Here is a 56,917-nt window from a genome sequence, read left to right on the forward strand (position 1 = left end):
TGGAACAGGCCGCTCGGACCTACGGCTTCCTCCGGTCACTGAACCTTACTGGGGCACCGATCCACAGTCTCGTGGACTGTATCGCTGTCAATGTATTCCGCTAGTTCCGCCAGTCTACCGAAGAGCGTTCGTACTTTTCTCGTCATTTCATCGTCTGGTAGTTGGAGATGAACAGTAGAACCTGAGAATAAGAACATTCAGCCTGTGGTAGGATCGATCACTATCTTGTTTTGAGGCCTTTTAGATGGGCGCACAAATGAGATATAAGCACTCTTCAGCGACCGGCTGTTTCAGACAAGAACGCATCTGAAGAATAGGATTTCAACAGAGCCGACTATTTCGCTATGGTGCGAGAACTACGACGAACTCTCATCTTGAATTAGAACCGATTCTTACGGGACCGAGAGGGCGCTAAGACGACTTCAACACTGATCGCGAAGGAAGCCACGGCAAATTCATAGAGGCTCTCTACAGTCTCCACCGTTTTTCAGATCCCTGTTGCTGTCGTACATCATTATGAGTTGAGCGTGACTGTCTTCGGATAGTCGCCGTCAAGTATCCCGTCGATCGTCCACACTTCTGATCCGTAGAACATGATACGGTCTTCTGTAGCCCACTCAAACGTCTCAGTTGCTTCCGGCTCTCCGAAGCGGGCGAGAAGGCTCGCCTCCAGTTCTTCGTCCGTCTCCATGTCATCGCCGCGAACCTGTAGTTCTCGGAGCCTTTCGATGTGTTCTACGTCCTGTTCTCGGACCGTGTACTCTGGAAAGATGCTGGTCATGTTCGTTGATTTCTAGATTGAAGCCGGTACGGCTCGGGGCCCAGACACAATACGATACAACTGGAGCCGAATGGTGCGAGAAGTGCGCGGTCCTGAACATCCTGTTTCAACCCGGTGTCCCTGATGCTGGATTAGATAGGTATCTGTCAGACTCGCGCCTTCTTGCCGCACTCGAATGTAACCGTATCGGGCCGGTCGCTGTCCTATCCATTCTCCTCACTACCAGTAATACACGTCGTGTTATATAGGGGGGTCAGGTTACACACCATTTCGGAGCATCTGTTGACTCGTCGGACTGTTATCGTTATCGTGGGCCTTCAATTCGCTACGAAGGCGTTCAATCCCTTTTTGGATGTATCTCTTGTTCAGGTCTAATTCCTCCGCCATCCGCACAAACTCGGGATCATTCGTTTCCGACTTCCGGGTTGGGTAGTAGTCTCGATTATCTTCAGCACAGACCAAGGCACACATACAGAAGGCGGCCATGCGAACACCACCGAGTTGGCTGTATCGACGGAAGTCGGGGATTGTGAACCGGGAGCGACCGATCCCTCTTTGACGATCTGTTAAGTCGAGTTGAGAAGCGATTGAATCATAAATCTCTAAATTCTCGATCAGCCGCTCGTAATTCTCATCTCGCCAGAGAAGATTGAAGCGTCCAGTATTGTACAAGGCAAGGGCTTTGTAGAATTTCCAGAATGAACGGATTCCATCCATCCGTTCACCTTTCCCAGCCATCTCTTGATAGTGGATCTTAGTGGCGTTTCTTGTGTCGGGTCCTGTTCTTGACTCTGACAGTTTTTCGTCGTACATTTGAGTCTCTGGGGGAGTGGATAGATCGGATAGGGCGCGGCGTTCTTGCCGCACTCAGAATGGCGTCCCACTGACGCCAGTCTCTCGTCCCCCCTACCGCTCTCAAGGAGTGTATTAAGCGTATCCCCCAGATCCGTCTGTGGTTACGACGCCCAGAAGCCCTCTTTCGAAGAATCGAAGCCGAACTACTGGGTGTCGTCTCTCGCGCGCGGGAAAAACACCCAAAAATTTTCGAGCCAACTAACGCTCCTACTGCGGCTGACTCCCTCGATAGTGTCAAAACCCACTCCATTCGGAGTAGAGGGTAACGGGATTCTCTCCACGCGCACCTTCTCGCCGTGTACGGACTCCTTTTCGGAAATCGCAAGACGTGGGCGCTCCGCATCGCTCACCTATTCAAATGTATCCGGCAAGGGGAGACGTACAAACCTATACAAATGTCTCTCTCAAGTGTGGTGCTAAGGCGAATATTGATACGTGAGCCTCTCTAAGGAGTGATAACGTTCCTAAGGGAGGTGTAGCCGACCTTAAGCCGGAGGAGGGATTTGAACCCTCGACCTATTCCTTACGAAGGAATCGCTCTGCCAGCTGAGCTACCCCGGCGCTCATCAGACAATTCCCGGACGGAAAAATAAGGGTTCCGAAACGGGGACGCAACGGGGACGCGGCGGGAGCCGAGCCGCGCGCTGGAAGCGACGCGCGCGCCCGATACGAATAAGACGAACGTCATAATCGTTCCCATATTACATCTATAAACACACAGGAAACCAGAACACAATACAATTATATAAGGAAAAAGACTAAATACTCGTTCGGACTTCAATTTGAATGTGCTGACACCGTCCGCGTGCCGAGACGGCGGGGATCGAATCCCTCGGCGGTGCGTGCCCGGTCGGAGCCCGTACCGGGCGGCAAGGGTCTCGTCGGTCGTCTCCCCAACCGCGACTCGGCGCGGCCGTCATCCCCAGTAGCGTTCCGCCGCGGCTACCGTGTGAAACGCGTCACCGACGCGCCAAGCGCAAAATCGCCTCTGGTCCGCCGACCGTCGCCGCGGCCGCTTGTCATGTGACGGGCCCCGGCCGCTCCGCCCCGACCCCCCTCGGGGCGGCGCGGCGTTTTCGCTGTCTCGACGACGGATCGCGAGCGGCGCCGCCGCTCTCCGTCCCGTTCGACGCTACGCGAACAGCCGCCGCGCGCGGCGCACCGCGGCGGAAAGGCCGCCGTATCCGGCGCCGACGACCCCCGCGAGGCGCACCTCGGCGGGCGCGACGCCGAGGCGGTGTGAGACCGGACCGGGGCGCGCGTCGGCGCCCGCGATCGCGACCGTTCGCCCGCGGACCCTGACCTCGGCGGTGAGGTCCCCCAGTCGCAGTTCCCTGACCGCGAGGTCCGAGGCAGCGTCGCCCGGGAGGCGGCGGGCGACGCGGAGGGCGTCACCGACGCTCTCTACTTCGAGGAACAGGCGCCGCTCGGTAGCGTGGACCGACACATCGACCCCGTCGACGGAGAGCGTCAGGTCGTCGGTCTCGACTGCGAGGGCGGCGTGAGACTCAGTCCCGCTCACGGGTCGTGACGCGGACGCCGCCGTCGACGCGCCACTCGGCGTGTTCGACGTCGTCTCCCGTCCCGCTCGGCACCTCGACGGTCATGTCCTCGAACTGGTAGTGTATCTCGGCGTTTCGACCGGTCAAGCGGTCGTAGAGCCCCATCGCCAGCTCCGGCCACGTGGTCGTCTCGTCGATTCGCTCTTCGGGGTCTGCGGCGTCGCTCATACGAATACATGTTAGATAGTTACACTCATAAGTATATTCCCTGACGTGTCTGCCTCGGTTCGTCGGGCGCGCGGAGCGGCCGGATCAGTCGGCGTCGCGCGTCAGGCGAGCGTCGAGACAGACGTTGTGCTCGTGGGGGGCGTACGACCGGACGACCCGCTCGGTCTCGACGGTGACCGCGTAGTCGTCGCCCGCGGCCGCCTCGATCGCGCGCCGTCCCGGGCCGAACGGGTCGTCCTCGTGTTGGATGTCGTAGTAGTGGATCACGCAGTCGTCGCCGGCGAGCGCGACGGCGGTGTCCAAGAACTCGTCCGCGGAGTGGGGGAGGTTCATCACGAGGCGTTCGGCGGTGTCCGCGTGCGAGTCGGCGAGGTCGCGCACGTCGCCGCTGATCGCGGTCACCCGGTCGGCGACCCCGTTGCGCGCGGCGTTCTCGCGGAGGTACTCGACCGCGCGCTCGTTGAGATCGCAGGCGACCACGTCGGCGCCGCGGGACGCCATGGGTACCGCGTACGGGCCCACGCCGGCGAACATGTCGATCGCCGACTCTCCGGGGTCGACCTGCTCGGCCACGCGGTGACGCTCGGTCGCGAGCCGCGGGGAGAAGTACACCGCGGCGACGTCGAGCGCGAACTCGTGGCCGTACTCGCGGTGGACCGTCTCCGTGTCGTCGCCGACCAGCACGTCCCAAGAGCGGACCCGCAACTCGCCCTCGATCGGCGACGCGCGGTTGAGGACCGTCTCGCAGGGCACGTCGGAGGCCGCGACGGCGTCGGCGATCTCGCGGGCGCGCTCGTCGTCGTCCTCGTCGACGATGACGATGTCACCGAGCCGCTCGATAGAGGGCTCGTATCCCAGGATGTCGGCGGGCGTCGTGGGGCGGTCCCGTCGCTCGGCGTCGCGCTCGACGATCCGGTCGGCGAACGCAGCGGGCACTAGTTCGCGGTCCGCGACGGGGATGTAGATCGTCTCGCCGTCGACGGCGATCTGGTGGTCGCCGTCGAGGGCGTCGGCGTCGGCGAGCCGGCTCCGGACGGTCTCGCCGCGCTCGCGGGCGACGGCGACGCAGGGGACGCTCATCGTCGGAGGGACGCGGTCGAGCGAATAAACGGTGACGCTTCGCGGGCCGGACGGCGGGGACCCGAGCGGCCGGAGTCACTCCGCCGGCTCGGCACCGCTCGCGGCCGCGACGGCGTCGAGCAGCTCCGCGTCGTCGACGTCGTCGGCGACGGGGACGACGCGGTCCGCGGCCGCCGCGACCTCGGCGTTCGGGCCGTTCGCGGTCGGGGCGACGCCGCCGTCCGCCGCGACCACGAGCGTCGCGTCAGCGTCGGCCGCGAGGTCGCGCGCCGCAGCCAGCGCCTCCGGGGAGGGGTCCTCGAATGGGGGCGCCGTCACCGCTGTCGCGCCCGCGTCCGCGGCGGCGCCGGCGGCCGCGTCTCCCTCGGGGACTACGCCGACGGAGGGCTCGTGGCCCGCGGCGGCCAGCCGGGCGACGACGCGCGCGCCCGACCGCCCCGAGCCGATCACGTGGACGCTGCGCGGGTCGGCGTCGCTCTCCGGGAACGCAGTGACCGCGGGCGTCCCGGTGGCCGGGTTGCGACCGACGAACGCCTCGGCGTCGAAGGCCGCGCCGACGGCGGACGCCGATAGCACCGACTCGGGCGGCCCGGCGGCCTGAACCCCGCCGTTCGCGATGACGACCACCTCGTCGCAGTAGCGGGCCGCGGCGTCGAGGTCGTGGATCGCGGCGATCGCTCCCCGGTCGCCGCCGTCGACGAACTCGCGGACCAGTTCGAGCGTCTCGACCGCGTGGTGTACGTCGAGGCTGGCGGTCGGCTCGTCGAGGAGGAGGAGCGGCGCCGCCTGCGCCAGCGCCCGCGCGAGCAGCACGCGCTGGCGCTCGCCGCCCGAGACCTCGGTGATCGACCGGTCGGCGAAGCGCTCGACATCGGCGGCCGCCATCGCGGCGTCGACCGCGGCGTCGTCCTCGGTCCCGTGCGCGTCGAAGCGTCCGAGGTGGGGCGTCCGACCCATCTCGACGACGTGGCGCACCCGGAAGTCGAACGAGAGGTTCGTCGTCTGCGGGACGCTCGCGACGCGCCGACCGACCTCACGGGCCGACAGCGACGACGCCGGGTCGCCGCCGAGGCGCACGGTCCCGGCGTCCGGCTCGACCGCGCCGGTCACCGCGCGCAGCACGGTGGTCTTCCCGGCGCCGTTGGGCCCGACGAGGCCGACGAGCGAGCCGGGCTCGACCCGGAGGTCGACGCCGGAGACGACGTCGAGGTCGCCGAACGAGACGGCCACGTCCGCGGCCGACAGCAGCGGCGCGTCGCCGAACGAGAGCGCCGTGTCGGGGAGGGCCTCGGAACCGTCGCCGCCGCCCGCGGCCGACTCCGCCGCGTCGGCCGCGCCCGTCGTCTCGGCGTCGACGGTGGGATCCGCACTCACAGCTCCGTCACCTCCCGGGTCACGAGCAGGTAAACGAAGAACGGCGCGCCGACCGCGGCGGTGATGATCCCGACCGGGTACTCCGCGGCCGCGGAGCGCGCGACGGTGTCGGCCGCGACGAGGAACGTGCCGCCCGCGAGTGCCGCGGTCGGGAGCAGCGTCCGGTGGTCGGGCCCGACGACGAGCCGGAGCATGTGGGGGACGATGAGGCCGACGAACCCGATCACGCCGGCGAACGCGACCCCGGCGGCCGTGACGAGCGCCGAGGCGGCGAGCAACACCCGCTTCGTGCGCTCGACCGCGATCCCCAGCCCCCGTGCCTCCTCCTCGCCGAGCAGGAGGACGTTGAGGTCGCGGGCGTACGCGAGCAGCAGGAGGAACAGCGGCGGCACGACGGCGGCGGTGACGGCCACCTCGCTCCACGCCGCGCCCGAGAGGTGGCCCATCAGCCACGCGACGATCTGCCGGAGCGACTCCCCCGCTTGGAGCTGGAGGTAGGAGACGACCGCGCCGAGGAACGTCTGGACCGCGACGCCGGCGAGCAGGAGGGTAGCGACGGGAGTCCGGCCGTTCCGGGTCGCGATGGCGTACACGCCGAAGGCGGCGACCAGCGCGCCGACGAACGCGAAGAGGCTCGTCCCCGCGCCCCGCGAGAGCGCGACCTCGACGGGGCCGACGAGCGGGAGCGCGACGGTCGCGGAGAGCGCGGCGGGGAAGACGATGAACGCCACCGCGCCGACCGCCGCGCCCGACGAGACGCCGATGATCGACGGGTCGGCCATCGGGTTTCGGAAGAACCCCTGCATCACCGTGCCGGCGGCCGCGAGCGCGAAGCCGACGAGCGCGGCGAGCAGGATCCGCGGGAGCCGCACGCCCACGACGATCCGCTGGTGGACGGAGTCGACGGGGAACGCGAACGGCGACGCGAACGCGAGGTCGACGCCGGGGAGCGTGAGGGGACCGACGCCGGGGACCGGCAACGGGCCGACGCCGCTCGCGCTCGCTTCGATTCCGGACGGCACCGCGAGCGCGTTCAACACCGACTTCACCACCGTCTCAGGCGGGATACGGACGGGACCGATCGCGGCGCTGACGACGACGACGACCGCCAGCAGCGCGGCTATCGCCGCCGACCACGCCGCCGAGCGGGCCCAGGGTCGCATGCGTTCTCCAACACAACTTGTAGTAGATAAATACTTATTGGACGAGTCCGGTCCTCAATTCGATGCGAAATAGCTTCGCAATTGCGATGGCCGCGTTGGTGGCGACCGCCCTGATCGGCGGCGTCGCCGGGACCGCCGCGGGCGCACAGCCGACAATAGCGACGGACAGACCGAGCGCGAGCGCGCAGTTGACCGGGGGCGCGCAACCGGCTGCGGGCGCGCAATCGGCTGCGGGCACACAGCCGGCGGTCGGGTCCGCGGCCGGGGCGGGGGCCGCCCCCGCACAGACCGACGGCGCCTGCGGCTTCCCGCTCAATGCGACCGACGCGACCGGGACCACGATAACGCTGGAGGAGCGTCCCGAGCGGATCACGACGCTCAACCCGTCGGCAGCGCAGACGCTGTGGGAGCTCGGCGAACAGGACCGCGTCGTCGGCGTGAGCCGGTTCGCGCTCTACCTCGACGGCGCCGAGGAGCGTGCGAACGTCTCGGCCGAGTTCGGCGCGAGCGTCGAGCGCGTCGTCGACACCGAGCCCGACCTCGTGCTGGCGCCGAATTCCTCGGCCGCCGACGTGGGGCCGCTCCGCGAGCAGGGGCTCAAAGTGTACCACTTCCCGGCCGCGACCTCGATCGACGACATCGCCGAGAAGACGGAGACGATCGGTCGGCTCGTCGGCGCGTGCGACGCCGCGAGCGAGACGAACGAGGAGATGTACGACGCGGTCGACGCCGCGGAGAACCGGACCGCCGGCGTCGACCGCCCGGCCGCGCTCTACCCGCTCGGCGGCGGCTACGTCGCCGCGAACAACACCTTCATCGACGCGATCATGAACGTCGGGGGCGCCGACAACGTCGCCGCGGAGTACGAGGCGTACCCGCAGCTCTCCGACGAGGTGATCCTCCAGACGGACCCCGAGCTAATCCTGGTCACCGACCCCGAGGCCGCGATCTTGGCGGAGGAGCCGTACGCCAGCACGACCGCTGGCGTCGAGGAGAACTACGTCGTGATGAACGTGGACTACCTCAACCAGCCCGCGCCGCGCAGCGTGATCCGGTCGACGACGACGCTGTCGAACGCGGTGGTCGAGCTACAGGAGGAGGGCAGCGAGTCGACGGACGGCACCGAGAGCGGCGAGTCGTCGGACGACGGCTCCTCCGACGGCGGCTCGTCCGGGAGCGATGATACGTCGGACGGCGGCGACTCCTCGACCGACGGCATGGACGGAAACGAGACGGACGCGGGCGGCAGCGACGGCGACACGGGCGCGGAAGTCCCCGGATTTGGTGTCGTCGCGGCCGCGATCGCGCTGCTCGCCACTGGCCTGCTCGCGCGGCGCGATTGAATCGAATCGGTCGCTGACCGCCGGTTCCGTTTCTAAATCCCTTGTCCCATCAGGTGGCTGCGGAGGACGTCGGGCGTCTTCAGCCCGGCGTCGCTGTTGAGGAGCACGACGGTCTCGTCGCCGTCGAAGAAGCCCTCCTCGGCGAGCGCCCACGCGCCGGCGGGGGCCGCGCCGCCCGTCGCGCCCATCTCGACGACCTCGTTCTGCGCCACGGCGACCGCGCTCGCGAGGATGTCGTCGTCGTCGACGCCGACCGCGGTCCCGCCGCTCTCGGTGACCGCCTCGACTGCCGCGGCGCCGCCCGCGGGGTCCGGAATCTCCAGTTCGCCGCAGATTGTGTCGGGCGTCGACCACGGTTCGGGCTCGTCGAGGCCGCGCTCGACGGCGGCCGCGATCGGCGCGCAGCCGGACGCCTGCGCGGCGACGACCTTCGGGGTGTCATCGACCGCGCCGATCCGGGCCAGCTCGGCGAACCCCTTGTTGACGCCGGCGACGACCTCGCCGGATCCGGTCGGGACGACGACCACGTCGGGGGTGTCACCGAGGTCGGCGACGAGCTCGAACGCGATCGTCTTCGCGCCCTCGTGGCGGTACGGCGTGGCGAACTCGCCGAGGTCGGTGTAGTCGGTCGCGAGCTGCTCGTCGACCGCGTCGGCCGCGTCGGGGAAGCGCCCGCCGACGACACGCATCTCGCCGCCGTGGACGTTCGTCATCGACTTGTTCGAGAAGGCGCACCGCGAGGGGACGAACGCGTACGACCGCAGGTCCGCCCGGCCCGCGTACGCCGCCATCGATTGCCCGGCGTTCCCCGGGCTCGCGCAGACGAGCGGCTCCACGTCGCCGTCGGCGGCGGCCCGGGCCGCCACCGCGGTCGTCGCGAGCGAGAGACCGCGGTCGAGGACGGTCCCCGTCGGGTTGCGCCCCTCGTCTTTGACGTACACCGCGTCGACGTCGAGCTCGTCCGCGAGCCGGTCGGTGGCCACGAGCGGCGTCCCGCCCTCCCCCGCGGTGAGCGCGCCGTCGGCCGGGAACGGGAGCAGGGCGTCGAAGCGCCAGTGGCCGCGCGCGGTCGCGGGCGCGGTCCGCGCGTCGCCGCTCGCGCCGCGGGCCGCCGGGTCGAAGAGGTCGTCGGGGTCGACGGCGTCGTAGTCGTAGACCGGGTCGAGTCCGCGCGCCCGCTCGTCGTCGTCGATGGCCGCCGCGTCGGCGGTCTCGTGGACGCGTCCCGACGCCCGACTCTCCAGCCCGCGAAACGCCGGCGTGGTCTCGAAGTCTGCCATACCGAACCTTGCGGCGGCGGCGACTAATCGCTTCGCACTCGGGTGCGGATGACCGTCTCGACGAGACCCCGAACCGCGGTGACGCGAGGCGCTGTGCGGTCGCCGTCGGGCGGGGCTTCGGAGTGGACTGTGTCGATCAGCGATTTATCAGAAGCAACGCGGCCGAGCGGCTGTGGCTTCGCCAATCGAATCGCCTCGACCCGCCGCCGCTTATAAACCCGCGACCCGATACGGCACATATGAACGGAAACGCCACGGTCGTCGGCGGCGGGCTCGCGGGGCTCGTCGCGGCGACCCGACTCGCGGAGGCGGGCGCGGACGTGACGCTGTACGAGCGACGCCCCGAGGTCGGCGGGCGCGTGCGGACGGAGACGGTCGACGGGTTCACCGTCGACCGCGGCTTCCAAGTCCTCTTCTCGAGCTACCCCGCCGTCGAGCGCGAACTGGGCGCCGACGGGCTCGACGACCTCGACCTGCGGACGTTCGCGCCCGGTGCGACGATCTGCCGGCCGGGCTCGCGCTCGACGCTCGGCGACCCCCTCCGCGACCCGCTGTCCGCGATTCCCTCGCTTTTGAACGACGAGGTCTCCTTCTCCGACAAGCTCCGGACGCTCGCGCTGCGGTACGACCTCGGAAACCGCGACGAGGGCGAGTTCTTCGCCGGGCGCGACGCCCCGATCCGCGAGTACCTCCGCGACTGGGGGTTCGCCGACGACTACGTCGAGAACTTCGTCGAGCCGTTCTACGGCGGGATCACCTTAGACCGGAGCCTCTCGACCTCGAAGCACGTCTTCGAGTACACGTTCCGCGCGATGGGCCGTGGGTCGATCGGCGTCCCCGCCGAGGGGATGGCCGCGCTCCCCGCCGCGCTCGCCGACCGCGCCCGCGAGGCGGGCGTCGATATCGAGACCGGCAGGGACGTGGAGGCGGTCCGGATCGCCGGAGGGGGCCGGATTCCCTTCCGAACCGGAGCGGCCGACGCGGACGGTGCGACCGTGGAACTCGCGGACGGTACGACGCGCGAGACGGACGCGGTCGTCGTCGCGACCTCGCCGCCGGAGGCCCGGCGGCTCACCGGCGTCGAGTCGGTCCCGACCGAGGGCGTGCCGAACGTGACCGGGTGGTTCGCGCTCCCCGCGGGCGAGTCGTTCGAGACGGGCGGCCGGATCCTCCTCAACGCAGCCGACGAGTCGCCGAACGCGGTGGTCCCGATGTCGGAGGTTGCGCCCGAGTACGCGCCCGGCGACCGCGCGCTCCTCGCGGCGACGTTCCTCGGGCAGGAGTCGCTCGACCGCGACGAGCGCGACCTCCGCGACGACGTTCGGGACGCGCTGGACGCGTGGTTCCCCGACCGCGACTTTGGCGGCTTGGAGACCCTCGACGTCCACCGGATCCGGTTCGCGCAGTTCGCGCAGCCGCCGGGCGTCCACGCCGACCTCCCGAAGCCGGACGACCCCGAGGGCCCGGTCGTCCTCGCCGGCGACTACACGGAGTGGTCGTCGATCCAAGGCGCCCTAGAGAGCGGCCGGAAGGCGGCGAATGCGGCGGGCGGGCACCTGTAGCCGGCCCGGTCGCCTCGCGGCCCCCTCACTCCTCTCGCAGGAACGCCTCCTCGCCGCGTTCCGCGACGGCCGCGAGCAGGTCGTCGCGCTGACGGCGGGTCTCGGGCGAGAGCCCGGCGAACGCGTGGTCGAACATCGCGGCGGGGTCGGCCTCAACCGACTCCGCCGCGTCGATCGCCGCGGCGACGACGTCGTCCGCCTCCTCGCGGATCGCCGCGACGCCCTCGTCGTCGATGCGATCCGTCTCGCGGAGGAACGTCTCCATGCGGTCGAGCGGGTCGAGCGCGCGCCACGGGTCAACGTCGTCGGCGTCGCGATAGGCCGTCGGGTCGTCGGCGGTCGTGTGGGCGCCGAACCGGTACTCGACGAACTCGATGAGGACCGGACGCGGGTCGTCCGCGGTGCCGTTGCCGCCCACCTCGTCGCCGCCGTCGCCGTCACCGCCGCGTCGGGCACGCTCGGCAGCCTCCCGCGTGACCGCGTAGCTGGCGAGCGGGTCCATGCCGTCGGCGCGGACGCCGTCGAAACCGTACGCGGTCGCCTTCCCGGCGAAGGTGTCGCTCGCGGTCTGTCTCCCCCTCGGGACCGAGATCGCCCACCCGTTGTTGTGACAGCAGAATACCGTCGGCGTGTCGAAGACGCCGGCGAAGTTCATCGCCTCGTGGAAGTCGCCCTCGCTGGTCGCGCCGTCGCCGAAGTGGCAGGCGACGACGCGGTCCTCGTCGCGGTGGGCGAACGCCCACGCGGCCCCGACCGCGTACGGGAGGTGGGCCGCGATGCCGATGTTCAGCGGGAAGACGTTGCCGTCAGCGATCGCTTCCGTCCCGGCCTCGTGGCCCATCCAGTAGGGGAGGTACTCGGAGAGGAGGTCGCGGGCGACGGCCGCGCCGTGCTCCCGGTACTGGTAGCTTATCAGGTCGCGGTCCGCGAGCGCGTGCGTCGACCCGACGGCCGACCCCTCTTGGCCCGCGCAGGGCGCGTACGTCCCGATCCGGCCCTGTCGCTGGAGGCTGACGGCGCGCTCGTCGAATCGACGCGTGACGACCAGATCGCGGTAGATAGCGCGGAACCGCTCGTCCGAGAGGTCCGGCACCGTCGCGTCGGGCAGGGGACTCCCGTCCGGCCCGAGCACGCGATAGACGTCTTCGTCGGCGAGCGGATCGGTCGCGCCGTCGCCGGCGTCGTCGACGCCGTTCTCGTCCATGCGCAACGAGTGTGCGCCGCAGTCACAAGGAGTTAGCGGTCGCGGCGGCCTCCGACGCCCGCCGGCTCCGTCGCCGGAGGTACGTGATCGGGAGCCCGACGAGGACGCCGGCGACGGCGACCGCGCCGAGTACGAACCCGACCAGCAGCCGCACGGGCCCGGCGGCGAGCATCTCGAGTCCCCAGATGACCACGAACCACGCCGTCCAGAGCGCGCCGGTGAGGAGCGCGGTGAGCAGCCCGAAGGCGGCCCCACGGAGATACGTGGGCGCGTCCGGCCGCTCGACGAGGGCCCACCAGACGAGCGTCCCGACGACGAGCGCCGGGGTCGCGAGGAGCGGCATCCCGGCCGCGGGCGGGAGACCGACCACGTCGGCGAACAGGCCGAGCACGTCGGCGAGCAGCGACGCAGTGAGGGCGGCGCAGCCGAGCGCGTACACGCCGGCGTAGAGCGACCACCGTCGAGCGGCGGTGAAGCGGGAATCGGCGGGGAGGGCAGTTTTCATGTCGTATTTCCCCGAGCGCCGGGCTAAATGTCTTCCCGTTGTCCGGTCGCCGGTCACCGGACCGTGGTCGTCACCTCGAACGGGTACGCCCCGCTTTCGCTCGGGGCCTGTCCCGAGACGTCCCACGGGACGAAGAACAGGCCGCGGGCCGCGACGCGGTCCGGCTGTCGGAGCCGGTTTCAGGGCGTGATCACGGCACGGCCGTCGATCTCGCGGTGTTCGAGCTTCTCGGCGACCGCGTTGATCTCGCCGAGGTCGTACCGGCTGGTGTGGAGGTCGACATCTCCCTGCTCGACGAGCGCGACGAGCTCCTGAAGCTCCGCGTACCGCCCGACGATGTTGCCGACGAAGGAGAACTCGCCGTTCACCAGCGCCTGCGACGGCTCGTGGACGTGCCCGCCGTAGCCGATGACGTGGTGGTCGCCGCCGCCGGCGGTGATGTCCGGCGCGTAGGCGGTCGTCACGTCCTCGCCGACGAAGTCGAGCACCTGCGCGGCGCCCGTGCCGTCGGTGATCCCCGCTATCTCGGCCGCCACGTCGGCCTCGCTCGGGTTCACCAGGTGGTCCGCGCCGTAACTGTTCGCCAGGTTCAGCGCCGACTCCTTCAGGTCGACGGCGGTGATCTTTGCCGCGCTCATCGCGTTCAGGCACTGGAGCCCGATGTGACCGAGCCCGCCGACGCCGATGACGACGGCGTGGTCGCCGGGGTTCAGCTCCGCGACCGCCTTCTTGGCCGCGTGGTACGCGGTGATGCCGGCGTCCGCGTGCGGCGCGATATCGATCGGTTCGACCCCGCTCGGCAGCGGGATGACCGCTCGTTCGCTGGTGTGGAGATACTCGGCGAAGCCGCCGTCGTGAGTCAGCCCGTTGAACGCGCTGTTCTCGCAGTGCATCGTCTCGCCGAGCCGGCAGGGGCGACAGGTCCCGCAGGTCTGTACCGGGTGGCAGATCACCGGGTCGCCGGCGGAGACGATCTCGACGTCCTCGCCCGTTTCGACGACCGTCCCCGCGTTCTCGTGGCCCAGCGTCAGCGGCAGTTCCTGCGGGACGTACTCGGCCCACATCCCCTCGATGATGTGGTTGTCCGTCTGGCACCAGCCCGCGCCCTCGACCTCGACGACGACGTCGTCCGGCCCCGTCGCCGTCGGCCGGTCAACCTCGTCGATGGTGAGCCCCTCGCGCATGTCGTCGGTGTACTCGTGGAGTCTGGCTGCTTCCATGTGGGAACGGTTCGCACCGCGTGAATCATAAACGTTCGTTATAGTCACTCACCCGACGAGAGGGCGAGGAGATCCACGTCGCCGGCGGTGGGGTCACCCGTGACACCCTCGGCGAGGCGCTCCCGTGTTTATCCGGTGCTGTACGCACGGCGGGGCAGAAGCGCTCACAACAGCCGGCGGAACTCGCCGAGCGGCGGGAACCGGAGGGCCTCTTCCGCGTCGCCCGCATCCGCACCGCGGCCCGAGCCCTCCGACGGGGAGTCGACCACGACCGGCGCGAGGCGGTCCGCGTCAGTCACGAGCGGGGAGTCGAACGCGTCGGTCCGCATGTCGTTGACCGCCACGCCCGGCGCGAGGCGGGTGAACGCGGGCAACACGAGGAGGTCGGCCCCGCGGTACGTTCCGGGGCCGCGGAGGAAGCAGGGCCGGCGGTCGCCCTCGATCTCGATCGTCGGGTGGACGTGGCCGATCACGTAGCGGTCGGCGTCGGTCGAGGGCGCCTCGTGCCCGTGACAGACGACCGTTCTCGCGACGTGCGTGGCGTCGGCGTCCCGGTCGCCGCTCTCGCTCAGAACGAGCTCCTCGCGGGCCCGCCCGTCCCAGCGGCTCGGCAGGGCGGTGTCGTGGTTGCCGGCGACGAGTTCGAGGGCGGCGCCGCGCGTCTCGCATGCGTCGCGGAGGGCGTTCAGTGTGCCGAGGGTCCTGTCCGTGACTCGGTCGAAGGTGTGGACCACGTCGCCGGCGACGGCCACGGTTCCGGGATCGAACCGGTCGAGGAGGGTTCCGAGCCGGTCGGTGAGGTCCGCGCGCTCGCCGAGCGGGAGCGAGACGGCGGACGCCTCGCCGCGGCCAACGTGGAGGTCGGCGACGACGAGGGCGTCGGCTCCCGGGAGGTAGACAGCGCGGTCCGCGAACGTCGGCCCCGACCCGTGAGCGCGGTCGCTCACCGCCCGTACCCGGACGAGCGCTCGCGGCGACGGCCCGCGTCGCGGTCCGCGTCGCCGCCGCCCGGGCTCGGTCCGCCGTCCGCGTGGTTGCGGGCGGTCGCGTACGCCTCGCGGACACGGCGGAACGACTCCTCGTCACCGCCCTGGTCCGGGTGCGTCTCCTTGACGCGCTCGCGGTACGCGCCCTTCACCGCGTCGACGTCGGCGTCGCGGTCGAGGCCGAGCTCGTCGAACGCGTCGCCGACGGGGTCCGCGCGGCCGGCGCGGCCGCGAGCGGTCGAGCGCCCGGCGGCCCGGTCGGCGCCGAATCGCCCGCCGAAGCCGCCGGCGCCGGATCGGCCGCCGCCCGAACCGGACGAGTCGTCGGTCGCCCAGTCGGGCTCGTCCACGTCGAACGGGAGCCGGCGACCGAGCCCGCGGCCGGGCATCTCGTGTTCACAGAGGACGGTGTAGACGCCCTCGCCCTCCAGCCGGAAGTAGTCGTGCGCGTCGAAGGTGATCGCGACCCCGCGGTCCGGGAGGTAGAAGGGGACCGACACGCCGTCGAACGCGTGGTCCTCGTCGAAGCGCTCGCCGGCGGCGTTCAGGTACGTCCGGATCTCGCGGCGGCGGCGGTCGTCGCCGGCGGCGCCGCGGCCGCCGGTCGACGCGGCGGGTGCCGGGACGAACCGGTCCCCGAGGTAGAACGCGAAGGCGACCACGGCGGTGGCGACCCCGCCGAGACCGACTCCCCAGAGGACCCACCGCGGCACCAGGCTCGTGAACTCGGCGAACACACCCGCCGTAGCGGCTCCGCGGTAATCAACCTCCCGCCGCCGGTCGGCGGCGACGCTCGGCGGTGACAGTCGGCGGCGGATCGCGAGGAGAAACGCGGTGAGGCGGTCGACCGACTCAGAGCATCCCTTTCGCGTCGAGCCCGTCGATGATGTCGTCGACGAGCGACTCGGCGTCGTCGTAGGGGAACTCCTGTTCGCTGCCGAGCTTCGCCGCCATCTCCATCGCGGTGAAGCTCACGTCGCCGGCCTCGAACTTCGTCGCCGGACCGTCCGGGAGGGCCGGGACGAGGTCCATCTGGTTCTCGACGGGGAAGTCTGCGCCGCCGAAGGCGTCCATGAACTGTTCGCGGAGTTCCGCTTTCACGTCGCTCATACACACGACATCCCGAGAGCGACCGCAAAAGGGTTGCGGAACAACGATAAACGTATTTAGGGTTGTCGGATGCGCGCTCGCCGACGCGGCGGGGTCGACCGGTGGAGCGGTCCCGAAGGCCGACGGTCGTGCCGGATCCTGCGGACCTTTGTCGCTGGCGCGTCAGATGGGCGCATGGCGCGCGAGTTCGACTTCGACTTCGACCTGCTCCGAGAGCTGACCGAGGCCCGCGGCGTCCCGGGCTACGAGGACGACGTGCGCGACATCGTCCGCCGCGAGTTCGTCGACAGCGCCGACCACGTCCGGACCGACGCGATGGGAAACGTCGTCGGGACGATCGAAGGCGACTCGGATTACTCGGTCGCGGTCGCGGCCCACATGGACGAGATCGGCTTCATGGTCCGGCACGTCACTGACGAGGGGTTCGTCCAAGTCGACCCCCTCGGCGGGTTCGACGCCCGCGTCCTGCGCGCACAGCGCGTCACCGTCCACGGCGACGAAGACCTGACGGGCGTCATCGGCTCCGTCCCGCCGCACACGCTCACGGAGGAGCAGCGGGAGAAGGACGACGAGGTGAAGGACGTGTTCATCGACCTCGGGCGCGACGCGGAGGCGGTCGAGGAGTCGGTGAGCGTCGGCGACCTCGTCACCCTCGACCAGACCACGACGCGTATGGGCGACCGAGTCACCGGGAAGGCGCTCGACGACCGGATCTGCGTGTTCGCGATGCTGGAGGCCGCCCGCCGGATCGACGACCCGGCCGTGACGATCCACTTCGCGGCGACCGTCCAGGAGGAGGTCGGGCTCCGGGGTGCGAAGGCGCTCGGCGTCGACATCGACCCGGACCTCGCCGTCGCTCTCGACGTCACCGTCGCCAACGACGTGCCGCAGGTGGGCGACCCGGCCGACGCCGTCACCGACCTCGGCGAGGGGACAGCGGTGAAGCTGAAAGACTCCTCGGTGATCGCCAGCCCGAAGGTCCACAGCCGACTCACGGAGGTCGCCGAGGACGAGGGGATCGACCACCAGCACGAGGTGTTGCCCGCGGGCGGCACCGACACCGCGGGGTTCCAGAACACGGCGGGCGCGAAGCCCGTGGGCGCGATATCGATCCCGACGCGGTACCTCCACACCGTCACCGAGACGGCCGACGGCGGCGACGTGGAGGCGACGGTCGACCTGCTGACAGCCTTCTTGGAGTCCGAGACGGGCGATCACGACTACACGCTCTGAGGCGAAGTTAGTCGTCGCCGGGCGCGGCCGGACCCGGATCTCGGGCCGCGCGGTGCGCCCCGCGCGCCTGCCACGCGAACCCGGTGGTCGCGAACGCGATGAAGCCGGCCGCGAGCAGGAACCCGGTCTCGGTGGTCGTCCAGTCCATCGTGGTCCCGACGAGCACCGGCCCGACGACCTGTCCGACCTTCCACGAGACGGAACGGAGGCTCATCGCGCTCGCGACGGAGTCGTACGCCTCGCCCTCGTCGACGAACAGCGACATGCTCGCCGGCAGCCGGATCGAGTCGGCGACCCCGAGCAGCGAGTAGGCGGCGAACAGCGCGAAGAAGGCCCCGCCGAGCGTCTGGGAGTCGCCGAGGTACGAGACGGTGACCGGCGCGACGGTCCCGTCGAAGTACGCCGCGAGGGGGATGATCGCCGTGCCGACCCCGTACAGGAGCGCGCCGACCGCGACGAACAGGTAGGTGCGGTCGTAGCGGTCGGTGAGGTCCCCGACGAACCCCTGCGTGAGCGCCTTCGTCGCCTTCCCGCCCGCCATGATCCAGCCGATGGCGAACGCGGAGATGCCGAACGTCGTCCGGGCGTAGATCGGGAGGAAGATGATCACTGCCATCTTGCCGACGCTGAACGTGAACCGGAAGAAGACGAGCGCGCGCAGCATCGGGAGGCCGAGCAGCGACCGGAACGTCTCGACCCCGCCGGCGTCCTCGGGGTCCTTCCGGCCGCCGGGGTTGTCGCGCAGGAACGCGAACACCAGCACGAACGCGGCGAGCGTGACGGCGGTCAACACGACGTACGTCTCGGAGAAGCCGTAGGCGTACAGGAGGTAGCCGCCGACCAGGTCGCCCGCGAGCGACGAGAAAGAGGCGAACTGGTTGTACGAGCCGAGCCAGCGACCCTGCTCGTCGTCAGGGCTGATCTCGCCGATCACCGTCGCGCCCGTGATCCAGAGGACGCTCGCGCCGAGCCCCTGGACCATCCGCACGAGGATGATGTGAACGGAGCTGTCGACCAGCGCGAAGCCGACGAAGACGCCGACGTTGATTAGGAAGCCGCCAAGCAGCCACCGCTTCGCGTTGCCGGTGTCCACCCACCGGCCCAAGGGGAGGACGATGACGAGCTGGACGACGGCGAACGCGGTGCCGAACAGCCCCTCGATGAACCCCGTGGTCCCGAACAGGTCGGCGTACAGCGCGAGGGCGATGAGGATCGTCGAGTACGCCTGACTGCGGGCGAACGCGGTCCCGGCGAGCGCCGCGAACTCGCGGTCTCCGAGCAGCCGTACCGAGTTGCCGAACTGCGCCACGGTGGTCTCCGTCCGGAGATAACGAGACTGGGAGAGAAAAGCGGCGCAGATCCGGCGGTCCGCGTGGGGTTATCGTTTCAACATTTCGATACGAAAGGCGGGCGCGGCGGGTGTCCTCTCCGCCGGGACGCCCGTCCGACCCGATCGGCATCGCGGGCCGCACACGGTACAACGACAGGGTCGCGCGGTGCCGACCCGGGGCGCGCAGGTTCTCAGACTGTAACAACGTCCGGTTGCTTAATACGAAAGCGTAGATGAATTCGACTACATTCGTATGCGTCGTCGACAGTACGTGCGGGCGCTCGGTCTCGGCGGTGTCGCCTCGCTGGCGGGCTGTGCGGAGCAGACCGAGGAGCCCGCCGCCCGCCGCGGCTCGGTGACGCTCGCCACCGCCACCACGGCGTACGACAGCGGGCTGCTCCCCGTGCTGAACCGCGGGTACGCAGACCGGTTCGGAGCGTCCGTGGAAGCGGTCGTGCGCGGGACCGGCGCGTCGCTCCGCACCGCCCGCGACGGGGACTGCGACGTGGTGCTCGTCCACGCCCGGCCGCTCGAGGACGAGTTCATCGCCGAGGGGCACGGGATCAACCGGCGCAGGGTGATGGTCAACGACTTCCTGCTCGTCGGCCCGCCCGACGACCCGGCGGGTGCCGCCGGAAGCGACCCGCTGGCGGCGTTTCGGGCGATCGCCGAGACGGAGGCGACGTTCCTGTCGCGGGGCGACCGGTCGGGGACGCACATCCGCGAGCTCCGGATCTGGGACGAGGCGGGGCTCAGTCCCGGTGGCGAGTGGTACCGCGAGACCGGTCAAGGGATGGGCGAGACGCTGACCACCGCCCGGCAGTCGGGCGCGTACACCCTCGTCGACCGCGGCACTTTCCTCGCCGTCGGCGACGACGGCGTCCTGGCGCGGCACGTCGAGTCCGGAATCGACGACCCGCCGCCGCTGCTGCGGAACGAGTACGCCGTCATCCCGGTCAACCCCGCTCGGCACGACGTGGCGTACGCGCGGGCCATGTCCTACGTCGGCTACCTCACCGGCCCCGGACAGTCGCGGATCGAGGAGTTCCGGGTCGACGGGGAGCGGGCGTTCCGTCCGCTCGCCCGCTCGCCCGACCCCGAGTTCGAGCAGTACGTCCCGAGCGACTGGGAGGGGTGACCCCTAATCGTGCCGGAAGCAGCGCGACCCGGTGAACGCCATCGCCATGTCGCGCTCGTCGGCGGCGGCGATCACGTCCTCGTCGTTGACGGAGCCGCCGGGCTGGATGACGGCCTCGATGCCCGCGTCGGCCGCCTCCTCGACCGCGTCCGGGAACGGGAAGAACGCGTCCGAGGCCATCACGGCGCCATCGGCGGACTTCCCCTCCGCGTCCTTCTCGGCCTTCATCGCCGCGAGCGTCACGGCGTCGACCCGGGACACCTGCCCCATGCCGACGCCCACCGTCTCGGTGCCCGTCGCGAAGAGGATCCCGTTCGATTTCACGTGTTTCAGCGTCTTCCAGGCGAACAGCATCGTCTCGACCTGCTCGTCGGTCGGCTCGCGCTCGGTGACGACCTCCAGGTCGGCGGCGGTCGGCGACTGCCGGTCGCGCTCCTGGACGAGGCGGCCGCCGACGACCGGCTTCTCCGTGAACCGCTCCGAGAAGCGGTCGTCGCCCGCGCCGAGCGGACCCACGTCGAGGACGCGGAGGTTCTTCTTCTCCCGGAGCACGTCGAGCGCGCTGTCGGTGTAGCCGGGCGCGACGACGACCTCCTTGAACGAGTCGGCGACCGCCGTGGCGGTGTCGGCGTCGCACTCGCGGTTCAGCGCGACGATGCCGCCGAACGCGGACTTCGCGTCCGTGCGAAGCGCGCGATCGTACGCGTCCGCGAGGTCCGACCCGACCGCGCAGCCCGCGGGGTTGGTGTGTTTGATCACCGCGGCCGCGGGCTCGTCGAACTCCTTGACGAGGTTCAGCGCGGCGTCGGCGTCGTTGTAGTTGTTGTACCCCATTCCCTTCGCGCCGGGGTTCAGCTGGGCGGCGTCGACGACGCTCGCCTCCTCGCAGCCGTCGTCGACGTACAGCGCGGCGTCCTGGTGGGGGTTCTCGCCGTACCGCAGCGTGGCGGTGCGCTCCTCGGAGACGAAGCGTCGCTCCGGGAAGTCGCCGCCCACGTCGCCCGCGACCGTGACGCGCTCCGGGCTCCCCTCGTCGTCCCGCTCGACGGTCACGCGGTCCTCGGCGAACCAGCGGACCGCCCGCGGGTACGCCGCGAACTCGGCCTCGCGGAGGACGCGCGCCTTCAGCGAGTCGGCGTCGTCGTCCTCGTACACCGGGATCGGTTCCTGGGTGACGACCGGCCCGGCGTCGACTTCCTCGGTGACGACGTGGACCGTACAGCCGGTCGTCCGAACGCCCGCGTCCAACACCTGCTCGTGGGCGTCGGTGCCGGGGAACGACGGTAGCAGCGAGGGGTGGACGTTCAGCGTCGTCGGGACGGCGTCGAGGAACTCGTCGGTGAGCACGCGCATGTAGCCGTCCAGGCAGACGAGGTCGACGTCGTAGTCGGAGAGGCGCTCGACGACCCGACGCTCGTGCGACTCGCGCGATTCGCCTTCCTCGCGCTCGACGACCTCGGTCGGGATCCGGCGCTCGGTCGCGGCCTCCAGCACCGGCGCCTGCTCGCGGTTCGTCAGGACGACCGACAGCTCCGCGCCGCCGGGCGCGGCGTCGGCGATGTGTCTGAGGTTCCGTCCCCGGTTGCTCGCGAGTCCCGCGATCTTCATACGCGAACGTCCGACCGATGGGGTATATCGATTGCGGTCCGCACCGCTGTTGTATCCACATCTGCGGATCGGAACGGGCGTCTCGTGCGACCCGACGGCGGTTCAGATCCACGTCCGTGCGTCAACCTATCGACACGCTTTTGCTGGCGCCGCGGGCAGTCGCGGACATGACCGACGACTCCGAACCGACGGCGGACGACGCCATCGCGGGGCTGTCCCGGGCGGACCCGCTCGCGGCCGTCTCGCCGCTCGACGGCCGCTACGCAGACCGGACGGCGCCGCTGTCCCCGTACGCGAGCGAGGCCGCGCTGATGCGCGCCCGGACCCGCGTCGAGGTCGAGTACCTGCTCGGGCTGGGCGCGCTCGACGCGACGCCGATCGCCTTCGACGAGGCGACCGCGGCGGCGCTCCGCGAGGTGTACGAGGCGTTCGACGCCGAGGACGCGCGGCTGGTCAAGGCCCTCGAGACCGAGGGGGCCGCGGGGTACGACGCGACCAACCACGACGTGAAGGCGGTCGAGTACTTCCTCCGCGTCCGGCTGGCGGACATCGCGGAAGACCCCGACGCGCCGCTCGACGACGCGGAGTCGCTGTACCCGTGGATCCACTTCGGGCTCACCAGCGAGGACGTGAACAACCTCGCGCAGCGCCTCCTGCTCAAGCCCGCGGTGAGCGAGGTGATCGTCCCCGCGGTCCGCGAGGTTCGCGACGCCTTAGTCGAGCTGGCACACGAGTACCGCGACGCGCCGATGCTGGCGCGCACCCACGGCCAGCCGGCGACGCCGACCACGTTCGGCAAGGAGATGGCGGTGTACGCCGCGCGGCTCGGCCGCGCGCTCGGCCGGATCGTCGTCGCGAACGAGGACCTCTCCGGGAAGCTCGCGGGCGCCTCGGGCACCTACGCGGCCCACCGCGCCGCCTACCCCGAGGTGGACTGGCGGGCGTTCTCCGCGTCGTTCGTGCGCGGCCTCGACCTCGAACACACCGCGCTCGCGACGCAGGTGAACCCCTGCGACGACCTCGCGGCGCTGTTCGACGCGCTGCGGGGCGTCAACAACGTCCTCCTCGATCTGGACCTCGACGCGTGGCTCTACGTCTCCGACCGATACCTCGGGCAGGAGGCCGTCGAGGGCGAGACGGGGTCGTCGACGATGCCTCACAAGGTGAACCCGATCGACTTCGAGAACAGCGAGGGGAACCTCTCGGTGGCGAACTCGGACCTGACGTTCCTCGCCGACTACGTGACGAGCTCGCGGCTTCAGCGCGACCTCTCCGACTCGACGGTCAAACGCAACGTCGGCGCCGCGCTGGCGCACTGCCTGATCGGCTACTCGAAGGCCGCGGACGGGATCGCGACGGTCGTCCCGAACGAGACCGTCATGCGCGAGGAGCTCGACGCGACCCCCGAGGTGATCGGCGAGGCCGTCCAGACGATCCTGCGCCGCGAGGGCGACACCGAGGCCTACGAGCGCGTGAAGGCGCTCTCGCGCGGCCGGTCGGTGACGCTCGACGACTTCCGGGAGCTGTTCGCGGACCTCGACGTCGACGACGAGGTCCGCGCGGAACTGGCGGCGCTGACGCCCGCCGGCTACACCGGGCTCGCCGACGAGCTCGTCGACGGGGTCGGCAACGCGGGCGGGTCGACGAACGAGTAGCGACGCTTCAGCGCTTGCGAACGTCGATCTCTCGCGTCGCGATCCCCTCGTGGTCGACGAGGCGGCGGTACTCCGCGGCGAGGGCTGTCGCGTCGATCGCTGTCGGTCCGGCGTCGGGACGGACGGGGGAGCCGATCCGGACGTACGTGACGGACACGTCGTCGAGGGCCGCGTCCAGCGAGAGCGCGAGCCCCCGGGCGGCCGGCGCGACCGCCCCCCACTCGACTTGCGCCGTCACGGGCGGCTCCGCGAACGTCGTCCCGCTGAAGAGGACGGTCCCCTCGGTCTCGCGGAGGTCCGGCAGCGCCGCGCGGACGCACGCCATCGACCCGGCGACGCGCACGTCGAAGAGTTCGCGGAGCCGGTCGGCGCTCGCGTCGTCGACCGGGTTCCCGCCGCCGCCCGACGCGTTCAAGACGAGCACCTCCGCGGGACCGAGCTCGTCGCGAACGCGTTCGAGGGCCGCCTCGACGGCAGCGTCGTCGGTCACGTCGGTCGGGATCGCGACGGCGTCCCCGCCGAGGTCCGCAGCGAGCGTGCGCACGTACTCCTCGGAGCGCGCCAGCAGCGCGACCGCGAACCCGTCGTCGTGGAAGCGCCGCGCGACGGCGGCCCCGATTGTCGGGCCGACGCCCGCGATCACGGCGACTCGCGTCATACCTGAGCGGGGCGGCCGGCAATCATATACCTTGGGTTGCGGCGGGTGAGGGCACAAGGCGTTTACCGCTCGCTCGCGGATCCGGGCCCGATGCCCTCCGAAACCGACGACGAGACGTACTCGATATTCGGCGACGACGAACTGATCGAGAACGAGGCCGATGACGAGCGCGAAAACCGGCGAAACGACTCCGGCGGCCGCGGCGACGGGTCCGGGTCCGACGACCGCCGCGACTCGCTCGGCGGGAGCGGCGAGGACGGCTGCCCGAAGTGCGGCGGCACGGAGACGGAGACCGACGAGATCGCCACCAGCGGGACTGGACTCACCAAGATGTTCGACGTCCAGAACCGGAGCTTCGTGGTCGTCTCCTGTGCGAACTGCGGCTACTCCGAGCTGTACAAGGGCCAGTCGTCGGGCAACGCGATCGACTTCTTCCTCGGGTAGGCCGCGGGGTGACGACGGACGGCCCGAACCCCCGCCGAGCGATCGACTTTTCTCGGGAGCGCAACCAGCCGCGGTATGGTCTCCGTCCGACCGCTCGCGTCCCTCCCGGTCGTCGCCGCCCCCGCCCGGTACCCGTACGCCCGGCGGTTCGGCGAGGTGAATAGTGACCCGGTGCTCTGGACGATCGACGCCGCGCCCGAGGCCGCCCTCGCGACCGCGCTCGGGATCGTCGGCCTGCTCGCGGTTTCCACCTGACGAACCTGATCGCGGGTGGCGCCCGGCTGATGGCCGTCGCGCTGCTCGGCGTCGAGGCCGGGACGGACGCCGGCGCCGCGAGCGACGGCGACCGCGTCACGGTCGACCGGGGAACGGAGACGCGCGGCGCCGCCGACCGCGAGCGCGATGTCCCGGTGCGCGACGCCGGGGAACAGGCCGACGCGGGCGAGACCGCTGACGCGGGAGCGAACAGCGAGGCGGACGGGCCGGACGCCGACGACTTCGAGTTCGGCGATGACCTCGCCGATCCGCACGCGGGCGATACGGGAGGCGACGCCGACGGCCGTCGGGACGGGCGCGACTGACCCGCCCGGAGCGCTTATTCGCCTCCGAGCGTCAGGACGGACATGGCTCCGACGCTCGTGAGCGCGGCCGTGGGGGCGCTGCTCGCGGCCGCGCTGCTGGGCGACGCGTTCGATCGGCGCGCGGTCGCGGTCGTCGTCGCCGCCGCGGTCCTCCCCGGCCTCGACGCCGCCGCGAGCCTCGCCGTCCCCGGCGCGACGAACGCCCTCCTCCACGCCGTCTGGGCGCCGCTTCTCGCCGGCGGACTGCTCTACTGGGACGGGGAACTGCGCTCGGCGTCGACCCTCCGCGAGCAGGGCGGCCCCCGAGCGGTTCGGGTCGCGTGGGTCGCGCTCGCGTCGTTCGTCGTCGCCGGGGTCGGCGCGGCGCTGTTCGCGGGCGAGGGCGCGGCGCTCCTCTACCCGCTGGAGGACGCGCGCTACCTCGTCCGCGGTCGATTGGTGTTCTCGACTCAGGAGGGGGTCGTCCAGACGTTCCTGACCCCGGGCGCGACGGGGGCGGGGATCCTGCCGATCGAGCGCGTCGGCGGGGCGGTCGCCGACCCGGTCTCCTCGTGGATCAACCCCGACGGGCGACCGGGGTTCGATCCGGGTGCCGACCGCGAGTTCCGGTTCGTCGAGGCGGGGTGGCAGTTAGTCGTCGTCGCCGCCGCGGCCGCGACGCTCGCCGTCCGGTTCCGGTTCCGCGGCGAAGGCGCGGGGGTGAGCCGCTGAATGCCCTCGACAGTCGTCCACGCCGGGTTCGCGCTGCTGCTCGCGGCGGGACTGCTCGGGGCCTACTACGACCGGCGTGCGCTCGCGGCCCTGCTCGTCGTACTTGTCCTGCCGGAGGCGGACAGCTTCCTCGGGCCGATCATGCCCGGCGCGCACCGCACGGTCGGGCACAACTTCGTCTTCCCCGCGGTCGCCGCGCTGGCGCTGTACGTCGACACGCGGGTCCGGGAGCGGTCGTGGCTCCGGGACCGGCTCTCGCCGCGGTGGATCGCGGTCGCGTGGGTCGCGCTGTGCGTCCACGCGTTCGCGCACGTCGCGATCGACTGGACCCATCTCGACGGGGTGAACGCGTTCTGGCCGCTCCGCGACCGGTTCTTCCAGCTGGACGGCAAGGCGGTCTACTCGACGGCTGACGGGTTCGTCCAGACGTTCGTCGACGTGCGGGTCGACCCCGAAAGCGGGTCGCGGACCGTCGACGCGGGCGCGGGCGGCACCAGCGAGTCCGTCCACGTCAACAACCCAGTCCAGCCGCGCGACCCGGACGTCGACGTCGAGGAGCCTGTCGACCGGCGCTTCCCGATCGCGAACAGCGGGTGGCGGCTCTACCTGATCGGGCTCGGGCTGTTCGCGCTCGTCGCCCGGCGGTTCCAAGGCGACGGCGTCGCGGACGACGCCTGACGGCCCCGCGAGATCCGGGGGACTGCGGCGCCCCTAACATGGTATGACCGCAGGGTAAACGGTCCCGGACGCGTAGCGAGACGTAATGACACCCCAACCGGACGCGGACCTATCGGAGGCGACCGAGCCGCTGGCCGGGGAGTCGATCGCCGTCGTCGGCGCCGGCTTCGGCGGGCTCTCGACGGCCTCGTACCTCGCCGACGCCGGGGCGGATGTGACGGTGTTCGAGCGCAACGAGCACCCCGGCGGGTACGCCGGGCGGATCGAGCGCGACGGGTTCCGTATCGACACCGGCCCGTCGTGGTACCTCATGCCGGAGGTGTTCGACCGGTTCTTCGAACACTTCGGGCGATCGACGGACGACTACTACGACCTGGTCGAGCTCGACCCGCTGTACGAGGTGATCTGGAAGGACGGCGACCGCGCGTCGATGCCGGCCGACCGCGAGGGACAGAAGGCGCTGTTCGAGTCGTACGAGTCCGGCGCGGGCGACGTGCTCGACGACTACCTCGCCGACGCCGCGGAGGCGTACGAGCTCGGGATGGACCGGTTCGTCTACCCGAGCCGGTCGCGGCTGCGCGACATGGTCGACGCCGACGTGCTCCGGTCCGGGCGGGCGCTGCCGAAGCTCCGCGAGATGGACGACTACGTCGGCGACTACTTCGACAGCGAGAAGCTCCGCCAGATCGCGGAGTACAAGCTGGTGTTCCTCGGGGGGTCGCCGTACAACACGCCCGCGATCTACACGCTGATGAGCCACGTCGACATGAACCTCGGCGTCTACCATCCGACCGGCGGGATCGCGAGCGTCGTCGACGCGATGGCCGACCTCGCGCGCGACCTCGGGGTCACGATCCGGACGAACGAGCCGGTGACCGCGATCGAGCCGTCGGTGCCGGCGGCGACGCCGACGTTCACCGTGGAGACGGAGCGACGCGCGATGGGCGAGTCCACCGCGGCGGCGCGGTCGGCGCGCTTCGACCGCGTCGTGGCGAACGCGCCGCCGCCGCACGTCGAGCGCGACCTCCTCCCGAGCGGGACGGTCGACCGCGAGTCGTACTGGGAGTCGCGGACGTACGCGCCTTCCGCGTACCTCTCGTACATCGGCGTCGAGGGCGACGTTGACCTCGACCACCACACGCTGGTGTTCCCGACCGACTGGCGGCCGCACTTCGACGACATCTTCGACGAGCCGGCGTGGCCCGACGACCCCGCATACTACGTCCACGTCCCGTCGAAGACGGACCCCGAGGCGGCGCCCGACGGGCACGAGGCCGTCTTCCTGCTCGTCCCGCTGGCGGCCGGGTTGGAGGACGACCCCGAGACGCGCGAGCGGTTCCGCGACCTGGTGTTCGACGACCTCGCCGAACACGCCGGCGTCGACTTCCGCGACCGGATCGTCTTCGAGGAGACCGCCTGCGTCTCCGACTTCCGGCAGCGGTTCAACGCGCCCCGTGGCACGGCGCTGGCGCTGTCGCACACCCTCGAACAGACGGGGCCGCTCCGCCCCGCCCACCGCGCCCCCGGCGTCGACGGCCTCTACTACGTCGGCGCGTACACCAACCCCGGCATCGGGATGCCGATGTGCCTGCTCAGCGGCGAACACGCCGCCGAGGCGGTCGTCGAGGACGCGACCGGCGGGGGCGTGCTCCCGTCCGTCGTCCCCACGTCGACGCTGCGGTGAGGGGCGCGTTCGGGGGCGATTTTACTCGACGCCCGCGTCCGGCCCGTCGATCGGCTCCGGCTCTTGGACCGCGACCCAGTGCGTGACGGTCCCCGCGTCCCCGAACAGCGGCCGCAGCGTGACGCGGTTCGCGAAGGGAGTACCGTCCCGGCGACGGTTGCGGAGTTCGACGGTGACCGCGGACCACGTCGACAGCGCCTCGCGGAAGTCCGCGCGGGGGTCGGCGGCGGCGGCCGGATCCTGAAACAGCCGGGGGTTCCGACCGCGGAGCTCGTCGAGCCCGTAGCCGGTCCACTCGCGGAACCAGCGGTTGACGTAGACGATCGGCGTGTCGCCGTACGCCGGGCCGGTGAGCGTGAGGCCGAGGGGGAGGTCGTCGAGCGCGCGGACGCGGTCGACGAACAGCGCCTCGCGCTCCCGCTCGGCGGGGGCGTCCGAGTGCGTCGGGAGCGTCACGCCGTCGAGGTCGTACTCGTCGGTCAGCGCAGAGAGGCGTGTCCGGAAGGCCCCGCGGTCGGCGCCGATCGCCGCGAGCACGTCGCTTCGAAGCGTCACGTGTGCGGTTAGGCGCGGACGGACAAGCGCGTGTCGTTCCGTGAGATGGGGAGCACGGAACCGACCGGACGCCGGTCGCGACCGCCGAGCGGGGCGGGTGAGTGGAACGAACGTTATGTGCGTCCGGGTCGGAGGCTGTGGTCACTGATGCGTGAGACCACCGCCGTCCTCGCGGTCGCGCTGCTCGTCGCGCTCGCCGGCTGCGGCGGGCTCGGCGGGGAGCTGGCCGGCCCCCCCGGAGACCCGTCACCGTCAATCGAGTCCGTCTCCGCCCCGGAGTCGCTCGGCCACGACGAGCGGGCGACGGTCGCGGCGACCGCGCGGTGGGAGGGGCTCGCGGGCGACGGCGGATCCGCGGGCGAGGGGGGTTCGGCCGCGGGACTCGACCCGGTTCGGGTGACGGTCCGGGTCGGTGACGCGACGTTGGTCGCCGAGAACCGGTCCGTCCCGGCGAACGGGACGCTGACGGTGACGGCCCGCGTCGACGGCGCGGCGCTCGACCCGGGCGAGTACGACCTGACGGTGACCGTCGGCGGGGCGACGGCGACCCGCTCGATCGTCGTCGAAGAGGCCCACGCGGCGACGTTCGCGGTCTCCGCGATCGACGCCCCCGACAGCGTCGAGTACGGCGGAGAGCTCTCGGTGGCGGCGACGGTGAGGAACGTCGGCGACCGGGCCGGGACCCAGACGGTCCGGATCCGGTACGGCGCGGGAGCGAGCGCGAACCGGACGGTCGCGCTCGACGGCGGCGCGGAGCGCCGAGTGTCTGTCACGTTCGCGGACGTGCGACGCGACGGCGGCGCCCACCCGCTGGTCGTGACCACCGCGAACCGGACGCGGGAGCGCGCGGTCGCGTTGTCGCACCCGAGCCCGTACGGGGAGACGACGCTGGGCCTCTACGCCGACGACGCGGCGGTCGACCGGAACGTCTCCGGCGTCGCGGCGGCCGCGACGGGGTACTGGGAGCGGAACGACGAGCGCTACCTCGGCTATCCCGTCGCCTACGAGCGGGTGAGCGACGAGTCGCGGGCGGACGTCGTTCTCCGGTTCGACCGCGTGGAGCGCTGCGGCGTCGAGGGCAACGACACGCGGTACTTCGGCTGCGCGGACCTGCTCGTCGACGAGCCGCGGACGCCGATGACCGCGACCGTCGATCCCCGAGTCTCCGACGCGGACATGAACGCGACGATCATCCACGAGCTCGGCCACGTTCAGGGGCTCGAACACGGCGAGGAGCCGGCCGGGCTGATGAACGCGACGAGCACGCTCGCGACGCATCGGCCCTTGAAGATCCACTTGCGCGCCGACGACGGCGCGGTCACGGGGCCCGTCGAGGACGAGGTGGCCGCGGCGCTCGACTACTTCGCGGGCCGCGAGGATATCGTCGGGAGCGACCGGTTCGCGTGGGAGTTCGTCGACAGCGCGCGCGACGCCCACGTCCAGATCACCTACGACGAGCGCGGGGAGGTCTGTATCACGGACGGAGGCGGCTCCTGTACGGTCGACGGCGAGTACTACGGGCAACAGGACGTGCGGCTGGAGGAGCTAGACGAGGAGGTCGTCGCGTGGCACGTCGGGTGGTCGTTCGCGCCGGCCCTGCTGGAGGAGGTGCCGCCGGAGCTTTCTCGCGAGACGGACCGGCGGGAGCGGGAGGCGTGGCCGGAGTAGGGTCGGGCGAGCGAGTGTGCTCTCGACGCGGGGATCGAGGAGACCGACCGCCTCATCGACCAGATCCTCTGCGACTGCTACGACCTGACGAACGAGGAGAGCAGGGCCGTGGAGGCGGCGGTCGCGGAGTAGGGACGGGAACCGGGGATAACGTCTTTCCACCCCGTTTCCGTACCGGAGCGCGCGGCACGGCTCACGACGAGATACATCGGGGCGGAGCGATCCTCGAACGCGACCGACGCGGCCGCCGATCCCGACGGCCAGCGGTCCGAGTCCGCGACCTATCCCGGGCTCCTGACCGCGCGGACCGCGGGCGGCCCTGCCACCTCGCGCCGGGGTACCACGGCGAGGCGACGACGCTGCCGGACCGCGCGCTCGGCCCCGTCAACGGCGTGGTCGTCGAGGAGGCGGGAACGCGCTACGAGAGCCTGCTGCTCGACGACCGCCGGCGGCAGGCGCAGTACGGCGCGCTCTTGGACGCGAACCTCGACGGCGACCGCGTGCCCGCCTTCGCCGTCGACATTCCGCCCGAGGGCGGTCGGAAAGGGTACGGGGAGGGCGTCGACGCGGTCACCGAACTCGTGACGGGGACGGCGGCGTTGGCGGCGCTCGGCGTCGTCGGCGTCGCGCTCGGCGCGGCGGTCGCGGCGCTCCTCTGGCTCCCGCTCGCGATGACGGTGTGCCTCCACGTCCGGCCGCCGAGCGCGGTGCGGCGGCCCGACCGAATCGGCGCGTGCTGCCGCGGGGTCGTCGCCCGCGGCCAACTGCTGAAGCCTACTCGCTGGCGGCGGGCCAAAGAGGCCCGCGAGCCGGACATCGACGCGCCCGAACCGGACGCCTCGTGGTTCAAGCGATGAGCGACCTGCCGCGAAACTTCTCCGTCCGGGAGACCGTCGCCGTCCTCACGGCTTTCAATTAATCCGATTGCTTTCTGTAGTCCCCGTTATCCGTGTGCCGAGAGTAATTAGCAAAGGTCCGAACAGACCGAACAGAACCGTGGGAATTGCGATAAGAGATTCAAGCCAGTGAGCGTCTGTCATAATCCTACCTAATCTCTCAATGAATGTCGGATCTTGGCCGGAAACGTACCAAGCGAGGATCCCGAACACGAGGAGATACGACTTGAAGACAACAGATTGGAAACGAAGGCCGAGGATCCCACCAGTAGTTCCGAGTACGAGCAGCACAATAGGTGTGAGAAGCCAGTGTATACTTCCCGCAATGGATGATGCTTCACTCAAAATGTAGAAATAACCATAGCCAGCAGCGAGCGGAGCTATCAGGTGCTTAATTACAACGAAGAAGAAAAACGGTAAAATTGTGTATACACGAGACAAGTGGTTATTCACTGTATCCTGTTGGTCGTTCTGAGTTGTATCCCGTGTGATGTCGTGCTTGTGTTGACTATTATGACAGTTAACGCAGAGCGTCTGAAGATTATCTAACGAATCAGAACCACCCTCAGATCGTGGCGTAAGGTGATGCGCGTGGAGTTCAGTATCTCCGGACGACCCACCCCGGGCACCACATTGTTGGCAGGTATAATTGTCACGTGAATAAACTTTTCTGCGCCTCTCGTCCCAATCATCAGGGTAGCTCGAAGCCGCCATATAGCGGTTTTATCTTTCTGATGCGCCGTATGAATATTATTCAAACTTGCTGATATTTAGAATGGCAAATCAGGAGAAGTCACCGCTCGTTACAGGTCTACGTCGCTCGCAGCGTTTCTCGCGGGGCAAAAATACGGACTCGCAGGGGTCCCGCGAGCGAGCACAGCGAGCGAGTGGGACCACACGAGGGAATGACTAAGCGAACGAAGTGAGGAAAAGGATGGACTCGCGGGGATTTGAACCCCGGGCCTTCCCCGTGCCAGGGGGATGATCTACCACTGATCTACGAGCCCTCGAACGCATTCGTTCGTTCCGCGGTGAATATCTTAAGGGCTTCGAATCGCGGACCGACTGGACCGCGCGCCGCCCACGCTCAGATCCGGTCGGAGTCGACGTACACGTCGAGGTCCACGTCGCGTCGCGATCCCTCCAAGTCGCGGACGGCGCGCTCGACGACGCGCTCGGCCTCGCTTCGGATCAGCGGGATCGCCTTCTTCAACACCCAGTCGAACGAGACGAGCCGCGGCAGGTCGAGCGCGTCCGGGCTGGCGGAGCCGGGGTCGAACTCGACTTCGAGCGCGACCTCGCAGGGCGCGTCGTCAGTCTCCTCGGCGGCCGCTTCGCCCCCGTCGGTCGACGTCGGCGTCACTCGCCAGCAGCCACCGGCGTCGATGTCCTTCGTTATTTCCCAGTCGATCCGCTCGGGCGGCTCGACGCCGGTCACCTCGGAGCGAGCGGTGTAGGAGATCTTCCACCACGCGAACGTGAGCGCGTACCGGGTGCCGGGGCCGCCGTCGCCGGTGACCGTTTCGACCTCTCGGAGGTACTCGGAGTAGTTCGCGTACTGCGGGAAGTCGAGCAGGAACGCGTACACGTCTTCGGGGTTGGCGTACACCTCCGTGCTCACGACGAGTTCGTCCACGTACGTGGGTTCGCGTGACGCTTATTAAACGGTCCGGCGACCGAACCCGACCGACGGCCCTGGGGTGATTCCCGTCACAGTCGCGGCCGATTGCGGAGTGACGGCGAACACCGTCGAAGCCCCGCCCCGCACGGTACCGCTCCACACACCTCCCCGGCCTCGTCGCGCTCCTCGCGCCCCCCTCGGGCGCTCGGAGGCGCGCGCCGCTGTATTCAGGCGGGTTTGTTCGCCTCCTCGAGGGCCAGGATTCGCGTCGTCGGAACCCGGAACGGGCCGCCGAAGCCGCCGGATACATGGGGCTTCCGGCGCTCATACGGCTATGGCTGCCGACGAGCGCAACGCCTTCGAAGTGTACCGCGACCGGGTGGACCGACCGCTCGGGCGGTTGTTCCGCGAGTACGGGGCGTCCGAGGCGCACTGGCTCGTGATCGGGATGGTCGCCAACGTCGTCGCCCGGGTCGCGGGGCTGATCCCGCCGGTGGTGCTGGGCGTCGCCATCGACGCCGTCTTCACCGGCTCCGGCCCCTACACGCTCCCGATCGTTCCTGACGCGTGGCTGCCGACCGCGGAGGCCGCCCAGTTCCGCCTCTCAGTGATCCTCATCTTCGGGTCGTTCATCGTGACGGGCGTGTTCACGTACGTCTACGGCATCGCGGCGAACAACTTCGCGCACCGCGTGATGCACGCGGTCCGCACCGACTCCTTCGACCAGATGCAGCGGCTCGACATGACCTTCTTCGACGACAAGCAGACCGGCGAAGTCATGTCCGTCCTCAACAACGACGCCTCGAACCTGGAGGTGTTCTTAGACAACGCCCTCCAGAACTCCGCGCGCCTCGGCGTGATGGTGGTCGGGATCGCGACCGTCCTCCTCTACTACAACTACGAGCTGGCCGTGATCACCCTCGCCGCCATCCCGCTGATGTTCCTCTTCACGCTGTGGTTCATGCGCGCCGTCGAACCCCGGTACGTCGCGCAGCGCTCGGTCGTCGGCGACCTCAACACCGCCCTCGAGAACGCGCTCTCGGGCGTCGAGCTGGTGAAGACCTCCAACACGGAGGCCCACGAGAGCGAGCGCGTCGAGGACGCCTCCTTCTCGTACTTCCGGCGCACGATGTCGATCCTCCGGCTCAATTACGTCTACCGCCCCGGGATGGAGCTGCTCGCCGGGCTGGCGTTCGCCGCCACCTTCGCGGTCGGCGGCTTCTGGCTTGCGAACGGCCCGCCGGGCCCCTTCTCGACGGAGCTGACCGTCGGGACGTTCGTCACGTTCGTCCTCCTCACCCAGCAGTTCGTCGCCCCGCTCGCGGAGGTGTCAAACATCATCGACCAGTACGAGAACGCGAAGGCCTCCTGCGAGCGCGTGTTCGGCCTGCGCGACATCCCGGTCCGCATCGAGGACGACGACGACGCGATCGAACTCGGCGGCCAGACCCGGAGCGACGGCGGAAGTAAGCGCGGCCGCGGCGTCGACGGCACGGTCGACGACGCGACGGAGGACGCAGTTGACGACGCGACCGGCGACGCGGCCGACGCCGCGGCCGACCACGGCGGCGTGGCGGGCGCCGTCGAGTACGACGAGGTCTCCTTCGCGTACCCCGGGAACGCCCTCGTCGACCCCGAGGACGCCGACGAGGAGGTTCTCAGCGGCGTCTCCTTCTCGGCCGATCCGGGCGACACCGTCGCGCTGGTCGGACCGACCGGCGCGGGGAAGTCGACGCTGCTCAAGCTCCTCCTCCGGCTGTACGACGTGACCGACGGCGCGATCCGCGTCGACGGTCACGACGTCCGCGACGTGACCGTCGAAAGCCTCCGCTCGTCGGTCGGCTACGTCGCGCAGGACACCACGCTGTTCGACGGCACCATCGCCGAGAACATCCGCTACGGGCGGTTCACGCGGATCGATGAAGCGGACGCCGAGGAGAGCAAGGTGCGCGAGCGGGTCGTCGAGGCCGCGAAGGCCGCGGAGGCCCACGAGTTCATCGCCTCACTCCCGAACGGCTACGAGACGCGGATCGGCGAGCGCGGCGTGAAGCTCTCGGGCGGCCAGCGCCAGCGACTCGCGATCGCCCGAGTCGTGCTTCAGGACCCCGCGATCTTGATTCTCGACGAGGCGACCTCGGCGGTCGACACCGAGACGGAGATGCTGATCCAGCGCTCGCTCGACCGCCTCGCGGCCGACCGCACCACGTTCGTCATCGCGCACCGGCTCTCGACGGTGACCGACGCCGACACCGCCCTGGTGTTGGAGGACGGCGAGGTCGTCGAGCGGGGGAGCCACGACGAACTGCTCGCCGCGGACGGCCTCTACGCGAAGCTCTGGGGCGTTCAGGCCGGCGAGATAGACGAGCTTCCGGAGGAGTTCGTCGAGCGCGCCCGCGAGCGCCACGTCGACCGCGCGGTCGAGCGGGCGACGGAGAGCGAGGTCGACGCGGAGTCGCTCGACGACTGATCGGGAGACCGGTCGGCCTCAGTGGCCGGTGAAATATTCACCGGCGTCCCGTCGAGACGGGCGAGTGGCCTGAACCAGCGCCGTCGATCACTTCGTCTCGTCGCTTCGGGTCGGCTCGTGCGTGTCCGGTTCGGATGATCGGACCGTATTAACGGCTATGAGCGCGAGCAGACTCGCCGCAGCGAGGAAGAGAGTGGGTACGGCGATCTTGACGAGGAGGAGCACGCCGAGGAGTTCACCTGCGAGCGCGATGAGAAGGGCCACCGGTACGAGTCCGGCCGGCCGGTCCCGCGATTTCGAGGTCATACGCTGAACCGGTGGGAGACGGGATCGAGAGACGGTGAGGGCTCGGTGCTGTCGCGACCGTGTTCGTCCACGGACACAGGTCCGACCAGTAACGAAGGCGATAATAATCCTGTGGCGACTGACCTGGGAATCGCTCGGTGCGAGAGACGCGTTCCGTACGCCTCCAGGCTGTCGAAATCCATCGCTGACCCCGGGCTTCGACGATGCCGTGAGAGGCGGTGCGAATCAGTCGTCGCCGGAGATTTGCCCGGCCGCGTCGGCGTCGGCGTCCGGCACCGCGGCGGCGGGCGCGGGCGGCTCCTCGCGCACGTCGGCGCCCTTGCCCTCCGCGATGACCTCGGCGTACGCGTCGGGGAAGACGCGGACGAAGTCGTCGAGCGCGGCCTCCCAGTCGTCGAGCAGTTCGGCCGCGCGCTCGCTGTCGGTGTACTCGCGGTGGTTCTCGACGAGGCGGCGGAGCATCCGCTCGTCGGACCCCTCCAGCGTCTCGGAGACCGACACCATCCCGCGGTTCACCCGGTCGGCGAACCGGTCGTCGGGGTCGTACACGTACGCGATGCCGCCGGACATCCCAGCCGCGAAGTTGCGGCCGGTGTCGCCGAGGACGGCGATGACGCCGCCGGTCATGTACTCGCAGCCGTGGTCGCCGACGCCCTCGACGACGGCTCTGACGCCGGAGTTGCGGACCCCGAACCGCTCGCCGGCGACGCCGTTAACGTACATCTCGCCCGACGTGGCGCCGTACAGACAGACGTTCCCCGCGACGACGTTCTCGGTCGGATCGTACGACGCCTCCGCGGGCGTGTCAATCACGATCCGGCCGCCGGAGAGCCCCTTGCCGACGTAGTCGTTGGCGGCGCCGGACAGCTCCAGCGTGATCCCCGGCGCGAGGAACGCGCCAAAGCTCTGGCCCGCCTCGCCGTCGAAGCGGCACGAGACCGTGTCGTCCGGGAGCCCCTCGCCGCCGTGTTCGGAGACGATGCGGTTCGAGAGCGTCGCGCCGACCGCGCGGTCGACGTTGCGGATGTCGCGGGTGAGCGCGACCGGCGCACCGTCATCGATGGCGGGCGCGGCCTCGTCGATGAGGTCCCAGTCGAGCAGGTCGTCGATGCCGCCGTGCGCCTGCTCTCGGACCTTCGTGCGGGACTCGCCGGCGGGCTCGGCGATGACCGCCGACAGGTCGAGGTGCTTCGCCTTCTCGTGGTCGGTGTCGCGTTGGGCGAGCAGCCCGGGCCGACCGATGAACTCCGCCAGCTCGGTGTACCCCTGCTCGGCCATGATCTCGCGCAGCTCCTGCGCGATGAACGTCATGTAGTTGATGACGTGGTCCGGCTGGCCGGGGAACCGCTGGCGGAGGTCCTCGCGCTGGGTCGCGACGCCGACCGGACAGGTGTTCTCGTGGCACTGCCGGGCCATCACGCAGCCCGACGTGACGAGCGAGGCGGTGCCGAAAATGTACTCCTCCGCGCCGAGGGCGGCCGCGACCGCCACGTCGCGGCCGGTCCGCAGTCCGCCGTCGGCCGAGACGCGAATGCGGTCGCGCAGGCCGGTGGCGCGCAGCATCTGGTTCGCCTCCGCGAGCCCGAGCTCCCACGGGAGCCCGGCGTTCTTGATCGAGGTCTTCGGCGACGCCCCCGTCCCGCCGTCGTGGCCGGAGACGTGGACGACGTCCGCGTTCGCCTTCGCGACGCCGGCCGCGATGGTGCCGATGCCGGCCTCCGAGACCAGCTTGACGTTGACGTCGGCCTCGGGACTGGCGGCCTTCAGGTCGAAGATGAGCTGCTTGAGGTCCTCGATCGAGTAGATGTCGTGTTGGGGCGGCGGCGAGATGAGCCCGACGCCGGGGGTGGAACACCGGACGTGCGCGATCATCTCGTTCACCTTCTCGCCGGGGAGGTGGCCGCCCTCGCCCGGCTTCGACCCCTGCGCCATCTTGATCTGGAGCTCCTCGGCGTTCGCGAGGTACTCCGAGGTGACGCCGAACCGACCGGAGGCGACCTGCTTGACCGTACACTCCTTCTCGGTGTCGAACCGCTCCGGCGGTTCGCCGCCCTCGCCCGTGTTTGATTTCGCGCCCAGGCGGTTCATCGCGATGGCGTTGTTCTCGTGGGCCTCCGGCGAGAGGCTCCCGAGGCTCATCGCGGCCGTCGAGAAGCGCTCGACGATCGACTCGACCGGCTCGACCTGCTCGACCGGCACGGGGTCGCGGTCGGAGTCGAACTCAAGGAGGCCGCGCAGCGACTGGAGCTCCTCAGTCTGGTCGTTCACCAGTTCGGCGAACTCCTGATACTGCTCGTAGTCGCCCCCGCGGACCGCCTGCTGGAGCGTGCCGACCGTCTGGGGGTTCCAGCCGTGTTTCACGCCCGAGGAGCGGTGTTCGTACTCGCCGACGGTCTCCAGCTCGGGGTCAGCGCCGAAAGCCATCGCGTGGCGCGTGCGGAGGTCGTCTTCGATCTGCTCGATCCCGATCCCCTCGGTGCGGATCTCGGTCCCCTCGAAGTACTCGGCGACGAAGTCGGAGTCGAGCCCGACCGCCTCGAAGATCTGGGCCCCCTGGTACGACTCCATCGTCGAGATGCCCATCTTCGCCATCGTCTTGAGGAGCCCGTCCTCCAGCGCGTGCCGGTACGCCCCGAGCGCCTCGTCCTCGTCCGCGCCGTCCGGGCCGGCGACCACGTCGGCGATCGAGGCGTACGCGAGATACGGGTCAACCGCGTCGGCGCCGTAGCCGACGAGCGTCGCGAGGTGGTGGACCTCGTGCGGCTCGCCGGACTCGACGACGACGCCCGCGCGGTTGCGAAGCCCCTTGCGCACGAGGTGGTGGTGGACCGCGCCGGTCGCGAGCAGGCTCGGCACCGCGAGCCGGTCCGGCCCGACGGCGCGGTCGGAGAGGACGACCACGTCGGCCCCGTCCTCGATGGCGGCCGCGGCGTCCTCGCGGACGCGGCTCACGGCGTCGACCAGCGAGCCGTCGCGGTCGTAGGTGACGTCGACGGTGACGGAGGCGAACGCGGGGCCGTCGGACGCGCCCTCGTCCCCGGGGGTCCGTTCGCCCGGTCCGGGCAGGTCGCGAAGCGCTCCGGTCTCGGCGTCCGTCAGAACCGGCGTGTCGGCGACGATCTGCTCGGCGTGGGCCGGCGTCTCGGCGAGGAGGTTGCGCTGGTTCCCGATCCGGGTCTCCAGCGAGGTGACGAGCTCCTCGCGGATGTAGTCGATCGGGGGGTTCGACACCTGCGCGAACAGCTGCTTGAAGTAGGTGAACAGGGGGCGGTCGACGTCCGCCAGCACGGACAGCGGCGTGTCGTCGCCCATCGAGCCGACCGGGTCCTTCCCCTCGGTCGCCATCGGTTCGACGAGGTGGTTCAGCGAGTCGGTCGTGTAGCCGAACGCGGCCTGGTGGGCGCGGACGGTCGGCCTCGACTCTTCCCCGTCGCCCTCGGTGGTGGAGTCGGCGTCGATCCCCGCCGCGGCGCCGTCCTCGTCGGTAAGCGCGTCGAGGTCGACCTGCCCGTCCGCGACCCACTCGCCGTACTTCTCGTCGGTGAGCTCTTCGAACACCTCGTCGTCGGGGACGATCCGGCCCGCCTCGGGGTCGGCGACGAAGATCTCACCCGGCCGGAGCCGCCCGCGGCGGCGCACGTCGGCGGGCTCGGTCGGGAGCGCGCCCACCTCGCTGCCGACGACGAGGCGGTCGTCAGTCGTCACCTCGTAGCGGCACGGGCGGAGACCGTTGCGGTCTAGGACGCCGGCGACCTGCTCGCCGTCGAAGCCGATGACGAGAGCCGGCCCGTCCCACGGCTCGACGAGCGACGCGTGGTAGTCGTAGAAGTCGGCGCGGTCGTCGTTCATCAGGTCGTCGTCGCGGAACGCCTCGGGGATCAGCATCCGCAGCGCGTGCGGGAGGTCGCGGTCGGTCTGGAGGAGGAGTTCGAGCGCGTTGTCGACGCTCGCAGTGTCGGACTGGTTCGGGTCGTCGATCACCGGCTTGATCGTGTCTAGCTCGGCCCCGAACGCCGGGTGGTCGAGGTCGGTCTCGCGGGCCCGCATCCAGTTGACGTTCCCGCGGATCGTGTTGAACTCGCCGTTGTGGACGATGTTGCGGTACGGGTGCGCAAGGTGCCACGCGCCCAGCGTGTTCGTCGAGAACCGCGCGTGGACTAAGGCGACGTGGCTCGCGAACCGCTCGTCGGTCAGGTCCGGATAGTAGTCGGCGAGCTGCGACCCCTTCAACAGCCCCTTGTAGACGACGCGTTGCCGGTCGAGCGAGCAGACGTAGAAGCGGCCGGCGCCGTCGACCTCGGACACCGCGTTCTCGATCTCGCGCCGGGCGGCGTACAGCGCGCGGTCGAAGCCGAGCAGGTCGGGATCGGCGTCGTCGGCCCGGTCCTCCTCGCTGGTGAACCGCTGGGCGAGCCCCGCGCCCTCGACGGGGGCGACGAACACCTGCGACACCTCGGGCTCCGAGTCGAGGGCCGTCGCGCCGAGGTCGGAGTTGTCAGTCGGAACCGACCGCCACGCGAGCACCTCCAGCCCGTAGACGGCGCACACCTCGGCGATGACATCGTGGATTTCCGCCTGAACGCTCGGCTCCGGGGGCATGAACACGGAGCCGACCGCGTACTCTTCGGGGAGGTCCGCCTCGACGACGTCGCGGAATAACGCGTCCGGCCGTGCGACCATGATCCCCGCGCCGTCGCCGGTGTTTTCCTCGGCACCCGTCGTCCCGCGGTGTTCGAGGTTTTCGAGCAGAGAGACCGCGTCCGTGACGGTCTCGTGCGTGGGCGCGCCGTCGAGGTCGACGACGCCGCCGATCCCGCAGTTCGACCGGTCGTCCGTCGGATCCGCGAGTCCCCCCTCCTGACCCGAGGGCTCCGAGTCGCGTACGCCCCGGGTGGTACTACGTGACTTGGTCATACGTCTCGCTTCGAATGAACAGGTAAAGGCATGACCCTGATAGGGGTAGGATCCATCGTACACACATTAGGGAATATAAGGTAATTATTCATCACGGGTGGTGAACAATTAACACGGACCAGAATCGATCAAGTATCTCGGTTGCTAGCTCCCGGAATAATATTATATTTACTTATATGATACGTGCGACTTCGCTAGGGCGGTAGAAGTGCCAGATCGTCCAGTCGGAAGCTACTCTTCGAGGGGAACGAACGAGCCGTTGATGTCCCACTCGTGGATACAGTAGACGTTTCCGGGCTCCGCCGCGATCCGCCACCCGTCGGCCTCGTCGTCCCACCGCTCTTCGCGCCCGCACAGTTCGCAGGTGCGCTCCTCCGGCGGTGTGATGGTCACGCTCATGCGCGAGAGAACGGCACCGCCGAGCAAAAGCATATCGACGATGGGTGGCGGCCGAGGACCAGCGGTGAACCGCGCGGGTGAAGAGGCCACTCCGAGGTGGTGACCGCCCCGTCGCAGTTCACGAGTTGCGGCCGCGGCGCCGAGCGAGCAGCGACGCGCCCGCGATCGCCGCGGCCGACGCGACGGCACCGAACCCGGGGAGGTCGTACGCGGTCGAGCGTATCGGCGCGTCGTCGTATCCGAGGTCGCTCGGGGCGACCGCGTCGGAAGATGAACCGCTCGCCTCGGACGACGTCGACGACTCGGCCGAATCGGTCGACTGCGCGTCCACGCGCTCGTCGGCGCGGTTCGCGGTCGACTGCTCACCGCCCGAGGGGTCCGCAGGGCCGGGTCCGTCACCCCCGGTGAGGCCGCCGGTACCGAAGGCCTCGGACGGCCCCGCAGACGACGGGATATCGGTGCGACCCGGAGCGACCGAGATCCCTACGTCGGGGGGACGCGTCGAGCGATTCGCGTCCACGCCGGTCGACCCTCCCGTGGGGTCCGAACGGTTGCTGGCAGCGGCGTCGGCGGAGTCTGGTGGAGTAGTAGTGTCCGACGGAACGGCGGGATCAGCACCACTTCCGGCGTTAGCGGGGGCACTACCCGGACCGTCGCTCCCGTCCGACTCCCTACCTGTCGAACCACCCCCGGCGACCGGCCCGCCACCGGGGGCCGCCGACCCGCCGCCGCTGGCCGGCCCGCCGCCAGACGCGCTAGTGCCCGCCGTCGCCCCGGACGGGTTCGCCGCCGTCGGGCCGCCCGGCGCGCTCACGGCCGTCGATCCGTTGCCGCCGAACGCTCGGTCCGTCTCGACAGTTGCGTTGGCACTACGCGATTGATCTGTTCCGGCGGTCTCGTTGTCGCTGAGCGATTGGTTCGTTCCGACCGTTTCGTTACCACTGGGCGATCGGTTCGTTCCGACCGTTTCGTTACCACTGGGCGATCGGTTCGTTCCGACCGTTTCGTTACCACTGGGCGATCGGTTCGTTCCGGCCGTCTCGTTGCCACTAATCGATTGATTTGTTCCGGCCGTCTCGTTGCCACTGAGCGATCGGTTTGTTCCAGCCGTTTCGTTGCCACTAATCGATTGGTTCGTTCCAGCCGTTTCGTTACCGCTAATCGATTGGTTCGTTCCAGCCGTTTCGTTACCACTGAGCGATCGGTTCGTTCCAGCCGTTTCGTTACCACTGAGCGATCGGTTCGTTCCTGCCGTTTCGTTACCACTAATCGATTGATTCGTTCCGGCCGTCTCGTTGCTACTGAGCGATTGATTCGTTCCGGCCGTTCCCTCGGGCGTCGCGTTCTCCGCGAGGGAGTCGGCCGGATCGAGAGCACCGTAGGTCAGGTTGGTCGTCACGCGGTGACGGTCGTTCGCCGCGGTCTCGCGCAACCGATCGTCGTCGACTCGGAACGTGCCCTCGAACGTCTCGCCCGGATCGGGCGGTGTCTCGGTGCCGAACGCGTGCTCTCCGTCGGCGACGAGGAACAGGCCGTCTCGGTCGAGGTGGACCGCGGATTCGTTCGGCATCCGGCCCACTGCCTCGCCCTCGGTCGAACCGTTCGCGTCGTCCGCGTCTGCCGGTGCCACTCCGAACGACAGGCCGTCGAGACGAGCGAGGTCCTCCCCGCGTTCCAGCGACGCGTTCGCGGCCGCAGGAAGGCCGGTGAGTCCGGACGCATTCACCCCGCACACGACCGTGTCGTTCGCGGTCGCAGTCGCGGCGGGTGCGAGCGTTCCGTCGGCGATCGCCTCGCGTATCTCGGTCGCGTTCGCGAAGTCGCCCGCCGAGGCCGCCCGCGTCGTGTACGCGGTCAGGTTGCCAGTCGAGCGGGGTCCGACCGTGACCGTGGCGGCATCTGTGGCGGTCTCGGTGCCGTGTTTCGACCGCAGCGTGAGATTATACGTTCCGGGCGAGAGCGGGTCAGTATGGCCCGTGACCGACTCGATGTCAACTCCGGACCCCGTCGTGACGAACGCTGAAGAGTTCGGCGACGCATACGTGTTGACCGATACGGGAGTGGGTCCCGTATCAGTAGTTGTCATTTCGAGTGCTGTTGTACTGTTACCTGTCGTATTGGCAAGAACAAGTTCCAAATCTGGGACACTATGAGACAAAGAAGTCTTGATAGAGTCCGCATAAGCAACTCGGCTGGGGGAATCATTCAAACTGATGTCTTTTTTCTCTCGCCCAATAATGTCAAATTTTCTTGTGTTTCCAGTATTCGTGTGAATATAATATGTACCTGAAGATAGCAGTGAAGTGTTATACTGAATGTAGGATGAATTATTCACCCGCGTGCCTACTGAAACGACACGGGTTGTGTTGTCCTTACTAATTTTGTGTAATTCGACACTTTTTGGGTCTGAAGGACTTCTATAACAAATGGGTTGGCCAGAATATACTGGTTTATTTAGCGACTCGTTACGTTTAATGTGGATACCTTCTGAGCAGGAGACGTTTGTGCTAACAGTGGTTATTGAAATAACACCGCCATCTGCAACACCGTCGGAAACAAACTGCTCATTAAGATCAGAGTTACGAAGCAGCTCGGAATCCCTCGGAGAAATCCAGTCACCACCGCTATAGTCACGTGCTAGTTGAATAGCAACAGCATAACGATTACTGCGGAAAATACCACGCTTGTAAGTTGTAGTGTTGAAATAGAGAGAGACATTGTCATTCCATCCTGTCAGGACTTTCGAATTAGCTATTATATTATCTTTTAGAATATATCCAGTTGAATTGACTGGATGAAGTGATACAAAGAATGGAGTCTTTTCATCAATTGTATCAGAAACTCTGGCGAAAGAAACTACAATTTTATTTCTCTGTGGACTGCTATATGATCGATTATGGAAATATACATCTGCGGTAACAATGCGCCCACTATCAGTGGACAATGCCGAAGAGGTCATATTGGGGGGTAATTGTTCTAAAGTGCTATAATCAGAATCACCAAGAGTGGAGTTAGCAACAAGAAAAGCCTTGACATCACCTCCAGGGTGTGCTGTATCCACAGAAATTGATTCTTTCTGATTGAAAGTATTTATAGAGACACCTCGTTGTCCAATCACTTCATTCTCATCGTCACGTGTGATGAATAATGTAGAATTTGTATTCCCACTAAGATTGTCAACTGTTATTCCAATTGTTGTGGGTGTATTTCGATGTAACTGTGGTGAGCCAGTCGCCTGATCTGGGACGTTAAGAGTACCGTCAATGATTTTGAACGGACTTGTATTTGACACATCTTGTATTTCTCTAGAAGGATGTGTAGAACTATTAGTGACGCCGACACTATATGTTAGCTTCTCTGATTTACTTGCGTTATTTGTGGCAATTCCAGATATTTGAGCAGAGTCAATTTGTATTGAGTGAGCCGTTTTATTGGGACGAATAGTTGCTGTTAAAAATGACTTATGGTCAGAATTCAGGTAGGAAGTATTAGTTACAGATCCATTTTGAATGCTATTAATTGATATTGAAGCAGAAGAGGTGCGAACACCTTTTGATTTAACGCTAGTCAGGTTCACAAACAATTTGATACTTTGAACACTGTCTGCTTGATTTAATATAATGCTTATATTACTAATGTTTTGACTGGATTTGCCTACCCGAAGACTATCTGGACTGCCAGATTTATTTAAATAGACGCTCTGATCAGAATTTTGGGCTGTAACGGTATTTGCGCCGAGCAGTAGCGCAACAGTAACAATTACCAGACAGGCAACTATTCCGACCGACACCCATCGAAGCGATCGCGTTCGGATCATGGCGAACGGGCCGCGGATGCCAAGCGATAGCTCTCGGAACGGCCGAGGTCGACAGTCGACCCGGCGACCGCGAGGCGCGTCTTGTACCCGCGGGATCTCTCACTCCGGCCGATCGTTTATAAATGACTTACGGAGGTGAAAGCTTCCGCTCGAGAAAATAATCGCATGACTGCGGCGCCACGAGTGCGGAGATGAGTTTCGAAAACGGGTGGAACGTGGGTGGGAAGGCGAAGCGGTCGTTAGAAGCGGTCAGTGCTCGACCGCTTCCATCATCGAGAGGAGTTGGTCAGACTGGTCGATCTCGACGGGATGGACGCCCACCAGCGCGATCACGTCGTCGTCGTGCTGGACGGTGCCGATGTAGACGAGGACGGGAATGTCTTCGACAGAGCCGCTCTGACCGCCGTCGCCACTGACCTCCGCGCTGACGGTGGTTTCGAGGATCGAGACGGAGGTTTCCTCGTCGAGGATCGTCCGAGTCTCCTCACCGCGCTTCTCGATGTCGTCGGCTTGGATGTCGGTGCCGTTGCCGCCGATCCCTTGCTGGTCGACCTGACTGAGGAGCCGCCGGATGAGCTCCGCGTCGTCGGCCCGGACGAGCGGATTGACCGACTGCCCGCCGATCGAAGCGTTGGGGGTACTCGCCACGAACAGCGCTGATCCCACCGTCTGGTTGGTGTAGCGGGCGATCCACGTCGTCGCGGACACGTCCGCGTTCACGCCCGCGGCGTTGAACTCCTGATCGATGGTGAACGACTCCGGATCCTCACCGGAGAACCCCTCGGCGTACGCGCTCTCCGGGATGCGCGCCGGTTCGGCGTCGAACTCGTAGCTCCCGTCCTCGCCGGCGCACCCGGCGATTGCGACCGAAGTCGACGCTGCGAGCGCCGCGAGCAGCCCACGTCGTTTCATGCGTTCGGGTAGGTCTACGCAGTTCTTTAACCCTATCGGCGCGGGTATCGGTCGCGAGAACCCCGCAGCCGAAGGCACAAAGTTCACGTCGGGCCGCGCGCGACGTGAGGCAAATGGAACGCCGAGGACAAACCGGGCTGGTGGAAGCGCTCTTCTTGGACGTGGTCCGCCTCCACGAGACGTGGATGGAAGTCGTCTTCCCGCGACAGCTCGACCCGAGCGCGGTCCTGGGGAAGTGGAAGCCCGAGACGGCCGTGCAGTCGGTCGGCTACTACCTCTGGGCCGTGCTAGGTGCGCCGCTCGTCGCGGTCGCGTACCCACTGCTGCTCGTCGGGTTCGCCACGCGCTACTACGCGGCGAAGCTCGACTCGGCGGTCACCCGGATCGGCGTCGCCGGCGCGGTCGTCGTCGCCGCCGTCGTCTGGGGGACGCTCACGGTAATCACGCACCTTCAATTACCCTTTGACGCCGTGATTGCGGTCGGCGCCGCCAGCGCGGTCGCCGTCGTCTCGGCCGCCTTCGCCGCCGGCTTCTCGAAGCTCGGCGGGCGGTTCGTCAGCGTGTTGCTCGCGTACCCGTTCGCGATGACGGCGCTGTTCTTACCGCCGGTTGTCGCGGCGCTCGTCACGCCGACGTTAGAGGAGCTGATCCTCCCGCCGAGCTACGAGCTCGCGCGGTGGATCCTCGACACGTTCCTCTCGGTGGGCGGGATCAACGAGACGCTCCGCGGCGCGTTCGACTTGGAGACCTTCGGCGAGCAGTGGGGGCTACCGGGACTGGGATACGTCCTGATGTGGATCGGCATCTCAGTTCCGCTCGGGTGGTTCCTCGGACTGCTCGTCGCGCTGGCGAACCTGATCCGACCGGCCGAAGACACCTGACTGGAGTCTCGGACGGGCGGTCGAGGTGGGAGCCCCGTTTCTACGGCCGTGCGGCTTCCTCACTCGTCGAAATCGTACGTCTCGCTGGCCGTTTCGAACGCCGACGCCGAGCGCTCTCGTTCTCGCCGCCGCTCGCGTTCGGCGATCGCTTCTGGATCCGGGCTCGCGTCGTCGTCGATGCGGGCGATCGACTCGTGGACTTTGGCGTGACACCAGCGGCACAGGCCGACCGTGATCTCGTGGGAGTCGTCGCCGCCGTACGAGAGGTGGTGTTCCTCGACGAGCGGGCGGGAGTCGTCGTGAGCCAGGCGCACGTTTTCGAGCCCGCACCGGACACACGTCTTCGCGTCGGTCGTCGACCGATAGTGGGGGCACGCGCGCCACTCGCCGTCGGCACCGACGTGGCAGTCGTAGCTGTCGGCGCGTCGGGCGGCCGCGAACTCGGGATCGTCGCCCGCCCGGGTCAGCGCGAAGCGGCACCGGCCGTCGTCGGTGAGGTGGTCGCAGACGCCGGCGACCGCGTAGGGGTCGTCGACGCCGACGGGCGTCCCGTCGGGGGTGCGTTCCATACCCGTCGGTGGGGGTGGAGTCACTTCAATTCGGTCGGCCACGGCGTGCGGCCGTCGCGGAAGGCGTCGGGGCCGTTCAGACGAGACTGCGGAAGGCGTCGGGGCCGTTCAGACGAGGCTGGCACCGTCGAAGTCCGTGCGGCCGTAGTCGATGTCGAGCAGTCGGAGGAGGGTGGGGGCGACGTCGAGGAGGTCAGCGTCGTCGACCGTCGCGTCAGGGTGGTCGACGAACAGCGCGGCGTCGTCGAAGGCGTGCATTCCCGTCCGCGGTCCGTCGGGGTCGAAGACGCCGTCGTGGGGACGGAACCCGGACTTGAGGTCGAACCCGTCGTTCGGGAGGACGACGAGGTCGGGAGCGATGGCGGCGTGGTCGCCGCGGAACACCGTCTCGCGGTCGACGACGCGGTCTGCGACGGGATTCCCGTCGGGGCCGGTCCACGACTCCAGCGCCTCGCGTAGCTCCGCGCGCGTCGCCTCGTACTCGTCCTCGGGCACGACGCCGTTCGGCTCGCGGCCCTCCACGTTGAGGTAGAAGCGGCCGGGGACGAGCGAGTACGCGCGGGCGTCGTCGTCGACGTCGGCCAGCGAGTCGGGGTCGTCGTCCGCGTAGGAGATCCACCCCTCGCGTTCGAGCCACTCGTTACAGTACACGTCGTACCGCAGGCGCCTGAACCCGTGCGTCGAGCCGACAACGAGCGTGACGTCGCTCGGGAGCGCCTCGCGGATCGAGCCGACGTGTTCGTCCATGGCGGCGTGGAACGAGAGCAGGTCCTCGCGGTGCTGGCCGCCGTCCTCGTAGTCGCCCCACAGGAAGTGGTTGACCCGGTCGGGAGCGGTGAAGACGCCGACGAAGAGGTCCCAGTCGTCGCGCTCGACGTACCGCTCGAAGGCCTCGGCGCGGGCGTCGAGTGTCTCGCGGGCGTGGTCTAGGAACGCGGTCTTGTCGGCCTTGTGTCCGAGTTTCGCGTTGACGGACAAGCGGTAGTCGCTGTCGGCAAGGTACTCGCGGAACTCGTCGGGATGCGCGGCCGCGTCGAGGTCGGGGGAGAGGTAGCCTGAGACCATCCGCTGGACGGTCCGCTGCGGCGGGAACGTGACGGGGACGTTCATCACGGTCGCGTCCAGTCCCGCGTCGGTCGCGCGGTCCCAGACCCGGGGGCGCTGCACGTCGCGTCCCATCGGCACGTACGTGTCGTAGGAGCCGACTTCTCGGTCCTGAAAGCCGTACACGCCGGTCTCGCCGGGGTTCGTCCCCGTCGTGAGGCTCGGCCAGCAGGCGCTCGACTCCGCCGGGACGATGCTGTCGATCTGTCCCCCCTCACCGTCGTCCGCGATCGCCGACAGCGTCGGGAACGTCTCCGGGTTGTCGGCGACGAGCCGGTACGAGAGGCCGTCGATCCCGATGAACGCCACGCGCGGCGTGTCGCTCCCTCGCAGCCGGTCGAAGAGGCCCATACACACTCATCTGCGGTCGAGGGCAAAAGGATTGACATCGGACGCTCCGGGGAGTGCGGTCCGACGGGCCTCGGAGTCGAAGCGCTTGTTGGGTCGAGTTCGTCATGTCGGTAACGACCGGGGCGTCCGCGACGGCCCCGGACCCGCGACGACCGCGCGCTGGCGTCGCCGCTCCGCTCGGGAGGGGCCCCGTCCGCCTCGGAGCGCCTCGGGAGGCTTTTTATTCGCGACCTCGGAGGGGTTCGACATGGAGACCCGACGCGCGCTGCTCGTCGACGCGTTCGCCGCGGAGCCGCTGGCCGGGAACGCCGCCGGCGTCGTCCCCGACGCAGAGGGGCTGAGCGATGAACAGCTGGCCGCCGTCGCCGCCGAGCTCGGCGCCTCGGAGACTGCCTTCCTGACCGGGGCCGACGGCGCGGCCGACGACCGGCTCCGGTACTTCTCGCCGACCACGGAGGTCGACCTCTGCGGGCACGCCACGATCGCGATCTACGGCGCCCTGTTCGCCGAGGGAGCGATCGACGGCGGCGAGCGCACGCTCCGCACGAACGTCGGCGACCTCAGCGTCGCGGTCGACGACGACGGCACCGTCTGGATGCGACAGCAGGCGCCGAGCGTCGAGGTCGTCGACGTCGATCTCGACCGGGTCGCGGCCGCGCTCGGCGTCGACCCCGCCGCGCTCCGCGACGTCGGCGCGGACCTCCCCGCCGCGGTCGCGTCCACGGGCCTCCCGTTCCTTGTCGTCCCAGTGAACTTCTTGGAGCGGCTCGGCGAGGCCGACCCGGACGACGCGGCCGTCGAGCGCCTCTCCGAGGAGTTCGACGTCGCCGGCGTGTACGCGTTCTCCTTCGACGCGCTCGACGCCGACTCGACGGCCCACGGTCGGGCGTTCGTGCCCTCACTGGGGATCTCCGAAGACCCGGTCACGGGCACCGCGAGCGGAGCGGTCGGCGGATACCTCCGTCACGTCGACGCCTTCGACGGGGACGAGCCGGACGAGCTCCGCTTCGAGCAGGGCCACTTCCTCGACCGACCGGGCCGCGTGCGCGTGCGAGTAGAGGCGGACGGCGTCCGCGTCGGCGGCCGGGCGACGGTCGCGCTCGACGGTGAGATCCGGATCCCCGGCGGCGAGGACGACGAGATCATCGAGGCGTGATCCCGTCGCGGAGACCGAACGTTTAGCATCGCTCGCGACGTACCGAAACCATGGAATTCGACCTTCCACGCGCGGCAGCGATCCTCGTACTGATCGTCGCGGTCGGCGCCGGCGGCCTCATCGGCGCGGAGATGATGCCCCTCCAGACGACCCTGATGATGGTCGTCCCGTCGATGCTCGTCTTCGGCGGGCTCGCGTTCGCGATCGGCGTGAAACACGGCGAGTTCCGGGCGGGACACGCCTGAACCGATCGAAGGGGCGGCCGAGACCCGCCTCGTAGCGAAACGGTAACGGCCGCCACCTCGGGCGGTCGCGGATCACGACCCTTTTGAAACGCCGTTGCGAACCGGGAGCCGTGCTGCCCGGGTCGCCACTCCTCGAACTGCTGTTGATCGCCGTCGGCGTCGCCCTCCTGTACGCCGGCGCCGAACTGCTCGTCGCGGGGGCGAGGGACCTCGCGCTCGCCGTGGGGCTGAAGGCGTCGACGGTCGGCGTCACCGTCGTGGCGTTCGCGACGACGGCCCCGGAGCTTTTCGTCTCCCTGCTCGGCGCCGTCACGGTGTCGACGGACATCGGACTCGGCGCGATCGTGGGCTCGAACATCGCGAACATCGGGCTCGTGTTGGGGGTGTCGGCGCTGATCCGCCCGCTCAACGTCTCCGACACGGTGTTTCGCCGTGACGTCCCGTTCATGGTGCTGGCCGCGCTGCTGTTGGTCGGCCTCGGTTGGGACGGGCGGATCGGGTTCCTCGACGGCGTCGTGCTGCTCGGGACGCTCGTGGCGTTCACCGCCGCGGTGCTGCGACGCGTCCGGGAGAACCAGTCGGCGATCACCGACAGCGAGCGGGACGAGATGCCGGACGCGAGGGCCCGCGACATCGCGATGGTCGTCGCCGGGATCGCGGCGCTCGTCCTCGGCTCGCGGTGGCTGATCGACGGCAGCGAGTCGCTGCTGGCGGCCGCCGGCTTCTCGGACATCTTCATCGGACTCACCGTGCTGGCGCTCGGCACGTCGCTGCCGGAGCTGGCGGCCAGCGTCGTGGCCGCGGTGCGCGGCGAGGCGGAGTTCAGCGTCGGCAACGTCGTCGGCTCGAACATCTACAACATCCTCGCCGTCATCGGCATCGTGGCCGTCGTGACGCCCATCGGCGTCGCCCCGGGCGTTCGCGGCTTCGAGTTCCCCGCGCTGCTCGCGTTCACGGCCGTCATCGTCGGCATCATGGCGTACAGCGAGCGGATCACCCGCGTCGACGGCGCGGTCCTCACCGTCGGATACGGGGCCTTCGTCTATCTGTTGCTCCCGTAGCGCGGACGGCCGGACCCCGGTCGACGCGCCCCCGCGGAGTCGGAGCAGAACCGACGGCTATTCCGTCGCGGGCGACCGAGTCGGCGTCGTGATAGCGATCGTCGTCAGCCGGGCCGACAGCGCCTCGGCGCACATCGGCGAGCGGCTGCTCGAGGTCGGCGACTGGGAGGCGCGCGAGGACGAGTCGCGCCCCGACGCCGACGGGGGCGCAACGTACTACCGGGCGGCGGGATTCGAGCTCCGCGAGTTCGACGACCTCCACATCCGCCTGTCGGACCCGGCCGCCGCGTTCGACTGCGACCCCGAGTTCCTCGCGTTCGTCTCCAGACACTCGGGGGAGACGGGCGAACTCCTGACCGCGCACCTCACCGGGAACTTCGGCGAGGCGAAGTACGGGGGCGACCCCGAGTCGCTGGCGCGGGCCGCGCCGGGCGCGGAGAAGCGCGCCGTCGAGGCGCTCGCGCGACATGCCCCGGAGGGGTACGAGGTCGGCATCGAGTGTACCCACCACGGGCCGACGGGCGTCTCCGTGCCGTCGCTGTTCGTCGAACTCGGCTCCGACGAGCCGCAGTGGGAGGACCCCGAGGCGGCCGCGGCGGTCGCGCGGGCAGTCCTCGACCTGCGCGGGACCGGCGCGGACGTAGTCGGCGAGGGCGTCGCCGACGCCGCGACCGCGCCGCGCCCCCGTCACGTCGTCGGCTTCGGCGGCGGCCACTACGCGCCGCGGTTCACCCGTATCGTCCGCGAGACCGAGTGGGCGGTTGGGCACGTCGGCGCCGACTGGGCGCTCGCCGACCTCGGCGCGCCCGAGGCGAACTGCGACGTGATCGAGGCCGCCTTCGAGCGGAGCCGCGCCGACCGGGCCGTGATCGACGGTGACCGCCCCGACCTCGCCGCGGTGGTCGAGGACCTCGGTCACCGGGTCGTGAGCGAGACGTGGGTCCGCGAGGTCGGCGATGCTCCGATCCCGCTCGTCGAGCGGCTGGAGGCGGCGATCGGACCGGTCGACGAGGGGTTGCGGTTCGGCGCGGTCGCCGACGAAGTCCCCGAAACGGCGGGGACCGAGGCGGAAGACGCCGGTGGCGACCGGGCGGACGGCACCGGCGGCGACGGGGCAGCGGTCCGGGTCCGCGACCTTCCGGCGGACCTATGCTCGCGGGCGCAGGGGCTCGACGCCGCCGCGACGCGGGAGGCGGTCGAGCGCGTCGCCGTCGCGTTCGACACGGAACAAGGCGGCACCCGCGCGGCGGGGCGGGTCGCGTTCGCGACGACTCCGGAGACGCCGGGGTACGCGGACCTCGTGGACGGGTTGGCGGCGGTGTTGGAGACCGGGTACGACGCGGTCGAGGTGGCGGCCGACCGGAACGCGGTGGTCGCCCGCGAGACCGCGTTCGACCCGTCGCTGGCGGCCGAACGAGGCGTACCGGAGGGGCCGGCGTTCGGCCGGCTCGCCGACGGGGAGGCGGTCGAGGTCGACGGCGCGACCGTCGAACCAGACGACGTGTCGCGAGCGCGGACGGAGCGGTTCCCGATCGACGGCGACGCCCTCAAATAATTTATAAAAGCCCGTGCGGCCGGCGGATCGACCGCGTCAGCCGTACTCGCTCGGGTCGGCCGCGAACGCCGGAGATTTCGGCGTCCGACCTGCGTCAGACGATCGGGCAAAAATAAATACGTCCGGGTCGCAACGACACCATATAATGGACTCCATCGTTGAGGACGCCATCGACGAAGCCGAAGAGGCCCCCGCAGAGGACGCCGGGGGAGCCGGCGAGAGCGCCGCCGGAGGGAGCGCCGGCGCGCCGCCACAGACCGGGACGATGACCGACGACGAGCTGCAGGACGTCCTCCAAGACCTCCAGACGAACATCACGGTCGTCGGCTGCGGGGGCGCCGGCGGCAACACGGTCAACCGCATGACTGAGGAGGGGATCCACGGCGCGAAGCTGGTCGCCGCCAACACGGACGTCCAGCACCTCGTCAACATCGAGGCCGACACGAAGATCCTCATGGGCCAACAGAAGACGCAGGGGCGCGGCGCGGGCTCCCTCCCGCAGGTGGGCGAGGAGGCCGCCATCGAGTCCCAAGAGGAGATCCAAGACGCCATCGACGGCTCCGACATGGTGTTCGTCACCGCCGGGCTCGGCGGCGGCACCGGGACCGGCTCGGCGCCGGTGGTCGCGAAGGCGGCCCGCGAGTCTGGCGCGCTCACCATCGCCATCGTCACGACCCCGTTCACGGCCGAGGGCGAGGTCCGACGCACGAACGCCGAGGCCGGCCTCGAACGCCTCCGCGACGTGAGCGACACGGTCATCGTCGTCCCCAACGACCGCCTGCTCGACGCGGTCGGGAAGCTCCCCGTCCGGCAGGCGTTCAAGGTGTCCGACGAGGTGCTGATGCGCTCGGTGAAGGGGATCACGGAGCTCATCACGATGCCCGGGCTCGTCAACCTCGACTTCGCCGACGTTCGCACGGTCATGGAGAAGGGCGGCGTCGCGATGATCGGCCTCGGCGAGTCGGACTCCGACTCGAAGGCGCAAGACTCGGTGAAGTCCGCGCTGCGCTCGCCGCTGCTCGACGTCGACATCTCGGGCGCGAACTCCGCGCTGGTGAACGTCACCGGCGGCACCGACATGTCCATCGAGGAGGCGGAGGGCGTCGTCGAGGAGATATACGACCGGATCGACCCCGACGCCCGGATCATCTGGGGGACCTCCGTCGACGACGAGCTCGAAGGCGAGATGCGAACCATGATCGTCGTCACCGGGGTCGAGTCGCCGCAGATCTACGGGAGCAACGGCGAACCGCCGGAGGGCGGCGCCGCTTCCGCCGACGTCGAGGACATCGACTACGTGGAGTAGTCGCCCCGTCCCGAGCCGCATCAAAAGGTAAAAACCGTCTCGTCTCGAATTCGCTGGTAACATGGACGTTCCGTACGACCTCAACAGCTACATTCGGGTGCTGAAGCTGGCGAGCACGCCGAGCACCGACGAGTTCCTCCAGGTGTCGAAGATCGCCGGCGCCGGGATCCTGCTCATCGGGTTCATCGGCTTCCTGATGTTCGCGATCATGAGCCTCCTCCCGGGGGTCGGCGCGTAATGCCGATCTACTCGGTCAAGACGACGGCGAGCCAGGAACGCACCGTCGCCGACATGCTCGCCGAGAAGGAGACGCCCGAGATCCAGGCCGTCATCGCCCCCGACCAGCTCACGAGCTACGTGATGGTCGAGGCGACCGACGGGGCCGCGTTCGGCCGGATTCTCGACGAGATCCCGCACGCCCGCGGCGTCATTCAGGGCGGCGACGGCCCGGCCGAGAGCCCCTTCTCCGAGGTCGAGCACTTCCTCTCGCCGACCCCGGACGTGGAGGGGATCGCCGAGGGCGACATCGTCGAGCTGATCGCCGGCCCGTTCAAGGGCGAGAAGGCGCGCGTCCAGCGGATCGACGAGGGGAAAGACCAGGTGACCGTCGAGCTGTACGAGGCGACCGTCCCGATTCCGGTGACGGTCCGCGGCGACCAGATCCGCGTCCTCGACAGCGAGGAACGGTAAGGCCTCCGGCCGGCCGATCGGCGCGGCGGCGGACGAGGAAGCGCGAGCCGGCCCGACCGTCTGACGCCAGGATCGCACGCAACGACAAGGGCTTTATTCGACGACGACGGACCGTAGCGATATGTTCGGCCACGGCGCGCCGGCGGTGTTGAGCGTGATTCCCGACACGTTCACGTTCGCGTGGATCGTCGCGATCCTCTTCGCGACGGCGTGGCTGCTCGACGAGCGCGGGCTGGCCGCCGGTCGCGCGCTCGCGGCCGGGACGTGGGCGCTGTTCGGGCTCTTCTGGCTGTCGACGGTGCCGTACTTCGCGTTCGAACACCAGAGCTACGTCGAGTCGATCCTCGCGCTCGTCGGCTTCCCCGCCAGCGTGTACGCGGGGTATCTCCTCTACGACGGGCGCGCGTCGCTTTTCACGCTCACGCGGGCCATCGCGATCATGCTCTTCATCTACCTCCCGTTCGAGACGATCCCGGCGTTCACCGTCGGCGGGGTCGCGGTCCCGGAGCCCCGCCGGATCCTCATCGAGGTCGTGGCGACGCAGACCGGTGCGCTCATCGACCTGCTCGGGTACGCGCCGGAGGCGGTGACGAGCAGGGAGGGGTACGAGGCGGCGTACTCGTGGACGCTGGACGACGGCCACACCGTCATCATCCACATCGTACTGGCGTGTACGGGGCTGGGGAGTATGGCCATCTTCGGCGGCCTCGTCGCCGCCGTCGAGGCGCCTCTCGCGCGGAAGCTCCGCGCGCTCGCGGTGTCGATCCCGCTCATTTACGTCCTGAACATCTTCCGGACGACGTTCATTTCGGTGGTGTCTGGCAACCAGTACATGCACTGGTACCCGGACCTGGTGATGACGATGTTCGGCGCGACCGACCCGTACAGGGTGTCGTTCCTCATCTCCGACCGGATCATGAGCCAGCTGCTGGCGGTCGTGGCGCTCATCGCGATCACCTTCCTCGCGGTGCGCGAGCTGCCCGAGCTCGCGGTCATCTTGGAGGACGTCCTCTACCTCATCACCGGCGAGGAGCACGACCTGACCGAGGCGCTCGACCTGCCGCGCGAACCGACGAACCGATAGGGCGGCGGGTCCGGGACGGCCCCGCTTTGGAGACACTATATATTGCTATATAGCAAGCTATAGACGTAGCGGGCCGGAACGGTCGGTCATGACTCCGAGGGCGCGAGACGGACCGTCGGGCGCCGGTCCGAGAGCGCGGTCGCGCGGAGGTGGGCGGCGGTGATAGGCGGGGTCGACCCGTTCGTCTACCTCGAGACGAACGTCGCGAAGCTGGCGTTAGCGACCGCGCTCGGCATGTTCCTCGGGCTGGAGCGCGAGTGGTCGCAGAAGTCGGCGGGGATCCGGACGTTCGCGCTCGTCAGCCTCGCGGCGGCGGTGTTCTCGCTCGTCGACGAGCCCGGGCTGCTCGTCGTCGGCGGCGTGCTGGTGGTCGCCAGCGCGGTGTTACTGGCGGTCCGGAGCTTCGTCGAGGCCGAGGTCGACGGGCTCTCGCTGACCACGTCGGCGTCGCTGCTCGTCACGTACGGGGTCGGGGTGCTCGTCGCCGAGGAGTTGTTCATCGAGTCGGTGACGGTGGCGGTGCTCTCGTCGCTGCTCTTGGTGTTGAAACGGGAGCTCCACCAGTTCGCGTGGGGGCTCTCGCGCGAGGAGGTGCGCAGCGCGGTGGAGTTCACCATCCTCGCGTTCGTCGTCTTCCCCCTCCTCCCCGCCGAGACGATCGACCCGTGGAACGCGGTCCAGCCGCGGCTCGTCTGGTCGCTCGTGGTCGCGGTCAGCGCCATCGGCTTCGTCAACTACGTGCTGGTGAAGCGGTATCAGGGGCGCGGCTACGCGGTGACCGGGTTCTTCGGCGGGCTCGTCAACTCGACGGCGGTCGTCGCCGAGATGGCGAAGCGCGCGAAGGGGCGCGCCGACCTCGGCGAGATCGCGGTGGGGTCGATCCTGCTCGCCAACGCCGCCATGGCGTTCCGGAACGCCGCGGTCGTGGCCGTCTTCGTCCCCGAGGCGGCGCTCGTCGTCGGCGCGCCGCTCGGCGCGATCACGGTCGCGGGGATCGGCGTCGCCGTGTGGCGGAGCGACTGGCGGACGACGATGGAGGCGGAGCTCACCTCGCCGTTCAGCCTCGGGAACGCGCTCACGTTCGGCGCGCTCTTCCTGCTCGTGCTGCTCGCCTCCGCGGTCGCCGAGCGGACGTTCGGCGCTGGCGGGTTCGTCGCCACCTCCTTCCTCGCGGGGCTGGTGTCGTCGGGGACCTCGACGACCACGGCGGTCTCGCTGCTCGGGACCGGACAGATCGGCGTCGACACCGCGGTCGCGGGCGTGGTCGCCGGGACGGCCGCCAGCATCCTGGTGAAGACGGCGTTCGCGGCGAGCATCGCGCGCGAGCTGGTCAGGCCGGTGTTCCTGTGGAACCTCCTGTTGATCGCCGTGGGCGTGGTCGCGGGGGCGCCGCTGTTGCTGTTGTGAGGGCCCGCTGAGTCCGGTGGGCGAAGTGGGTCAGGCAGCC

General features: G+C 68.8%; 51 protein-coding genes, 2 tRNA genes and 1 pseudogene. 25 read left to right on the forward strand and 29 right to left on the reverse strand.

From position 1 onward, the window contains the following. Positions 1–104 (forward strand): annotated as a pseudogene (locus EXE41_RS07205) (IS1595 family transposase); the annotation flags it as partial. 410 nt (positions 105–514) lie between these two features. Here the strand turns inward: EXE41_RS07205 and EXE41_RS07210 are convergent. The 8 genes from EXE41_RS07210 to btuC all read right to left on the reverse strand — a co-directional run bounded on the left by EXE41_RS07210 (position 515) and on the right by btuC (position 6,983). Then, on the reverse strand, positions 515–781 hold the full coding sequence (locus EXE41_RS07210; protein ID WP_137690655.1) for a hypothetical protein: 267 nt from the start codon (positions 779–781) through the stop codon (positions 515–517). Positions 782–1,039: 258 nt separating this feature from the next. Then, positions 1,040–1,594 (reverse strand): hypothetical protein, encoded by a 555-nt coding sequence (locus tag EXE41_RS07215; protein WP_137690656.1) that lies wholly within the window; start codon positions 1,592–1,594, stop codon positions 1,040–1,042. Positions 1,595–2,124: 530 nt separating this feature from the next. Further along, positions 2,125–2,197 (reverse strand) — tRNA-Thr (locus EXE41_RS07220). 571 nt (positions 2,198–2,768) lie between these two features. Further along, positions 2,769–3,158 carry a peptide ABC transporter ATP-binding protein gene (locus EXE41_RS07225; protein ID WP_086216236.1) on the reverse strand — a complete coding sequence of 130 codons (390 nt, stop codon included), beginning with the start codon at positions 3,156–3,158 and terminating at the stop codon, positions 2,769–2,771. Further along, a complete protein-coding gene (locus EXE41_RS07230) occupies positions 3,145–3,366 on the reverse strand; it encodes a hypothetical protein (RefSeq protein WP_049932832.1) in 222 nt (73 codons plus the stop codon). The genes EXE41_RS07225 and EXE41_RS07230 overlap by 14 nt, the downstream gene beginning before the upstream one ends. Positions 3,367–3,450: 84 nt before the next feature. Further along, positions 3,451–4,446, reverse strand: coding sequence for a class I SAM-dependent methyltransferase family protein (locus EXE41_RS07235; protein ID WP_094593470.1), 996 nt, complete (start codon positions 4,444–4,446; stop codon positions 3,451–3,453). Between the two features lie 75 nt (positions 4,447–4,521). Continuing rightward, the gene (locus EXE41_RS07240; RefSeq protein WP_049932837.1) at positions 4,522–5,694 is read right to left on the reverse strand and encodes an ATP-binding cassette domain-containing protein; all 1,173 of its coding nucleotides are present in this window, start codon (positions 5,692–5,694) and stop codon (positions 4,522–4,524) included. 122 nt (positions 5,695–5,816) lie between these two features. Next, entirely contained in the window at positions 5,817–6,983 is a 1,167-nt protein-coding gene (gene btuC / locus EXE41_RS07245) for a vitamin B12 ABC transporter permease BtuC (RefSeq protein ID WP_049932834.1), read from the reverse strand. Positions 6,984–7,045: 62 nt separating this feature from the next. On the opposite strand from btuC, the gene EXE41_RS07250 reads away from it, so the two are divergent. Continuing rightward, positions 7,046–8,326 (forward strand): PGF-CTERM-anchored ABC transporter substrate-binding protein, encoded by a 1,281-nt coding sequence (locus EXE41_RS07250; protein ID WP_137690657.1) that lies wholly within the window; start codon positions 7,046–7,048, stop codon positions 8,324–8,326. Positions 8,327–8,358: 32 nt separating this feature from the next. Here EXE41_RS07250 and EXE41_RS07255 read toward each other — a convergent pair whose 3' ends face one another. Next, a complete protein-coding gene (locus EXE41_RS07255) occupies positions 8,359–9,606 on the reverse strand; it encodes a pyridoxal-phosphate dependent enzyme (protein ID WP_137690658.1) in 1,248 nt (415 codons plus the stop codon). Between the two features lie 239 nt (positions 9,607–9,845). Between EXE41_RS07255 and EXE41_RS07260 the strand changes: the two genes are divergently transcribed. After that, positions 9,846–11,168: an NAD(P)/FAD-dependent oxidoreductase gene (locus EXE41_RS07260; protein WP_137690659.1), complete on the forward strand. Its 1,323-nt coding sequence runs from the start codon at positions 9,846–9,848 to the stop codon at positions 11,166–11,168. A gap of 25 nt (positions 11,169–11,193) precedes the next feature. Here EXE41_RS07260 and EXE41_RS07265 read toward each other — a convergent pair whose 3' ends face one another. The 6 genes from EXE41_RS07265 to EXE41_RS07290 form a co-directional block, all read right to left on the reverse strand. Then, positions 11,194–12,372: a thiamine pyrophosphate-dependent enzyme gene (locus EXE41_RS07265; protein ID WP_137690660.1), complete on the reverse strand. Its 1,179-nt coding sequence runs from the start codon at positions 12,370–12,372 to the stop codon at positions 11,194–11,196. A 22-nt stretch (positions 12,373–12,394) separates the two neighbouring features. After that, the gene (locus EXE41_RS07270; RefSeq protein WP_089307864.1) at positions 12,395–12,877 is read right to left on the reverse strand and encodes a hypothetical protein; all 483 of its coding nucleotides are present in this window, start codon (positions 12,875–12,877) and stop codon (positions 12,395–12,397) included. 179 nt (positions 12,878–13,056) lie between these two features. Then, complete coding sequence (locus tag EXE41_RS07275; RefSeq protein ID WP_049931071.1) at positions 13,057–14,097, reverse strand: NAD(P)-dependent alcohol dehydrogenase; 1,041 nt, start codon at positions 14,095–14,097, stop codon at positions 13,057–13,059. A gap of 164 nt (positions 14,098–14,261) precedes the next feature. After that, positions 14,262–15,044 carry a metallophosphoesterase gene (locus EXE41_RS07280; protein ID WP_137690661.1) on the reverse strand — a complete coding sequence of 261 codons (783 nt, stop codon included), beginning with the start codon at positions 15,042–15,044 and terminating at the stop codon, positions 14,262–14,264. Further along, on the reverse strand, positions 15,041–15,820 hold the full coding sequence (locus tag EXE41_RS07285; protein WP_137690662.1) for a J domain-containing protein: 780 nt from the start codon (positions 15,818–15,820) through the stop codon (positions 15,041–15,043). The genes EXE41_RS07280 and EXE41_RS07285 overlap by 4 nt, the downstream gene beginning before the upstream one ends. Positions 15,821–15,935: 115 nt before the next feature. After that, positions 15,936–16,193: an MTH865 family protein gene (locus EXE41_RS07290; RefSeq protein WP_049931076.1), complete on the reverse strand. Its 258-nt coding sequence runs from the start codon at positions 16,191–16,193 to the stop codon at positions 15,936–15,938. A 174-nt stretch (positions 16,194–16,367) separates the two neighbouring features. Between EXE41_RS07290 and EXE41_RS07295 the strand changes: the two genes are divergently transcribed. Beyond that, positions 16,368–17,426 (forward strand): M42 family metallopeptidase, encoded by a 1,059-nt coding sequence (locus tag EXE41_RS07295; protein ID WP_086220367.1) that lies wholly within the window; start codon positions 16,368–16,370, stop codon positions 17,424–17,426. 7 nt (positions 17,427–17,433) lie between these two features. Here EXE41_RS07295 and EXE41_RS07300 read toward each other — a convergent pair whose 3' ends face one another. Further along, on the reverse strand, positions 17,434–18,735 hold the full coding sequence (locus EXE41_RS07300; RefSeq protein ID WP_049931080.1) for an MFS transporter: 1,302 nt from the start codon (positions 18,733–18,735) through the stop codon (positions 17,434–17,436). 274 nt (positions 18,736–19,009) lie between these two features. On the opposite strand from EXE41_RS07300, the gene EXE41_RS07305 reads away from it, so the two are divergent. After that, on the forward strand, positions 19,010–19,894 hold the full coding sequence (locus EXE41_RS07305) for a substrate-binding domain-containing protein (RefSeq protein WP_094495073.1): 885 nt from the start codon (positions 19,010–19,012) through the stop codon (positions 19,892–19,894). A 3-nt stretch (positions 19,895–19,897) separates the two neighbouring features. On the opposite strand, the gene purH is transcribed toward EXE41_RS07305, so the two are convergent. After that, positions 19,898–21,502 carry a bifunctional phosphoribosylaminoimidazolecarboxamide formyltransferase/IMP cyclohydrolase gene (gene purH / locus EXE41_RS07310; RefSeq protein WP_049931084.1) on the reverse strand — a complete coding sequence of 535 codons (1,605 nt, stop codon included), beginning with the start codon at positions 21,500–21,502 and terminating at the stop codon, positions 19,898–19,900. 167 nt (positions 21,503–21,669) lie between these two features. Between purH and purB the strand changes: the two genes are divergently transcribed. Continuing rightward, complete coding sequence (purB, locus tag EXE41_RS07315) at positions 21,670–23,157, forward strand: adenylosuccinate lyase (protein WP_137690663.1); 1,488 nt, start codon at positions 21,670–21,672, stop codon at positions 23,155–23,157. Positions 23,158–23,164: 7 nt separating this feature from the next. Here the strand turns inward: purB and EXE41_RS07320 are convergent, their stop codons facing one another. Then, positions 23,165–23,815, reverse strand: a complete 651-nt coding sequence (locus EXE41_RS07320) for an SDR family oxidoreductase (protein WP_086216223.1) — start codon at positions 23,813–23,815, stop codon at positions 23,165–23,167. A gap of 90 nt (positions 23,816–23,905) precedes the next feature. Here EXE41_RS07320 and EXE41_RS07325 point away from each other — a divergent pair, with 90 nt between their 5' ends. From EXE41_RS07325 to EXE41_RS07345, 6 genes are all read left to right on the forward strand, one after another. Beyond that, on the forward strand, positions 23,906–24,259 hold the full coding sequence (locus EXE41_RS07325) for a zinc ribbon domain-containing protein (RefSeq protein ID WP_086216222.1): 354 nt from the start codon (positions 23,906–23,908) through the stop codon (positions 24,257–24,259). A gap of 75 nt (positions 24,260–24,334) precedes the next feature. Then, positions 24,335–24,514 carry a hypothetical protein gene (locus tag EXE41_RS19245; protein ID WP_086216221.1) on the forward strand — a complete coding sequence of 60 codons (180 nt, stop codon included), beginning with the start codon at positions 24,335–24,337 and terminating at the stop codon, positions 24,512–24,514. A gap of 29 nt (positions 24,515–24,543) precedes the next feature. Further along, the gene (locus tag EXE41_RS19250) at positions 24,544–24,840 is read left to right on the forward strand and encodes a hypothetical protein (protein ID WP_094580506.1); all 297 of its coding nucleotides are present in this window, start codon (positions 24,544–24,546) and stop codon (positions 24,838–24,840) included. A gap of 42 nt (positions 24,841–24,882) precedes the next feature. Further along, positions 24,883–25,551, forward strand: coding sequence for a hypothetical protein (locus EXE41_RS07335; RefSeq protein ID WP_086220374.1), 669 nt, complete (start codon positions 24,883–24,885; stop codon positions 25,549–25,551). Continuing rightward, a complete protein-coding gene (locus EXE41_RS07340; protein ID WP_137690664.1) occupies positions 25,552–26,229 on the forward strand; it encodes a metal-dependent hydrolase in 678 nt (225 codons plus the stop codon). It begins immediately after the preceding gene. Between the two features lie 85 nt (positions 26,230–26,314). Beyond that, positions 26,315–27,913 (forward strand): NAD(P)/FAD-dependent oxidoreductase, encoded by a 1,599-nt coding sequence (locus tag EXE41_RS07345; RefSeq protein ID WP_089307871.1) that lies wholly within the window; start codon positions 26,315–26,317, stop codon positions 27,911–27,913. A gap of 21 nt (positions 27,914–27,934) precedes the next feature. On the opposite strand, the gene EXE41_RS07350 is transcribed toward EXE41_RS07345, so the two are convergent. Next, on the reverse strand, positions 27,935–28,468 hold the full coding sequence (locus EXE41_RS07350; RefSeq protein WP_137690665.1) for a PAS domain-containing protein: 534 nt from the start codon (positions 28,466–28,468) through the stop codon (positions 27,935–27,937). Positions 28,469–28,615: 147 nt separating this feature from the next. On the opposite strand from EXE41_RS07350, the gene EXE41_RS07355 reads away from it, so the two are divergent. Then, entirely contained in the window at positions 28,616–30,136 is a 1,521-nt protein-coding gene (locus tag EXE41_RS07355) for a matrixin family metalloprotease (RefSeq protein WP_137690666.1), read from the forward strand. A gap of 392 nt (positions 30,137–30,528) precedes the next feature. Beyond that, positions 30,529–30,993 (forward strand): hypothetical protein, encoded by a 465-nt coding sequence (locus tag EXE41_RS07360; protein ID WP_137690667.1) that lies wholly within the window; start codon positions 30,529–30,531, stop codon positions 30,991–30,993. Positions 30,994–31,047: 54 nt separating this feature from the next. Here the strand turns inward: EXE41_RS07360 and EXE41_RS07365 are convergent, their stop codons facing one another. The 3 genes from EXE41_RS07365 to EXE41_RS07375 form a co-directional block, all read right to left on the reverse strand. Beyond that, positions 31,048–31,746 (reverse strand): HNH endonuclease, encoded by a 699-nt coding sequence (locus tag EXE41_RS07365; RefSeq protein ID WP_137690668.1) that lies wholly within the window; start codon positions 31,744–31,746, stop codon positions 31,048–31,050. 221 nt (positions 31,747–31,967) lie between these two features. After that, positions 31,968–32,039 (reverse strand) — tRNA-Ala (locus EXE41_RS07370). Between the two features lie 80 nt (positions 32,040–32,119). Continuing rightward, positions 32,120–32,668: an SRPBCC family protein gene (locus tag EXE41_RS07375; protein ID WP_137690669.1), complete on the reverse strand. Its 549-nt coding sequence runs from the start codon at positions 32,666–32,668 to the stop codon at positions 32,120–32,122. Between the two features lie 319 nt (positions 32,669–32,987). Here EXE41_RS07375 and EXE41_RS07380 point away from each other — a divergent pair, with 319 nt between their 5' ends. Next, positions 32,988–35,120 (forward strand): ABC transporter ATP-binding protein, encoded by a 2,133-nt coding sequence (locus tag EXE41_RS07380; RefSeq protein WP_137690670.1) that lies wholly within the window; start codon positions 32,988–32,990, stop codon positions 35,118–35,120. Between the two features lie 87 nt (positions 35,121–35,207). Here the strand turns inward: EXE41_RS07380 and EXE41_RS19045 are convergent, their stop codons facing one another. From EXE41_RS19045 to EXE41_RS07395, 5 genes are all read right to left on the reverse strand, one after another. Further along, on the reverse strand, positions 35,208–35,384 hold the full coding sequence (locus EXE41_RS19045) for a hypothetical protein (RefSeq protein ID WP_158294400.1): 177 nt from the start codon (positions 35,382–35,384) through the stop codon (positions 35,208–35,210). Between the two features lie 267 nt (positions 35,385–35,651). Continuing rightward, complete coding sequence (gene gltB, locus EXE41_RS07385) at positions 35,652–40,340, reverse strand: glutamate synthase large subunit (RefSeq protein ID WP_137690671.1); 4,689 nt, start codon at positions 40,338–40,340, stop codon at positions 35,652–35,654. 231 nt (positions 40,341–40,571) lie between these two features. Next, positions 40,572–40,739: an HEWD family protein gene (locus EXE41_RS19255; protein ID WP_167373064.1), complete on the reverse strand. Its 168-nt coding sequence runs from the start codon at positions 40,737–40,739 to the stop codon at positions 40,572–40,574. Positions 40,740–40,857: 118 nt separating this feature from the next. Beyond that, positions 40,858–42,825, reverse strand: coding sequence for a hypothetical protein (locus EXE41_RS19260; protein WP_199240862.1), 1,968 nt, complete (start codon positions 42,823–42,825; stop codon positions 40,858–40,860). A 1,980-nt stretch (positions 42,826–44,805) separates the two neighbouring features. Next, on the reverse strand, positions 44,806–45,468 hold the full coding sequence (locus tag EXE41_RS07395) for a DUF6517 family protein (protein WP_049931114.1): 663 nt from the start codon (positions 45,466–45,468) through the stop codon (positions 44,806–44,808). Between the two features lie 140 nt (positions 45,469–45,608). Between EXE41_RS07395 and EXE41_RS07400 the strand changes: the two genes are divergently transcribed. Continuing rightward, complete coding sequence (locus tag EXE41_RS07400; RefSeq protein WP_137690694.1) at positions 45,609–46,349, forward strand: hypothetical protein; 741 nt, start codon at positions 45,609–45,611, stop codon at positions 46,347–46,349. Between the two features lie 59 nt (positions 46,350–46,408). Here EXE41_RS07400 and EXE41_RS07405 read toward each other — a convergent pair whose 3' ends face one another. Together EXE41_RS07405 and EXE41_RS07410 are read right to left on the reverse strand one after the other, a co-directional pair. Then, entirely contained in the window at positions 46,409–46,918 is a 510-nt protein-coding gene (locus EXE41_RS07405; RefSeq protein WP_094495085.1) for a hypothetical protein, read from the reverse strand. 108 nt (positions 46,919–47,026) lie between these two features. Further along, the gene (locus EXE41_RS07410) at positions 47,027–48,373 is read right to left on the reverse strand and encodes an alkaline phosphatase family protein (RefSeq protein WP_137690672.1); all 1,347 of its coding nucleotides are present in this window, start codon (positions 48,371–48,373) and stop codon (positions 47,027–47,029) included. Positions 48,374–48,620: 247 nt separating this feature from the next. On the opposite strand from EXE41_RS07410, the gene EXE41_RS07415 reads away from it, so the two are divergent. The 9 genes from EXE41_RS07415 (at position 48,621) to EXE41_RS07455 (ending at position 56,877) form a co-directional block, all read left to right on the forward strand. After that, the gene (locus EXE41_RS07415) at positions 48,621–49,529 is read left to right on the forward strand and encodes a PhzF family phenazine biosynthesis protein (RefSeq protein WP_086220495.1); all 909 of its coding nucleotides are present in this window, start codon (positions 48,621–48,623) and stop codon (positions 49,527–49,529) included. A gap of 50 nt (positions 49,530–49,579) precedes the next feature. Beyond that, positions 49,580–49,774, forward strand: coding sequence for a hypothetical protein (locus EXE41_RS07420; protein ID WP_049931121.1), 195 nt, complete (start codon positions 49,580–49,582; stop codon positions 49,772–49,774). Positions 49,775–49,884: 110 nt separating this feature from the next. After that, positions 49,885–50,835, forward strand: coding sequence for a calcium/sodium antiporter (locus tag EXE41_RS07425; RefSeq protein ID WP_086216104.1), 951 nt, complete (start codon positions 49,885–49,887; stop codon positions 50,833–50,835). An 88-nt stretch (positions 50,836–50,923) separates the two neighbouring features. Further along, positions 50,924–52,390: a D-aminoacyl-tRNA deacylase gene (locus tag EXE41_RS07430; RefSeq protein WP_137690673.1), complete on the forward strand. Its 1,467-nt coding sequence runs from the start codon at positions 50,924–50,926 to the stop codon at positions 52,388–52,390. 145 nt (positions 52,391–52,535) lie between these two features. After that, positions 52,536–53,696, forward strand: coding sequence for a cell division protein FtsZ (gene ftsZ, locus EXE41_RS07435; RefSeq protein WP_004598343.1), 1,161 nt, complete (start codon positions 52,536–52,538; stop codon positions 53,694–53,696). A 61-nt stretch (positions 53,697–53,757) separates the two neighbouring features. Continuing rightward, positions 53,758–53,934, forward strand: a complete 177-nt coding sequence (locus EXE41_RS07440; RefSeq protein WP_006628863.1) for a protein translocase SEC61 complex subunit gamma — start codon at positions 53,758–53,760, stop codon at positions 53,932–53,934. Next, on the forward strand, positions 53,934–54,386 hold the full coding sequence (locus EXE41_RS07445; protein ID WP_049931127.1) for a transcription elongation factor Spt5: 453 nt from the start codon (positions 53,934–53,936) through the stop codon (positions 54,384–54,386). Before EXE41_RS07440 ends, EXE41_RS07445 begins: the two co-directional genes overlap by 1 nt. Before the next feature lie 121 nt (positions 54,387–54,507). After that, positions 54,508–55,470 carry an archaeosortase A gene (gene artA, locus EXE41_RS07450; RefSeq protein WP_049931130.1) on the forward strand — a complete coding sequence of 321 codons (963 nt, stop codon included), beginning with the start codon at positions 54,508–54,510 and terminating at the stop codon, positions 55,468–55,470. A 159-nt stretch (positions 55,471–55,629) separates the two neighbouring features. Beyond that, a complete protein-coding gene (locus EXE41_RS07455; protein WP_049931132.1) occupies positions 55,630–56,877 on the forward strand; it encodes an MgtC/SapB family protein in 1,248 nt (415 codons plus the stop codon). Positions 56,878–56,917 lie beyond the last annotated feature (40 nt).

Source organism: Halorubrum sp. SD690R (assembly GCF_005435035.1).
GTDB lineage: Archaea > Halobacteriota > Halobacteria > Halobacteriales > Haloferacaceae > Halorubrum > Halorubrum ezzemoulense.

Coding starts and splice junctions, on each gene's coding strand:
- EXE41_RS07210 (WP_137690655.1), bottom strand. CDS start 781: ATGACCAGCATCTTTCCAGAGTACACGGTCCGAGAACAGGACGTAGAA.
- EXE41_RS07215 (WP_137690656.1), bottom strand. CDS start 1,594: ATGTACGACGAAAAACTGTCAGAGTCAAGAACAGGACCCGACACAAGA.
- EXE41_RS07230 (WP_049932832.1), bottom strand. CDS start 3,366: ATGAGCGACGCCGCAGACCCCGAAGAGCGAATCGACGAGACGACCACG.
- EXE41_RS07235 (WP_094593470.1), bottom strand. CDS start 4,446: ATGAGCGTCCCCTGCGTCGCCGTCGCCCGCGAGCGCGGCGAGACCGTC.
- btuC (WP_049932834.1), bottom strand. CDS start 6,983: ATGCGACCCTGGGCCCGCTCGGCGGCGTGGTCGGCGGCGATAGCCGCG.
- EXE41_RS07250 (WP_137690657.1), top strand. CDS start 7,046: ATGCGAAATAGCTTCGCAATTGCGATGGCCGCGTTGGTGGCGACCGCC.
- EXE41_RS07255 (WP_137690658.1), bottom strand. CDS start 9,606: ATGGCAGACTTCGAGACCACGCCGGCGTTTCGCGGGCTGGAGAGTCGG.
- EXE41_RS07260 (WP_137690659.1), top strand. CDS start 9,846: ATGAACGGAAACGCCACGGTCGTCGGCGGCGGGCTCGCGGGGCTCGTC.
- EXE41_RS07265 (WP_137690660.1), bottom strand. CDS start 12,372: ATGGACGAGAACGGCGTCGACGACGCCGGCGACGGCGCGACCGATCCG.
- EXE41_RS07270 (WP_089307864.1), bottom strand. CDS start 12,877: ATGAAAACTGCCCTCCCCGCCGATTCCCGCTTCACCGCCGCTCGACGG.
- EXE41_RS07275 (WP_049931071.1), bottom strand. CDS start 14,097: ATGGAAGCAGCCAGACTCCACGAGTACACCGACGACATGCGCGAGGGG.
- EXE41_RS07290 (WP_049931076.1), bottom strand. CDS start 16,193: ATGAGCGACGTGAAAGCGGAACTCCGCGAACAGTTCATGGACGCCTTC.
- EXE41_RS07295 (WP_086220367.1), top strand. CDS start 16,368: ATGGCGCGCGAGTTCGACTTCGACTTCGACCTGCTCCGAGAGCTGACC.
- EXE41_RS07305 (WP_094495073.1), top strand. CDS start 19,010: ATGCGTCGTCGACAGTACGTGCGGGCGCTCGGTCTCGGCGGTGTCGCC.
- purH (WP_049931084.1), bottom strand. CDS start 21,502: ATGAAGATCGCGGGACTCGCGAGCAACCGGGGACGGAACCTCAGACAC.
- purB (WP_137690663.1), top strand. CDS start 21,670: ATGACCGACGACTCCGAACCGACGGCGGACGACGCCATCGCGGGGCTG.
- EXE41_RS07320 (WP_086216223.1), bottom strand. CDS start 23,815: ATGACGCGAGTCGCCGTGATCGCGGGCGTCGGCCCGACAATCGGGGCC.
- EXE41_RS07325 (WP_086216222.1), top strand. CDS start 23,906: ATGCCCTCCGAAACCGACGACGAGACGTACTCGATATTCGGCGACGAC.
- EXE41_RS19245 (WP_086216221.1), top strand. CDS start 24,335: ATGGTCTCCGTCCGACCGCTCGCGTCCCTCCCGGTCGTCGCCGCCCCC.
- EXE41_RS19250 (WP_094580506.1), top strand. CDS start 24,544: ATGGCCGTCGCGCTGCTCGGCGTCGAGGCCGGGACGGACGCCGGCGCC.
- EXE41_RS07335 (WP_086220374.1), top strand. CDS start 24,883: ATGGCTCCGACGCTCGTGAGCGCGGCCGTGGGGGCGCTGCTCGCGGCC.
- EXE41_RS07340 (WP_137690664.1), top strand. CDS start 25,552: ATGCCCTCGACAGTCGTCCACGCCGGGTTCGCGCTGCTGCTCGCGGCG.
- EXE41_RS07345 (WP_089307871.1), top strand. CDS start 26,315: ATGACACCCCAACCGGACGCGGACCTATCGGAGGCGACCGAGCCGCTG.
- EXE41_RS07355 (WP_137690666.1), top strand. CDS start 28,616: ATGCGTGAGACCACCGCCGTCCTCGCGGTCGCGCTGCTCGTCGCGCTC.
- EXE41_RS07365 (WP_137690668.1), bottom strand. CDS start 31,746: ATGGCGGCTTCGAGCTACCCTGATGATTGGGACGAGAGGCGCAGAAAA.
- EXE41_RS07380 (WP_137690670.1), top strand. CDS start 32,988: ATGGCTGCCGACGAGCGCAACGCCTTCGAAGTGTACCGCGACCGGGTG.
- gltB (WP_137690671.1), bottom strand. CDS start 40,340: ATGACCAAGTCACGTAGTACCACCCGGGGCGTACGCGACTCGGAGCCC.
- EXE41_RS19255 (WP_167373064.1), bottom strand. CDS start 40,739: ATGAGCGTGACCATCACACCGCCGGAGGAGCGCACCTGCGAACTGTGC.
- EXE41_RS19260 (WP_199240862.1), bottom strand. CDS start 42,825: ATGACAACTACTGATACGGGACCCACTCCCGTATCGGTCAACACGTAT.
- EXE41_RS07395 (WP_049931114.1), bottom strand. CDS start 45,468: ATGAAACGACGTGGGCTGCTCGCGGCGCTCGCAGCGTCGACTTCGGTC.
- EXE41_RS07405 (WP_094495085.1), bottom strand. CDS start 46,918: ATGGAACGCACCCCCGACGGGACGCCCGTCGGCGTCGACGACCCCTAC.
- EXE41_RS07410 (WP_137690672.1), bottom strand. CDS start 48,373: ATGGGCCTCTTCGACCGGCTGCGAGGGAGCGACACGCCGCGCGTGGCG.
- EXE41_RS07415 (WP_086220495.1), top strand. CDS start 48,621: ATGGAGACCCGACGCGCGCTGCTCGTCGACGCGTTCGCCGCGGAGCCG.
- EXE41_RS07420 (WP_049931121.1), top strand. CDS start 49,580: ATGGAATTCGACCTTCCACGCGCGGCAGCGATCCTCGTACTGATCGTC.
- ftsZ (WP_004598343.1), top strand. CDS start 52,536: ATGGACTCCATCGTTGAGGACGCCATCGACGAAGCCGAAGAGGCCCCC.
- EXE41_RS07440 (WP_006628863.1), top strand. CDS start 53,758: ATGGACGTTCCGTACGACCTCAACAGCTACATTCGGGTGCTGAAGCTG.
- EXE41_RS07445 (WP_049931127.1), top strand. CDS start 53,934: ATGCCGATCTACTCGGTCAAGACGACGGCGAGCCAGGAACGCACCGTC.
- artA (WP_049931130.1), top strand. CDS start 54,508: ATGTTCGGCCACGGCGCGCCGGCGGTGTTGAGCGTGATTCCCGACACG.